The organism is Cohnella laeviribosi DSM 21336 (assembly GCF_000378425.1).
Lineage (GTDB): Bacteria > Bacillota > Bacilli > Paenibacillales > Paenibacillaceae > Cohnella > Cohnella laeviribosi.
In genome coordinates, this window is sequence record NZ_KB899819.1 from 57,672 (window position 1) to 114,340 (window position 56,669).

Genomic DNA, 56,669 nt, shown 5'->3' on the forward strand with positions numbered 1-56,669 from the left:
GGACGTCCGTTTTACTTTAATGCATTTTGTACTATAATAACGTTAGAAAGGAGTCGATAGCCATGAGCGAAAACGCGCAAACCGCGAACTCGATGTACGACGAAGTCCTCGAAGTTCTCGACAAGCTGCGCCCGTTCCTGCAGCGCGACGGCGGCGACGTTGAACTCGTCGACGTGGAAGACGGCATCGTCAAGCTGCGTCTGATGGGCGCATGCGGCAGCTGCCCGAGCTCCACGATCACGCTGAAAGCCGGCATCGAACGCGCGCTGTTCGAAGAAGTCGAAGGCATCCAGGAAGTCGTGCAAGTGTTCTAATTTTATCGTCACATTCTGGCCCGCTTGCTCGGGATGGAAAAAGGGTCCTGCCCCCGGTTGTGCCGGAGGCGGGACCTTTTGCCGTCTTCGGGCCATCCGGCGCCCGCATCCGGCACACGGACGCGCTCACGTCCGCTTGATATTGCTGACGATCGGGTCGAATCCGCCCGACACGTCGATCGAATTGCCGGTGATGAAATCGGATTCGGGCAAGCACAGAAAGCCGATGACGCGCGCGACGTCCTCCCCGGTGCCTGGCCGGCCGCGCGGCGATTCCTCGTCCTCGACGCCCTCCACGTCGGCGATCCCCTTCTCCTTATTATCTCCCCGAATGTCGCCGGGACAAATCATGTTGACGGTAATGCCGTTGCACGCTTCCTCCGCGGCCAGCGTCTTCGTGAACGAAACCAGGCCGACTTTGGCAGCCGCGTAAACCGCCCTGTGCGGCCACGAACGGGCCTCGGCGGCATGGCCGAAGCCGAAATGCACGATCCGTCCCCACTGCCTCTTCCGCATGCCCGGCAGCACCCGGTGGTCGAGCAGCATCGTGCCGACGAGATTGCCGTTCATCAGGTAATGAATTTCTTCCACCGTGTAATCGGCGAAGCGTTTTCGTTCCCGGATAAAAGGACCGGCGTTGTTGACCAAAATATCGATCTGGCCCAGCCGGCGCTCCGTCTCCGTCACCAGCCGTTCCGCTTCCTCGGCCTTCGCGACGTCGGCCTGCAGGGCAACCGCGCGCCGCCCCATGGCGGAGATCTCTTCGCAGACGCGCTCCGCTTCCGCGCGGCTCGTTACATAATTGACGGCCACATCGCAGCCGAGCGATGCAAGCTCAAGCGCCGTCCGTCTGCCCAAGCCTTTCGCGCTTCCGGTCACTAACGCCGTTTTTCCCAGCAGCTTTGCCAACCGTTCCCGCCCCTTCCCCGCAGCGCGGCATCAAACTTTAACGAACGTTGAATCGCAAATAGCGGAAGGAGATGGCCAGCGTCTGGACGATCATGTGCCATCCTTCCTCCAAATCCTCCATTTGCGCCGACAAATCCTCGAGCCGAAACCGGTAAAGGTCCCCTTTTCCCGAATGCAGGCTTTGCAGCAAATCGTCCTGCAGTTCCGCATTCATATGATGAATTTCCATATTGCGTCTTGTCCGCAGCCGGCCCAGCGCGGCCTGATGGCCGTCCTTCAATTGCCCGAGGCGCTCTCCGAGCTCCCGGTGAAAGCCGTCCTGCCGCATCCGGCGCAAAACGGTAAAAAAAGAGAAATGCGCCTTGACCTTCTCCGTCTCCAGCGCAAGCGCGTCGTTGAGGAGCGTACCCAGCTTGTCCAACAACGAGAAGACGCGAATAAAAGCATTTTTGTCGAAATAGACGTAGCGGTCGTAATTCAGCCGCTCCGCTTCCCCCATCTCCTTCAGGGACGCCGCGGTGATTTGGCTTCCGAACCGAATGGCGGCATAGCGGCTTTGCTCCAACTCGTCAAACGACCGCAGCAGCCCTTCCGACCAGATCCAATATTTGCGGAACTTCGCGCCGCCGTCCGGTTTCCGGTCTAACGCATTTTGCACATAGCGGATAAACGCCTCCATCTCCCGGACGGTTTCCGCAGACTGCCCTTCCCACTTCCGGGGCCGTTCCCCGAACATCAGTCTTAGCATGTCGTTCCTCCAACGCGCATATCCTCTCCCGCCGGACCCTCCAACCGTTTCGTCAGGCTGTCCGTTCCTTCATTTTAAGCAAAAAAAGCGCCGCGCTCAACCGATAAAGGCTGAGGTCGGCGCCGGAGGGCTTTCGTTGTTTTCGACGACTGATCCATTCACATCCAATTTTTGTTTTTCGTTTTTTAAGGCCATGTTCGGGATTGGTTGGGAGCCGTCTACGTTTGGGCCTCTTTCGATAAACGAGCAAACGAGCGAACCCGCGTGGCCGTTCGGCTTGAAGAGACAGGGAATCCACGCGTTGAAGCCGGTTCGTTCGCCATGTAGTCCATCCAGTACCCTACATCGCTGTCCGCCGTGATGCTCATCCGCCATGTAGTCCGTCCAGTACCTCACATGGCCCCGAGTGGCTATGGATTATATTGGATTTTGTGCAGGATGCGGACTCCTTTCGCCCTTTTCCGGATCGTATATTGGATTTTCTCCAATGAAAAGGCCCGTGAGCCGTGTGGATTCGGCTTCTGCGGGCCAAAAAACTGGATATATCCAACATAGATCGGCTTCCGGCGCCTGAACGGCAAATTTGGTTGGATTTTTCCAATATAGACGCGTAGCCGAGCTGCTATATAGTCACGATGGAGATAGAGATATAGATGCATAGGCTACGGTTTGCTCATAGACTGCGGTTGCTCATCGTCGCGATGGCTAAATGGTCACGGTTGCGATAAATTGCCGAGGTTGCTGTATAGCCGCGGTTGCGATTACGATGACTAGGTGACTATATAACCGAAATTGCAATGAACGAACAGCCAGCCGCTGCGCCATCCCGGGCAACTTCGGCCGCCGACTTGCCGTTCCCGATTTTCGTTATGGGTACGACGCGATTCTTGGACATGGGCATCATCAACCCTCCGTCCAATAGGGCTCATCACAAGATCGACAGAGCGCTTGGAAATCCTAATTCGTTAAGGGGCCGTTCGCCGTTTACTCCAAACGCTTCGTCATTTCAGGAAATTCGACGCCCATAAAATCACCGTCATGCCCATCATCATCGTAAGGACAAAATAGGCAAACCATTTGACGGGCTTCGGCAGACCGCTGACATCGACCCTCTGTGGCGGACCTCCCCCTTCTATTCGCTGGGAAATGAAGCCGAGCGGAGGCATCGGTTCGTTTTTTTACCGTGTACGGATGCCGTATTCTTTCCACCGTTTGTCGACCAGCTGCACGATGTCTTCCCGGGGGAAAAGCTCGTCCGGATAGCCGGGCTTCATCCGGGCATCGATGACGAGCGGCAGGCCGTAGCTGATATGGTGGCGGCCCGCCTCGCTCACGGCGTAAATATCCTGCGCCGGATTAAACCGCGTGAACGTCGTCCACAGGAAGGACGACTCTCCGTCGGCCATGTCCGCGTCGTCCGCCAGAACGACCAGCGGCCATTCGCAGCCGGTTTCGGCAAGATGAACGGACAGCTTGTCCGCCAGCTGCGGATCGCGCGTATAGCTCGCTCCCTGAACGACCAGACAGCCGGGACAGAACGGCTTCAGCCGGTCGACGCCCGGAATTTCCGCCCCGGTGTACTCGGCCGGAAGCTTCCGGATCGGATCGCCGATGCCGAGCAGCACCGCCTTGCTGCCGTGGTTCAGCCGGGGCCCGGTATAGTCGAGCGTATCGTGGGACGTGTTGTCGAACACGTACAGATCCCGCTTCGGGTCGAAACGTTCCAGCACCGTCGTCAACAGCTGCCTGAACTGCTCCAGATCGACAGGCTGGTCGGTCAGCATCAGCACCTTCGTCAGCGTCAACTGGCCCTGTCCGAGGATGCTGAACGCCGTACCCATCGCTTCCCGGGAGTAGCTTTCCCGCACGACGGCCGCAGACAGCGCGTGAAAGCCCGTATCCGCATACGTCCACAGGCTGCGGACGCCCGGCATGACCAGCGGAAACGCGGGCGAAAGCAGCCGCTGCAGAAATTCGCCCAAATAATAATCCTCTTGACGCGGCTTGCCGACGACCGTCGCCGGATAAATCGCATCCTTGCGGTGCCAGACATGATCGACGTGAAACACCGGAAAATCGTGCTGAAGCGAATAATAGCCGTAATGGTCGCCGAACGGCCCTTCCGGACGGCGCTCGAACGGCAGCATGCGGCCGGAAATGGCAAATTCCGCTTCCGCGGGAATGCGGTGGCCGCCGAGCGGGTCATCGACCATCGGCAACTTGCCGCCCATAATGAGCGAAGCGAGCAGCAGTTCCGGCAAATTCTCCGGAGCCGGAGCGATGGCGGACGCGATCAGCGCCGGAGGCCCGCCGAGAAAGACCGTGACGGGCAGCGGCTCGTTGCGCTTTTCCGCTTCGCTGTAATGAAAGCCGCCGCCCCGGTGAATCTGAATATGCATGCCGGTCGTGCTGTCGTCGAAAATCTGCATCCGGTACATGCCGAGATTATGCCGCTTCGGCTGTCCGGGCTGCTCCGTATACACCAGCGGAAGCGTGATGAAGGGGCCCCCGTCGTCCTGCCAGCTGGTCAGCGCGGGCAGTCCCGCCAGCGGCCGCTCCGTGCGCGAGACGCCGAGCACCGGAGCCGTGTCCCGGCTCGTTTTGCGCAAGCCGATTTTCAGCAAATCGAGCAGCATGTCCTTCTCCTGCCAGAGCGCGGAGAACGTCGGCGGCAGCAGCTTGTCGATCGCGCCGACGAGACGGTTCATCAGCTGCTCCGGCCGAGGGCCGAACGCCAGATCGACTCTGCGGCTTGTCCCGAACATGTTGGTCGCCACGGGAAACGGGCTGCCCTTGACGTTCGTGAACAGCAAAGCCGGACCCTCCTCCTGAATCACCCTGCGGTGGATTTCGGCAATTTCCAGGTAAGGATCGACGGGCGCTTCGATAATCGCCAAATCCTTGTCCTTGCGCAGAACTTCCAAAAACGGACGAAGCGACGAAAAGCTCAATGGATTCACCCTCCAAGCGGCATTAACGGCGGCGGGACAGCTGATAAGCGCGCACCGCCAGCAAGCATAGCGTGTTGAAAAGAATACAAATGATAAACGTATGCAGCAAAGCTGTAAAGACGTACACGTCTTCGTTGTTCAACGTTTCGGTAAGCAGCCAGCCGCTCAGGATTTGCAAAACGACAAGTCCAAGGGCCATGGCGGCGCTTCGGGTCAGTTCCCGGCTACCGGTCACCTTGCGGGTGTAGACGAACAAAACCGCGATTACAATGCCCAGAAGAAACGCGCCCAAACGGTGAGCGAATGCGGGCCAGGTCACCCCGGTCAGTTCCGGAATGAGCTCCCCGTTGCAAAGCGGCCAGCCGACGCAGCCCCCGGCGGTGCTCGTATGCCGCACGTAGGCCCCGAGGTAGACGACGATATAGCAGTAAGCCATAACGGCCAGGACCCATTTGAACAGGGAAGCGGGCACGCTCCGGCTTGATGCGCGCTCGGCGGCGGCATCCGCCTGCGGATTCGCCAGCGCTTTCTCATGCCGTCTTGCCCATACATACAGCAGCCACGTAAGCGAGAACGCAATCATCGAGATGCCGAAGTGAATCGCCATGACGGCGTCGGACGTCGGCCAAATCACGGCCATCATGCCCAAAATCGCCTGAATGACGGTAAACAGCAGCGCGCCGGACGCGTATCCTATCGCCTCGCGGCTGCGCGGCTTAACGAAAAACGAGGCGGCAAACGCCGCGAGAACGAGCAGCCCTTCAATTCCGGTAACGAACCGGTGCGAGTATTCGACCATCGATTCCAGCGTATACGCCGGAATAAATTTGCCGTTGCACAGCGGCCAATCCGTTCCGCAGCCTTCGCCGGACCCGGTATTCGTGACGATAGCCCCGGCAAGCAGCACCAGCAGCATGCCGATGCAGGACGCCAGCGACAAAATTCGAAATCTTCTAGCGGTCATACCCATCCCCGGTTTCTTTGTGAAAGTCGGCTCAAGTCAGCCATCCTCATTATACCGGACCGACTTTTACAATACCATGTTCAAACTGTGACGGATTGCTCACGGGAAAATTCGTACCCGTTTCGACACATTTGGCCGGTTGCAGGCGTATGCCGCTGCCCTGTTGACGCGAAGAAGCCTTCACTCGCCGCCGCAGCGGCGAGTGAAGGCTTCCGGATTCATGCCGCCGGTCCTTCGGCGGCCTCCTCCGTTCAGACGGAGGAGGGCAGATGATCGGACACCGCAATCGCGCGATCGAGAAATTGCTCGATCTCCTCGCGCGTCTTGCGGAGCTTGCTGACGAAGCGGATCAGCTCCTTGCCTTCGCGGAACGCGATAAAGCTCGGAATGCCTAGAATGTTAAGCTCCTGGCAAAGATCGGCCAAATCGTCGCGGTCGATTTCGATGAATGAAATGCGGTCCGCATAGGCCGCCTCCACTTCCGGCATAAACGGCTCGATATAATGGCAGTCTTTGCACCAGGTCGTCTTGAACACCGCGACCGTCAGACCCCGGCTTCCGATCGCCTCGCGGAAAGCGGCTTCTTCCGTAATTTTGCGCATGCTCCGTCCCTCCTCAAGTTGGGCCCCGCAAAAACCGGCCCCTCCGAGCCAGCGGGCTTCCCGCTTCCGTTACGGACGGCAAACCGGCTGGTTTTACGGTCATTATACGCCTTCGGACGGTTTTCTACAAATCCCTTGCAATCCACAACCAGCTGTCGCCGTCCTCGTCTTCCTCGAACGAGTACGTCGCGCCGAGCAGCCCGAGCAGCTCGTCGGCCGGCGCATACGCCAAGCCGTCGACGGAAACGACCGGATGGGACCATTTTACCGCTTTGCCGTCCACCGTCACCCAAGCGGAGCCCGGCTTGAGCGAGACGCTTCGGCAGGTCGCCTCGTCGTAGAAGTTGATCGAACGCTTCGCCTGGTCGTAAACGAGCGTATCGTCGAAGCCGGATACCGTTTCCCGAACCGGAATGTAGAGCACCTCGTCTTTGTCGTAGAAATAGGAATCTCCCCAGTACGAGCTGAGCCACACTTCCTGATCGTCGATCTGCAGGTCGTTTTTCAGCAAGTCGTACAGGACGGAATCGGTCTCGAACGTCCGGACCAGTCGCACCGGCGAAATCGTATCCAGTTCTTCCTCCGTCAAAGCGTTGCGCGGAACGTTCACGGCCGGGATCGCCAGATCCTCGTTCAGGTTCCAGTTCTCCTCCTCCAACCGGATCGTCACGCCGCGCAGCGGAACGGAGTCTTCGCTTAGCGCCGACGTGTCGATTTTCGCTTCGGCCGACAGCTTGCGGATTTGCAGCGAAGCATCCACATACGCGTCAAAGGCGAGGCTCGCGCCGTCGCTGAACAGATCGCTCCATCCCGATTCTTCGTCCGTTCGGATGCGGTCCAGCTCCTTGCGCGCCTCCTTCAGCGAATCGATCGCCTCCTGCACCTGGCCGTCGATTTCGGCTTCGGTCAGCCGCCACTCGTCCTCTTGGCCGGCAGCCGCTTCCGCGCTCACGTCCTGGGTCCACAGGATGAATTCCTTCAGCACCGCGCGGAGCCCTTCCTCGTCCTGCAGAACCGAATCGATAAAGACGGGAATCAGATCGCCGAGCTCCCGGCCGTTCAGCTTCGCGCTGATCTTCGTCAAGTCGGTCGCGACGCCGTTGATCGGCACCGACTCCTTGCTTGTCCGGATGTCGGCCGGATTCGGCAGGTGGGTGACGAAATAGGAAAACAACTTGCGCGAAATCCGATTCGCCGAATCCTCGAGAGCGCCCGAGAGCGGAAATTCCGTCTCGCCGGAGGTCAGGTCGACCGCAAACGGGCGCTTCGCTCCGTCGACTTCGACCAGCGCCGCTTTCGAATCCGCGTGAATCGTGAACGGCACGTCTCCTTTTCCGAAGGACAGCGTGCCTTTGGCCAACAGCCCGCCTTGGCCGTCCTCCTTGACGTTATGGAAAACCAGCTTGAATCGGCTTAACTGATGCAGCAACCGGACGGCTTCCTCGTCTTCGTATGCGAATGCCTCCTCGTCCCAATCCAGGGCGACTTCAAGCGAACCGCTGGCTTCGGACGATTGAACGTCCTGTTGTTTCGAGAGGACCGCGTTCAGATCGACTCCCCCCACGGACTGGCAGCCGACAAGCAGAACCAGCAGCAGCAAGGCGGCCCCAATCCCGAATTTCCGGAAACGCGAATGTTTCATTTTGTTCTCCCTTTCCCTGGTTGATTCCCCTGAAGCTGTTTTCGGGTATGTCCGTTATTTCGACACGCGAATTGGAAATCCTTCCAGTAGAGCGATATGGAACGGAGGATGCGGATATGGCCAACGGCTGGCTCACGATGGTTCGCAAACTGGCGGAAGGCTTCGCGGCCAAGGCGTCGTGCTGGCGGCGCTCCGCCATGCTGACGGCGCCAAAGGAACGTTTGACGATTCGGAAGGAGTCCATCGCCTGGATCACGGAAGTTCTCAAGCAGGAACAGTACAGGGGAAAAAGAGGAGAGTCGACGACGCTTTTCGGCGAGGAGGGAGAACTGGTCAGGCGGATCGCCCGGGAGACGGAAGCGTTGAACCGCAACAACCTGACCCGGACGCAGGCTTATGCGGATCTGTATTTCGCTTATCCCGAGCTGCACTGGGCGCTGCTTGCGCACCTGGTCTCCCGCAACGGCGGCTGGAACATGACCGACTTGAAGGGCGAATGGCTGCCCAGGCTGCTCCCGGAGGAAGACATCGCGGCCCTGTTCCGCATGCTGGAATCGTGCAACGCGCTTATTTTCAAGGACGCTTATCCCCAGCTCCGGCTGTATGCGGAAAGCCGGCGAACCGGCCGAGGGCTGTTAGCGCTGCTGCCCGCGTTCGACGTATCGTCCTTCATGGCTCCGTTCTGGGAGCGTTTCTGGATCGACCGCGACCCGGTTCCGCTGATGGTCGCGCTGATCGTCAACGAGCAGAACGTCATCCAGCAGCGGGTCGTCCGCGATCCGACTTACCGCGCGGGCATCCTTCAGTCGCGTCTGCCGCTGCTGCAGTTGAACCAGATCGTGTTCCCGCTAGGGGAGAAAGCGGACCGCCTTGCCGGCCGCATCCTGGAGCGGTTCGACTCGCTCGACGAGCGGATCTCCTTCGGCAAATGCCTTTACGCCATGCTGTTCTCCTGCCCGCGCATCCGCGACGGCGCCGAAGCGTTCGTCCGGGCCGTGCCGCATACCGGCTCGCGGGCGGACTACTGGCCGCACGTGTTTACCGCGCAAAAAAACGGCACCCGTCCCGAAGCTCAAGGACGCGATGCCGTTCTCTCGATGGAGCCGCCATGGCTGAGCCCCCGCCTGGACGAGGCTTGGGAGGATCAGCCGCTCGGCGCCGTATCCGAAGGCGACTGGTTCCAAAGCCTGTCCGCGCTGCAGGCGTTCGGCCGCCTGCGCTGCCCGCTGATCGTGGACATCACCGAAGAGCACATGCTGGGGCAGCGCAAGCTGCAGGCTGCGGCGGCGGCCAAAGCGGCGCTTCTGCCGGAGTCCGGTCCTTAGACGCCGTCGCCGCGCTGCAGCGCCCTCGGCCGAAGCCGCAAAAACGGCTTGATCAGCTTGCGAAGCTTCGCCGGGAAGCCGTCGACGTCCTCCGCGCGCACGACGCCCAGCGCAACGAGAAGCACCGGATACGCGCCGCAAACGACGGCTCCGGTCAGCGCCGCGGCAAGCAGGTACGGCCATCGCCAGCCGAGCGGGGAGAACCATGCCGCGGCGTAATGCGCCAGCGCCGCGCCGATCGCGGCAAGAACCGCGACGGCCGCGGCGAATCCGGGCCAGCGGCCCCCGAGCACTTTCACGTCGGCTATGCCGCGAATCGTGCGCATGTTCCGGACGGTAACGAAGATAAAGCACACGCTCGTCGCCGCAAGCAGCCCGTAAATGCCGAAGAACGGGGTCAAAGCGAAGCTTAGGGCGATCTTCACCCCGATGCCCGCGAGCGAGTGGGCCATCGCTTTCCGCTGAAGGCTGAGACCGTTCAGAATCGAGTTGGACACCATCATCGAAATTTGAAAAATCGTGCCCCCCGTCAGCACGGCGACGATCGCCGAACCTTCGGCCGTCTTGAAGATGAGGCCGGTAACCGGGTGCGCCGCCGTCGCCAGAACCAGCACGAGCGGCATGGCGCTGAGCACCGCGATGCGCATCGCCAGCGACGACTGGCGGCGAACCCGGTCCATGTCGCGGGAAGCGTAGGCCGCGGAGACGACCGGCAGCAGCGAGGTGCTGAGCGCAATGGCCAAAATCGGCGGGATTCCCGCGATCGATTGGGCGCGGATCGTCAGCCAGTCGCCCCACCGCTCCGCCGTTGCCGCTCCGAACTTCCAATCCGACAGCGGAATCAGCACCGTCTGGTCGAAGAAATAAATGACCTGCACCATCATCGCGGTCAGCAAAATCGGAATCGAGATGCGGAAGATGGCGGCGTAAATGTCCCGCGTCCGGGTCAGGACCGGCGGTTCGCCCGCGCCCGCGTTCGCGGCGGCGGCCGCGGACGGCGCAGACGGCGCTCCGGCGCCAGACGCCGGAGCGGAAGAAGCCGGCTCCGTCCGGCCGCGGTCCGCCTGGCGCAGCTTGTACGCATACCAGAGCATGACCGCAAATGCGCCGATGCTGCCCAGCACGCTGCCGAAGGCGGCGCCCGCCGCAATGTAGCTGTCGTCGTAGCCCCAGCCCGCAAGCGCGTAAGCGAGCGCGACGGCGGTCAGCACCCGCGCGATCTGTTCGACGATTTGCGAGATTCCCCCCGCGGTCATAAACTGCCGTCCTTGAAAATAACCGCGCATCATGGCGATGACGGGGAACAGCAGCAGCGAAGGCGCGATCGCCCGAATCGCCAGCGTCGCGTACGGAATGTGGGACAGCCGCGCATACAAGGGCGCGGCTATAAGCAGTCCGGCGGTCATGACGATGCCGGCGATGACGCCGAACCGCAAAGCCGCGCGGTAGATCCGTTGCACCTCGGCTTCGCGCCCGAGCTCCAGCCGCTCGGACACCATCTTGCTGATCGCGCTCGGAATGCCGGCGGTGGCGAACACGAGCAGCAGCAAATAAATATTGTTGGCCGCGCCGAACGCCAGCCCTCCCTTGGTACCCCAAAGATGGTCGAGCGGAACCCGCTGGAACAACCCGAGCCCCCGGGCGACAAGCGCGGCCAATGTCAGAATCAATGTGCCTTTGATTAACGAGTCCTTTTTCGGCATTTCAACAGATCATCCTAACTGCTCCAAGGGCTGGCGGTTGCCGCGGACCGGCTTCGCAGCCCCCGAAGGCGCCGCCCAGCGGACCCCGTTCGCGATGACGCGCCGCACGAGCGGATGGTAATAGGTGGGATACGTTTCGTGACCCGGCCGGAAATAAAAAATTTTCCCTTGTCCCCGCTTCCAGGTGCAGCCGCTGCGGAACACTTCGCCGCCTTCGAACCAGCTGACCAGCACCAGCTCGTCCGGCGCCGGGACGTCGAAATGCTCGCCGTACATTTCCTCCGGCTTCAGTTCGAAATACTCCGGCAGGCCCGCGGCGATCGGATGCGCCGGATCGACGACCCAGATGCGTTCCTTCTCGTTGGCTTCCCGCCATTTCAGATCGCAGGTCGTCCCCATCAGCTTTTTGAAAATTTTCGAAAAATGGCCCGAATGCAGCACGACCAGCCCCATTCCGTCCAGCACGCGGGCATACACGCGCTCGACGGCTTCGTCGCTCACTTCTTCGTGCGCCATATGCCCCCACCAGATCAGAACGTCCGTCCCGTCCAGCACTTCGCGGGTCAGCCCGCACTCCGGTTCCGGCAGCGTCGCCGTGCGGACGGACATATCCCCTTCCTGCTCGAGTCCGGCCGCAATCGCCCGGTGCAGACCGTCCGGGTATACGCTGCGGACCTCCTCGTGAAGGCGTTCGTGCTTGAATTCGTTCCATACGGTTACGCGAATCACGGCAAGCTCTCCTTCTTAGAAAATAAGCCAGATGACGAAAAGAACGATCATCGCCAGCTGGAGGACGATTTTGGCGACCATGCTGCTAAACAGGCCGACGACCGCGCCCCAGCCGACCTTAAGCGAACGGTCCATGGAGGAGCCGTGAATCATTTCCCCGATCACCGCGCCGAGAAACGGGCCGAGCAGCAGCCCGAACGCCGGAATGACGAACGGTCCGATAAGGACGCCGATCGTGCTGCCGACGACCGACGCTTTGGAACCGCCGTATTTCTTGACGCCCCAGGCGTTCACGATGTAATCCGCCGCGAACAGGGCGACGACGATCAGCGTCTGTACGGTCCAAAACCAGAAGCCGAACGGCTCGAACGAGAAAAAGAACCCGTACACAAAAAACGCCGCATAAATCGCGAGCGCTCCAGGCAGTACGGGAAAAACCGCTCCGGCCATCCCGAGGGCGAACAGGGCCGTAATCACCAGCCAGCCGACAATATCCATCCGACATCACGCCTTCAATACGAAATTTTGAATGACTTGCGCCACTCCGTCTTCCTGATTCGTGCCCGTGACGGCATCCGCGGCGGCTTTGACCTCGTCCTGCGCGTTGCCCATCGCGACGCCGAGCCCGACCGCCTTGATGGCCTCCAGATCGTTCAGGCTGTCCCCGACCGCGACCGCCTCGGACATCTTGTAGCCCAGCAAGCCGCACACTTCGGCGATCGCCGCCGCCTTGGACACGCCCTTCGGATTGATCTCGATGTTGTACGGCGAAGAGTTGCTGAGCTCGAGTCCGTCCCAGCCGCGAATCTCGCGGAGAATTTCGTTCAGTTGCTCGAGATTTTCGGTATAATAGCCGAATTTCAGCCATTCCCGGGCATACGTGTCGTCCACCCATTGTTCCTTGTTATAAATCCCATCGGTCGCATAGGCCCAAAACCAGACATCCGGATAAGCCAGCGCCAACCGGTGAAGCTCCGTCACCTTGCCGGCATCCAGCGTCACTCGGCGGTGCAGCTGACGCGGGTTTTTCCAGATTTCGCCGCCGTTGACGAAGATCATCGGGGATTCCAGGCCGAGCTGCTCCACAATAGGCATGGCGCCCAGCCTGCCGCGCCCCGTCGAAACGCATACCGTAACCCCCGCATCGACCGCTTTGCGGACCCAGTGCGCGTTCGTTTCGCTGATCTCGCTGCGGTCGTTCAGCAGCGTCCCGTCCAAGTCCAGTGCCAGAAGCCGATATTGTGCCAAAAATCCGCTCACTCCTTTGCCTGTTTCCACTGCGTTACCGACATTTTAACACATGAGTGCCGTTTAGTGCTCGGCAGAATTCGTCGTGCCTTCTTGGGATGCGCCGGCCGCCGCGTCCTGGGACGCCGGTTTTTTCGGCGTTCCCGTCAGGCCGACCGCTTCGTCGTAGGCGTCGAAAATTTTGCGCGCGATCGGCGCCGCGCCCCAGCCGCCGAACCCGCCTTCGGGCACGACGACGGCCACGGCCAGCACCGGGTCTTCCGCAGGCGCATAGGCGATGAACACCGCGTTTTCCACCCGTTTGCCCCCGACATCCTGCTCCGACGTTCCCGTCTTGCGGTAAAAGTTGTAGCCGAAGCCGTCGAAGCCTTGAACATTGACCCGGGACATGCCCTTTTCGATCGTATCCCAGTAGACATCCGGAAGCTCGATCGTATTGAGCACTTCCTTCTGATAGGATTGAACGACATTGCCCTCGGCGTCCACGATCCGGTCGACGAACTGCGGTTTCAGCCGCTGCCCGTGGGTGGCCAGCGTCACGGCGTACTGCGCCAGCTGCAGCGCCGTATAACGGCCTTGCTGCCCGAACGAAGCATAGATCAATGCGGATTGGGGACTGCCGGACTCGGCTTCCTTGTAATAGTTGATCGAACCGGCGGATTCGCCCGGCAGCCCGCTTTCCGTCAGCACCCCAAGCCCGAACTGCTTGTTGAACGCGTCCCAAATATCCAGTCCCTTGGAGCCGTCGCGCATATACAGCGCATTCCCGACCATGGCCGCCATGTAGGCGTTGGAGGAGTGGGCGATCGCCGACCACGGCCGGAGCAGCCCGTTCGCTTTGCCGCCGGCGTTGCGAACCTTCACCTCATAACCCTTTTTCCCGAACTGGAAGTAGCCGATATCGTTATAAGACGAGTTGGGCGTAATCAACCCTTCCTTGAGCCCGAGCAGAATCGTCAACGGCTTCTGCGTCGAGCCGAGGAAGACGAGCGAGGACGGATGCTTTTTGCGCTCGTTGTCGTCCTCGTACGGCGCCTGCACCTCGCGGATGGCCCCGTTGCTGATGTAATACTGCACCTTGTTCAGGTCCTCTTCGCTGATCCCGCCCTGCCACAGGTTGGGGTCGTAGTCCGGCATGCTCGCCATGGCCACGACTTTGCCGGTCTTGACCTCCATCGCCACCGCATAGCCGGTACGGGCGTTTTCCGCGCGCTCCGCCTTGTTGGACGACGTGCGGATCTTGGCGAGATGCTCGGTGATGGCGTTCTGGGCCGCAAGCTGAACGTCCTTGTTGATCGTCAGATACAGGTTGTCGCCCTTGACGGGCTTCGTCAGTTCCATCGGTCCGATGATCCGGCTCTGGCTGTTGACCGGGTACGTCTTCAGCCCGTTGCGGCCGCGGAGCACGTCCTGGTACATCAGCTCGATGCCGTCGAAGCCGACCTCTTCGGAGTTCAAATATTTGAGTGTCGGGTCTTCCTGATTGTCATTGATGGACTTGTACTTTTCAAGATCGGTGGCGCCGCTGAATTTTTTCATATATCCGACCAGCTGCACCGCCACCTTTTCCGGGCTGTACTGGCGGATGCTTTCTTCGACGATGTCGATTCCCTTGAACTGGTCGCGGTGCTCGCTGAAATAGGCGATTTCCTTTTCCGTCAGGTCGGTTTTGATCCGCCGCTGCTGATAAGGCAGATGCACCTTGCCCCCGAAGTCCATGTACTCGAAAATTTTCTCCGCGGTAAGCGGCTCCTTCGTCTTGTCTCCGTATTGGGCGAACACGGCCGCCAGCTTCTCCGCCAGCTTCCTGCCTTCTTCCTCTTTCGTTCCGGGTTCGAACGTGTAGTAGAGCGATTGCGTCGACTTGGAATAGGCGATCGGCTTGCCGGTCGCATCGTAAATGTTGCCGCGAATCGGCGGAATGTAGACGTCGCGCGTGCCGATCTTATGCTCTTGCTCTTTGAGGAAAGGACCTTCCACGAACTGAAGGTACGCCAGGCGGACGATCAGCAGCGAAAAGGCGAAAAAAGTGACAAAAAAGAACATATTCAGCCGAAAGCTGAAATTCCGGCGGATGCGGATTTCCCTTTTCTGGGCTTCTTCGGTCCGTTCGTCGCTCACGGGACTGACCTCCTGCTGCATGTAAAAATGGTGAAATTCGGGCCATCAGGCCTGCCGGATGTGCGTGTCCTGAAAGCCCTCCGGATCGAACCAGTCGCCGGTGCTCGCCCATGTCGCGTCGAGAGGAGCCCATCTGTTCTCTTCCGACAGCCACACTTCATTCCAGGCATGAGGACCGTATCCTCCCCGCCCGTCGTAGCCCAGTCCCGTCACAACCCGGACGTTCAGGCCGACCGCTCTTGCCATGGCGGCATACAGCCTGGCGTAATCGATGCAAACGCCCTTTCTTGTCCTAAACGTGTCTTCCGGCGTCTGCTCCCGCCACTCTCCGCGCTCCTCGTAGGCGATGACTTTATCGTTGTCGTATGCGATGCGGCTGCCTACCCAGTCGTAAAGCGCCCGGGCTTTCGCCTTGTCCCCTTCGGCGCCTTCGGTGATCGAGACGGCGGCGCTCACGATGTCCTCGGGAAGATCCGCGTCGATAATGTCGTAGCGCTTCTGCCACAGCTGGTTGAGCTCAGACTGCATCTGGGCGGCAAAAACCGGCAGCCGCTCGGTGATCAGGGCGCCCGCAGCCGGTTCGATAATCTGCGAAGCGGCCTGCCGGTACAGTCCGGACTGCTGAATATAGTCGGCATAAGGGCCTTTCGGCCAGAGAGAGCAATACGCGAACAAAATCGCCGTCACCAGCAGCGCGCGGCCGCAGCCGAGCGCCGCGCCGATGGCGCCCCCGAGGACGCGGCTTGCCGCGCCTCCCGACGGCAGCAGGGCGAACGGCGTTCCGCCCGCGCGTATAAGCAGGGAAATGACGGTCTCGCACAAAAGCCGCAAGGCGAAGTAAAAGATCAGCATCAACACGGAAAACCGGAGCAGCGGCAAATCCCTCATTCCGGCAAACAGCGTATAGCCGAGCTGAATCCAGGACGAGGCATCCGGCTTCGGCTGCGCCCAGTCCTTGGCGACGAGCCACGCTTGAACGCGCGGCGAAGCTTCGGCGGCGGCCCAGGCGGCCGCCCCGATCGAAAGGAGAGTGAACGCCGAGCCCGCCACGAAGCCGAACAGTTGCCGGGCCGTGCCCTTCGCTCCCCGGAGCAGTCCTTGAAGCAAAGACACCGCCACGATAACAAGCAGCGCGACGGTGATCCAATTGGCGTCAAGGCTATTCATGCGGCATTTTCCCGTGCCTGTGCGATCAACTGGCGGACTGCCCCTTCCATCTTCCACGTGCCGAGCGAAACGCCCTGGAACTTGACCTTCACTTCGCCGGAGTTCGGCACCCCGGTCAGCTCCAGGTTCGGCGTCGTAACGGTAAACGTTCCGTCGCCGTTCAGCTTGTATACGGCCTGCGAAGCCTCTCCGGCCATCGCTTTGAGGGCCTGATCCTCAAGCGCTTGCGTCACCTTGCTTCCGACTTCCTTCAAATCGTTGACGCTGTATCCTCCGTAAACCGCCAGTCCGATGACGATGGCGGCGACAAGCACCCATTTGAGCACGGTTTTCACGACGTTGATCACGACAATCAACGCCACGACCGCTATGACGATGAGAATCCAATGATCGATCACAAACTGCTTCCATGCCTCCAAATCGAGGTTCATCCCATCTCCTCCATGCATGACAAGTCACGGCTCCCTATCGGGAATTCGCCCGACGGGATACTCTAGCAACTATATTATAAGTGTATTATAAGTGCGTTCGGGGGGAGAGTTCAACTTGACCGCCTTTTAACGTCCCGGGACGGTTTCGCGGCCCGAAGCTCTGCGCCGATGCAGCGCCATACACGTTCAAGCGGAATGAGCGGAATAAATGCAGGGCATAACCCTGCGCCGCCCGACGTACAAGTAGGATAGAACAAGCATAGGCGATCGGAAGCTTCAAGGGCCGAAATCGCCGGCGCGGAGGCGATCCCGGATTGAGAACCGCAATATGGCTGTATCTGTTTCTGTTCGTCGCGTTTTTTGACCTGCACGCCCAATATCCGATGCTGACGCCGTTCGCGATCTCCCTCGGCGCCGCTCCGTCCTTCATCGGCCTGGTCATGGGGATGTACTCGCTGACCCATCTGCCGGGCAATATCCTCGCGGGCTACAGCGTGGACCGCTTCGGCAGCCGCCTGTTTATCGCGGGCAGCCTGACGGGGGCCGGGATCCTTCTGCTGCTGCAGGCGCGGGTAACCGACCCGTGGCATCTGCTGTACATCCGTTCGGTCAGCGGCTTCGTGCTGGCCTTCCTGTCCCCGGCCTGTCTGACGCTGCTGGCGCGCCTTGCCCGCAATCATATCCATCGCGGCAAGCTGATGGCCGGCAACGGCCTCGTCCACACGATTGCGGCGGTCGTTTCGCCTGCGGCGGGCGCCTGGCTGACCGCCAAAATCGGCTTCGCGGCGGCGTTCGAGCTGCTCGGCTGGATCTTGCTCGCCACCGGCGCCGCTTCCCTGCTGTTCGTGCGCGAAGCCGAACGCCCCGAAGCCGAAGGCGCCGATCGCCCCGGCGCTTCGGCTTCGCAGCCGCAGGCGAACCTATCCGGCCGCACGAACAGCCCGGATCATCCGCCCCTGCCCGTCCACGCGGCATCGGCCCGTTTTCCCTGGATCGTGCTGGCGTTTCCGCTCGCGCTTTCGTGCTCCCAAGGGATTTTGTCGTTCGAGCTGCCGCTCAGCGCAGGAAACGGAGACGAACTGATGACGACCGGACTGCTGTTTTCGGTCATCAGCCTCGGTTCGCTTGCCACGCTCGGGCTGCTGTTTCTCCAGAAATATTTGCCGTATGCCCGCAGCGTCTTCGGGCTGCTTCTGCTGGCGCTGTCCTATTACGGACTTGCGGCGGAATGGCCGGTGCCGATGACCGCGCTGCTGTTCTCGCTCGGCATGGCCAAAGGCGTCCTGTTTCCGGCCATGACCTCGTTTTTGCTGCAGCTAAGCGGTCCGTCCCGATACGGCCGAACGCTTTCCTTCATGTCCGTCGCTTCCTCCGTGGGCGCCTTTCTCGGTCCGGTCGCGGCAGGCGCGGTCCGGGAGCATCTGTCGCCGTATTTTTTGGCCTTCGCCGTTCTGATGCTGGCGCTGCTCGCGCTCGCTCCCCGTCCCGTCTACGTCCTCGGCTGGAACGGCCGGACGGATGCGCCGCCTCCCGCCGCCGGACATTAATCCCGCTTTTTGGACTGCAGTTGGGTATGCGCACATGTCAAAATGGGGACATCCCCTCTTCCGACAAACTCCAACGCTGCTCCTTCCTTCTCTGTGGTACAATTGCGATAAGGGACGTTTTTTACAAGCGTTCCGGTACGCTGCCTGGAGGGATGCTGCCATGGATGTCGCGATCATCGTTGAAGGAAAAAACGATAAAAGCCGGCTAGCCCGCGTACTGTCTCCCGAAATCCCGATTTACTGCACCTTCGGCACGCCAAGCGCGGAGCGGATTGAAGCCCTTCGCCGAGCGGTGCGCGATCGGCAAGTCTACCTGTTCACCGATCCGGACGCTTCCGGCAGGCGCATCCGCGGCGTTCTCAGCGACGTGTTCCCGGATGCCGAGCATATTTATACGCGCCGCGGATACAACGGCGTGGAGGGGACACCGGAAGAGTATTTGATCCACCAGCTTGAAAAAGCCGGGCTGGAAGCCTATATCCTCTACCCTGACCCGTCCGAACCGTTAAGCGGCAAATTCCGGTTCGATTAGCGCAAGCAAACCCCGGAACAAAACCAAAAAACGCCCGGTCCGCATGCGGCCCGGGGCGCTTACGATTACAGCAGTTTTTTGATTTCCTTGAACAGGCCGTCCGCGTCCAGATCGCCCGGATTGCCGTTCGCGTCCGGCGAGATGTATTCGCGGATCCGGCCCTTCTGGTCGACCAGCACGACGAGGTTCGAGTGGCCGAAATCGCCGTTTTCGTCCTTGACGACCATAAGTCCGTACTTCTTGGCCAGGTCCCAAACCGGCTGCTCCTCTTCGCCGCGGAGGAATTTCCAACCCGTGTAGTCCGCGTTGAATTTATCCCCGAACGTCCGCAGCACATCGGGCGTATCCCTCAGCGGATCGATCGTGATCGACAAAATTTCCGCCTTGTCTCCGAACAAGCCTTCCGCCTTCAGCTTCTCCTGCACCTGCGACAGCATGAAGGTGGTCGGAGGACATACGTCGGGACAATGGGAGAAGAAAAAGTAGACCAGCCTTACTTTGCCGTTAAGCTTGCTCATCGTGACGGTCTCGCCGTCGATGCTCTGCAGGGTAAAGTCGGCCGCCTCGCCCTGTACGGGCAGTTCGTCGCCCTTGGCGGAATTCCACAGCAGATAGCCCGCCAGCACGACGCACACCGCCAGCAGCGTCAGCGGAAACGCATAGCGCTTCGCAAACGGCTTGCGCGTTCCGCCCTCAGCCGATTGCGGCGCATTCGCCTCCGATCCGGCGGGTTCCGCGCTTGCCTTCAAATCGCGGCCGTTCCTCAACTCGTTCATGAAGATCTACGCTCCATTCGTATCGAAAATCATCGCCAAAAATAAAATCAACAAATAATTGACCGAGATCATGAAGTCCGCCTTGGCCCATTTTTCCGTATCCCGGGCGCGAAGTCCCGATACCGCATGGAGCAGCCAGACGCTCGCGACGGCGACCGACAGGACGAGAAACACGACGCCCGCATAATCGTAAACATACATCAGGACGGAAGCGGCCAGCAGCGCCGCAATATACGGAATCATCTGCACCTTGGTCCGGCGGACGCCCTTGACGACGGGCAGCACCGGAAAGCCGGCGGCCCTGTATTCTTCGACCCGCCGGATCGCAAGCGACCAAAAGTGCGGCGGCTGCCACAGAAAGAGCAGCGCGAACAAAAGCCACGCTCCCGCGTCAACCTCCCCGGTTACCGCGCAATAACCGATGACCGGGGGCATCGCTCCGGACACGCCGCCGACCGAGGTGCTCCAGGTGGAGCTGCGCTTCAGCCACATGGTATACACCACGACGTACACGAACATCCCCAGAAGGCCCAGCCATCCGGTTAAGGGATTGACCAGCGCAAACAGCACCGCCAGGCCGATCACGCCGAGCGCAATGCCGTAAACAAGCACAAAAGAAGGCCGCACCCGGCCCGTCGGCAGCGCCCTGTTGCGTGTGCGCTCCATTTTGCTGTCCATTTCCCGATCCCAATAATTATTGAAAACGCAAGCCGACGCCATCGTCAGCGCCGAGCCGATCAGCACCCAAACGAGCAGCATCCAGTCCATTTGCCACCGGGATGCGACCCAAAAGCCGCCGAAAGCCGCAAACAGGTTCAACCGAATAATGCGCGGCTTGGTCAGGGCCACGAGATCTTTCAGCACGATGCTCCTCCTTTGAGCCGTAAAAAGCCGCAGCAAACAAAAGCCATTTCTTTTTTTAAATGATAACTCAAATCTCCAGCCGTTGACAATGTTCGCGCCCCCGTGTTCATCAAATCGCCACCGCCTGAGCGCCGTCCGCCGATGTCACACATTCCTCGCCACCTCAATATATTGTAAAGTGACATTCGCCCAGAACCGCCCAAGGGAGCCCGGGTCGGAAGACGAACGCGAAGGGAAAGGGGTTACCGCCAATGGCCGTCATCAAGGCAAACAGCGAGGATGTCAAATTATTGGCCCGCCTGCTGCGCGCGGAAGCAGAAGGCGAAGGCGCACTTGGCATGCTTATGGTGGGCAACGTCGGCGTCAACCGCATTTTGGCCAACTGTCTCGATTTTCGCAACATCCGAACCATCCCCGACATGGTGTATCAATCCCCCGGCGGATACGAATCGGTCCAGAAGCCGTACTTTTACCAGAGAGCGCGCGAATCGGAAATTGCGCTTGCCAGGCGCGTCATCAACGGCGAACGCACGCATCCGGCGACCTATGCGCTCTGGTTTTTCCGCCCGACCGGGGACTGCCCTCCCACCTGGTACAACCAGGCCAACACGGGGCGTTTTAAAGCCCACTGCTTTTTCGCCCCGACCTATGAAGATTGTCCGCGTGTTTATTAAGGCGTTCAGCCATTTTTGAAAAGGAGGATTCACCTTGTTCCAAAAAGTGCCTTGGCCCGCTGCGGCCATGCAACCGATGGTCGGCCCTTTCCAGACTGGCGTCAGCGGCTTCCCCGGCGCCGCTGCCGTTCCCCCCTCCGTGCCGAGCGGGTCGATGATCACGCCCGGAGGGGCGACCGTTCCGCCGCGAGAAGAATCGTATGTGGAAAACATTCTGCGCATGAACCTGGGCAAAGTCGCCACCCTGTACATGACGTACGAGAACAACCGGGAATGGAACGCCAAAATTTTCAGAGGCGTACTGGAAGCGGCCGGCAGGGACCACATCGTTATCAGCGATCCGGCCACCGGCAGGCGTTTCCTGCTGCTCACCCTGAATCTGGATTACATTACGTTCGACGAGCCGCTCAACTATACGCTTCCGTTTGGTTCGTCCCGCTAAAGCCGCCTGCAACCGGCGCAAACGTCCAGATCCGCAAGCCTTCGCGCCCGCCCTTGATCCACGGCTCCATCGCCTGCCATCCCGAACGCCCTTCGCGGCGTTCTTTTTCTATTCTCGCCGCTTCCTCCGCGTCCGCCACCCTCCGCAGCTCGACCATCACGCCGGGCTGGGAGGTGCTTTCCATCAGCTCCGTTCCCCGCCACCGTTCCGGTTCCCGGCGAACCCATTCCAAATAGGCGGAGCGGTGACGTTCCTCCACGACGTATTCCACGAACAAAATCATCGGCTTTCCCCCTTTTCTTATAATTTCGCCCGGCCAAGCTCATACTGAATCCGTTAAACAAGCACGAAAGGGGAACCTGTCATGGATTCAGGCACGCATTTGTTGTTCGGCCTCGGCTTGGGCGGATTGGCCATGGTCGACCCGGTCATCGCTTCCCATCCGTACGGCCCGGTCGCCGTGCTGATCGCCACGGTCGCCGGCTCGCAGGCGCCGGATCTCGACGGCCTGCTGCGTTTCAAAAGCAATGCCGATTATATCAAAAACCACCGCGGTTTGTCCCATTCCCTGCCTGCGGTCGCCGGCTGGACGGCCGTCATCACGCTCGTCGTGTCGGCGCTGTTCCCCGGCATTCCCTGGTGGCATATCGGCGCCTGGACGCTGCTTGCCGTCATGGTCCATGTCGCAAGCGATCTGTTCAACTCCTACGGCACGCAGGCATTCCGGCCGATCTCGCGCAATTGGGTCGCCTGGAATGTCATTCACATTTTCGATCCGTTCATTTTCTCGTCCCATCTTGTCGCCTTGCTGCTGTGGATCACCGGCGCAGCCGATCCGAGGGCTGTTTTTCCCGTCCTATACGGCCTGATCGTGGTGTATTACGCCTGGAGAACGCTGGTTCGCAGAAGGATAGCCGCCGCTCTCCCGCGCGTCGATCCCGAGCATGCGGCGGAAGACAAGTATACGCTGCTGCCGACGCTGTCCCTGCACCGCTGGCATGTCATTCGGGCGTCGGACGATTGCACGTACAGGATCGGACGCTGGGACAACGGGCGTCTGACATGGGTCGAACGGACGCGCTGCGATCAGCACCCCGCGATCGAAGCTTCGCGCAGCATTCCCGACGTGCAGGCTTTCCTGAAGGTAACGCCTTTTCCTTGCGGACACGTCAAGGAGAAGCCGTGGGGGTACGAAGTGCGGTGGGTTGACATCCGGTACCGCTACCGCCGCCAGTATCCGTTCGTCGCCGTCGCGCTGCTTGACGCGTCTTACCAGCCGATCCAGTCCTACGTCGGGTGGCTGAGCGAAGAACGTCTGGAAAAAAGATTGCGCATGAACACGTATTGAGCGTAGAAGCGCAGCCCGGCGGCTATTGACGCGCCCGTTCGAAAAGAGGACAATAATAAAAGCCCGAGGGCAACCTCGGGCTTTCGGTCGAGGACAATCGAGTCCGATTAGCGACCGCCGGAAAGCTGTTGTTCGGCAATTTGCACCAGCTTTTTCGTGATATACCCGCCAAGCGAACCCGCATCGCGGGAAGTCACGTTGCCGTAGTATCCGTCGGCCGGAATTTGCACGCCCAGAGATTGGGCGGCTTCCGTTTTCAAGTTGTTGAGTGCCGCTTTCGCTTGCGGAACGACCAATTGTTGGTTTCCTGCCATGTTCATACTCCTTCCGTCTTGCTGTAATGGGTTTGCAAGCTTGCTTTCCTAGTATGCAAAGGCGGAAGGAAAATATGCTCCGGGGAGTTGAAAAAGATGAGGAAATCTGTAGCCTGGCTTCTGTCCGTTACGGCGGTCGTCTGGATGACCGCCACGGCCATCACGCTGGAATATAACGGTTGGCTCGCTTTGCTGTTCTTCGTCCTCTGCTGCTGCACGATCGGCTTCGGCTTTGCCGTCAAATCGCGCAGCCGCCGCAATCCCCGATAACCGGCAACCGGCCATCCGCACCGGCCGGCAAGGAAGCGACAGCCGAAAGCACGGCCTGCCGCTTCTTTGCCGGACATCAGCGGCGCGGCGGCAGAAAGCCCATCGCTTCCTTCACGCGGGCAAGCGTCCGGTCGGCCACTTCCCTTGCCCGCTCCGCCCCTTCGCGCAGCAGATCGTGGATGGCGCCCGAAGCGCGGATTTCCGAGTATTTGCGCTGCAGCGGCTCGAGCGTGGCGACGACATGCTCGGCGAGGTCCTTCTTGAACGCGCCGTAGCCCTGCCCTTCGTAACGCGCTTCGATCTCTTCGAGCGAAATGCCGGCGCAATGGGCGTAAATGGACATCAGGTTGCTGATTTCCGGTTTGTTTTGCGGATCGTATTTGATCTCCCGGCCCAGGTCCGTTTTGGCCCGGGATATTTTTTTGCGGACTTCGTCCGGCGAGTCGAGCAGGGCGATATAGCTGCCCGGATTCGGATTGCTTTTGCTCATTTTTTTGCTTGCGTCGTCCAGCGACATGATGCGCGCGCCCACCTTCGGGATGTAGGGCTCGGGAATGCGCAGCGTTTCGCCGAAGCGATGGTTGAACCGGCCCGCCAGATCGCGCGTCAGCTCCAAATGCTGCTTCTGGTCGTCGCCGACCGGCACCAGATGCGCGTCGTACAGCAAAATATCGGCCGCCATCAGCGACGGATAAACGAACAGCCCCGCGCCAACCGCTTCTTTCCCCGCCGACTTGTCCTTGAACTGGGTCATCCGTTCCAATTCGCCCATGTACGACAGCGTCGTCATCAGCCAGCCGAGCTCCGCGTGCGCGGGCACGTGGGATTGGACGAACACCGCCGCCCGCTTCGGATCGATCCCGGCCGCGATAAACAGCGCGGCGACCGATTCCGTCTGCTCCCGCAGCGCCGCCGGTTCCTGCGGCACCGTAACCGCATGCAGATCGACGACCATAAAATAGCAGTCGTATTCGTCCTGCAGCTTCACGAAATTTTTCATGGCGCCGATGTAGTTGCCGAGGGTCAGCTTACCGCTCGGCTGAATGCCCGAAAGCACCCGTTGTTTTTCGCTGTTTGCCATTTGACGTTTCCACCTTCCTATTCAATCCCAATAAAAAAGACCTCCTCGCCTAAGGGACGAAGAGGTCGTGGTGCCACCCTTATTCGCTTCAAAGCGCATCCCGCGCCGGTGCGGCGCCATATCGAACGTTTCCGCAAGCGGAACGGCCGGATGAACCGCTCTGAAGCCTTTGCGTTCCGTAACGTGGAACAGGACGGGAAGCCACGGACGCCAAGCGTGCGCATGCATCGCCCGCCGTCTTTCCGCTTCCGGCTCCGAGTTCCATTCCGCAAGGGGGAAGCGCCGGTTCGCAGCAGCCACCGGCTCTCTGCAAGCTGTCCCAAACAATGCGTACTTGTTCTCGTCATCGCCGATTTCTCGATATTGAACCCCATTATACTCCCCTGCGCCGAGAAGTCAACCCTTCCGCCAACCTTCGGCGCCGCTACCAGCCGACCCGCACGATAAGCCCTTTCGGATCGCCGACCTCTAGATACGAAGCCTGCCCGTTCACGTCGTCATACGCGAAGCCGTAAGCGAGATTGTCGATCCCGTGATCGTGCCAGAATTTCGCGTAAAAGTTGGCCGGCGCCGCCTTGTAATAATTGGCGACGTTATTCCAGTCGGAAGTGGTGTATACGTGCCGGTTGATCGCCGCGCAGACGGCCGGATCGGTGACGCTGTTGTCGCAGCGCAAGATGTCTTGCGTGTTGTAGCCGGAATAACCGGCGAAATAGTTCGCGTTCGCGCCTCCCGCGGCGAACGAGCCGTGAATCGGCGCGACGATCCGGTAAGGAGCCTGAACCGTCCCGAGCGACTTGAACGCCTCCGGCACTTCGTTCTGATATGCCGCGAACAGACCGGCGCGCGTCTCGGATTCGCGTTCCCCGACCGTCCGGTCGTAATTGCCGGCTCGGTTGACGAGCCGGTGCTGAATCGGAAAGCCGAACGCATCGACGCGGGTCGTGTTGCCGTGGTAGCCGGAATCGTTCACCGTAAATTCGACAAAATCGAAATAGACGTCCCGATTCGGATCGGTCGGGTTGTTGATGTCCGGTCCGGCGAAGCCGTTGTCGTAAGTCTTGATGTAGCAAGGCGTTCCGACGCAGAGAAACATGCGGCCCGAAGTGATTTTCGGCAAATTCACCCAGCTTGCGTCGCTGATTTTGTGGTAAATGTTCGCGTAATTTTGACCGCCCTTGGTCAAATGGCCGGACGCGTCGTTCAGCGCATTCGAGATCGGAATCAGATTGCCGCTCAAATCGAGGTAACTCCATTTATTGTTGGCCGGATTGATCCCGAGCACGCCCCAGTAGATCTGGCTGTCGCCGTAAGCGCCGTTCGTACCGTTCATGACTTTAACCGAGACGGCTCCATTGCCCGTCGGGGTCGGAATGGAAGAAGCCGGAATGGACCCGATTCCCGGACTCGAACCCGAGCCTCCTCCGCCGCCGACGGTATAAGTGAAGGTGGTGGTATCGTAAGCGGGCGTTCCGTTGTTATACGTAAAAGAATACGTCAAAACATGGCCGGAGGCCACTCCCGAAACGTTCTGCTCGTAACGCGCAAGTCCCGCATTGTAGCTCATGCGGACATTTTGCTGCGTACCGCCGTTCAACTGATAATGAACGTCAACCCAAGTCGTGTCGACGGAGGATTTGAACCAAATCGTCGCCACGGAGCCCGAGACGGATACGCCCTGCGTGTAATCGGCCGCAAAGACGCGCGAGGCGTACACCGGAAATCCGACTGCCAAAAGCAATGCAAGCAGCGGCCAAATCATTTTTTTCCTCATCCATCGCACCTGCCTTCCTATTTTTTGGTTTGCATCATAAGGAGCCGTTCGCGCATATACCATCCTTCCGCCACTGGCCTTTCCCGCGCCGTTGTCGTCATGTTCCCCCCCTTTCGCGTGCGAATTTCGGACTCTTGCGATCCGTTTTACGATCCTTTTCGCGAAACATTTGTAATCGCTTTCAAAAAGATTCCTTTATGAATCCTACGCCGGACTATTTGCGCCAAATAAAGCGAAGCTTTCGGCTTTGTCTCGCGTAGGACATTTTCCCAAAATATAACTCTGGTACACGTTCTTGTCAACGGCTATTTTTGGCGTTTCTTGTCGCTTCGCTTGGCCGGCGCGCAGGACGACCGTTCGACAAGCTTCGCCATAAACACTTCGGGCGCGGCCCCGTCTTCTTCCCGCTTTTCCAGCCTCGCAACCAACCGATCGACCACCTGCACCGCCATTTCCACCCTCGGTACCCTCATGGTCGTAAGCGGCGGATGCGTGTATTCCGAGATGAGCAGATCGTCGAATCCGATGACGGATACCGTATCGGGTACGGAAATCCGATGCCGCGCCAATGCCTTGAGCGCTCCGTAGGCCATCAGGTCGTTGCTGCAGAACAAAGCGTCCGGCAGCCGGCCTTCGCCAAGCCAATGTTCGACCGCCCGTTCCCCGTCCGCCTCCGCAAACCGGCCGTAAAAGACGCAATCCTCCCCGAGCGGCAAGCCGAGTTCGCCAAGCGCGTCCGCGAAGCCGCGAAACCGCTCTCTGGCGGTATGGTTTTCCATGCCGCCGGTTACGATGCCCATCCGCTTGTGGCCGAGCCCCGCCAGGTATCTGGCCGCTTCTCCGGCGCTGCGGTAGTTGTCGAGATGCGGAATGGGCACGTCAGGGGGCGCGTCGCCGAAAAATCCTTCGTCGAACACCCCGACTTCATAGCCGGCTTCCCGCATCCGGCCGACGATCTCCCGCAAATCCGACCAACTGACGATGAGGCCTCCGTCGATGCTCTTTTGCCGGTACATGCTGAACAGCGGATCGGGATCGGCGATATCGAGCATCGCCACCAGCGTATTGTAGCCCAGCGACGCGCAGCGGCTGATGATGGCGCCGATCACCGCGCCGAAAAAAAGATCGTCCGTATGCAGCGTATACTTGCTTGCATCCTGCACGATAAACAATCCGATCGTATGCGTCTTGCGCGCCGACAGCTTGCGGGCGGCCGCATTCGGCTCGTAATGGTGCTCCGCCATGACGCGCAGCACCTTCTCTCGCGTCTCGGGCTTCACCAAGGCGGAGTTGTTCAGTACGCGCTGGACCGTTTTCCTGGAGACGCCGGCCAGCCTGGCGATATCGAAGCTATCCATTGCCAACATCCTTATCCAGATTAAGCGAACAGTTCCAGTCTAGCCGACCCCGGAAGGACGGTCAAGGCTCGCGCGGGGCGGAACCGGTCTGCGACAAGCCCGATCGGTCCGCCGGCCTTCAATGGCGCGAGCCGCCATTTTTCAAAACGGTTGCCATCCTTCTTCTGTACTTACCCGCATTGGGCCAAGCATACGATAAAGTGATCTCCTTTCCATCCTTTCCATCTTTTCAGCGACCGAAGGAAGTGATGTTGTGCCGGTTTCCTGGTTCAGGCTCGCCGCCGCCGCGGCCGCAACGTTCGTCTTGGCCTATATGGCGTTTGCCGCCCGGCTCCCGCTCGAGCGGTTGATGCCGTTTTTTCGTGCGTTCGCGGATACGTTGTTCGATGCGCTGCCCTTTTTGTTGGCGGGATCGTTCGTTTCGGCCGTTCTGGAGACGCTTGTCCCCGACCGCCTCGTGCAGCGGCTTGCGCCTGGCGGCAAGGCCGGAGGCATCCTGTTCGGCAGTCTGCTCGGCATCGCGCTGCCGATCTGCGAATGCGGCATGATACCGGTCGTCAGGCGGCTCATCCGCAAGGGACTGCCGTCCTTTGTCGGCGTAACCTACATGGCGGCGGGGCCGATTGTCAATCCGGTCGTCTTCGCCTCGACCTTGACGGCTCTTGGCGTACGGTCCGACCTTGCCTATGCGCGGTTTGCGCTCGCCCTGGCCGTGTCGGCCGTCTTGGGGGTCCTGATCGCATGGGCAATGCGCGGCCGCAGCCCTTTGCGCGCGGATCGCGGTCCCGGCCAAGGCGGATCGGCGTTTCGCGGCCACGATCACGGGGACGGCCTTGCGCTTGGCGGAGCTATCGGATTATCCACGAACGCCGGGCAGCCGGACGCGCACCGCCTGCGCTCCGGTTCGTCCGCAAACAGGGCAAAGCTGTGGAGGGACAGAGGGGCTCATATTGTCGCGCATGCGGCCGAAGACCTGTGGGATACCGGAAAATTTTTGATCGCCGGCTGCCTGCTCACCGCCTTTTTGCAGACGGCTCTTCAGCCCGGTCAGCTCGCCGAGGCCGCCGGACATAACGTTTTGCCCCATCTGTTCATGATGGGACTGGCATTCGCGCTGTCGCTGTGTTCGACCGCCGACGCGTTCGTGGCCGCTTCCTTCGGCCATTACGTCCCGCAAGGCGCGCTGTTGTCGTTTCTGGTGTTCGGTCCGATGTTCGACCTGAAGGGGATGCTGATGATGCTGTCGGTGTTCAAAGGGAGGTTCGTGCTGCTGTTCGGCCTGCTGGCCGCCTGGCTTGTGCTGGTCGGGTCCGTGCTGGTTGAGCGGATGGGCTGGTTGTGAAAGCAAAGTCCCCTTTGCGGGATGCGGGGGGCCTCTCTTCGCGCGCAAGGCCGGCCCCACGGCGGAGCCGGCCTTGCCATTGCTGCGGCGCTAGGCGTGCCGCAGGCCTATTCGAAGTTCGAGATTCCTCTGCGGTCGTGCTTCTTCGGATGTAACCGGAACAGGACGTTTGCCATATTGTAGTTACTTTCGAATTGGACGCTGACCTGCACCTTGTCCTGGCGAAGAACGAAATCGTAGGAAATCTCGCCGTGCGTCCATCCCTTCTTGCTTTTGATGGCTTCGACGGCTATGCGGCGCAAATCCGCCACTTGGGCGCCGCTGAGTCCGGGAGCGCCTCTTGCGCCCGCCCTCGCTTGCTCCAAATCAATCGGCAAATGCCGAATCCCGAATTTCCCCACCGTATCGTTGCGAATTTGCAGCACAATGGTTCCGGCGGACATTCCCTTCAGTTCTTCTTCCAGTTGTTCCAACGCCATGTCCACTTGCCTAGCCAATGAGACCTGTTCCGAATGCATTATTTTCCTCCTTTTTGCACTTGCTATCATATGTGGTATGTATTTCCTTAAGACTATAGGGCTATTATATGAAAATAGTTAGAATTTTTCAATGATTTTGTCTGGTTTTGTCACAAATAAATATTCGCCAAACGGACGATACAGCGCTTCAAGCGCCTTATTCTATAAGAAAAACGCGGGCGGCTCCGCCCGCGTTAAGGATTAGACGTTTTGACTGAGCGCGACAAAGGTGTCCACGTCCGCCACCGCGCGGTCGACAGCCGCCCGCCAAAACTCCGGACGGTCCAGGCGAACGCCCAAATGCCGGGAACCGAGCTCTTCGACCGTCATCCGCCCGGTGTCTCTCAGCAGGTCGTCGTACCGGCGGGCAAACGACGGCCCTTCCGCTTCGGCCACGGCCGCGATGCCGGTGCTGAACAGATAGCCGAAGGTGTACGGGAAGTTGTAAAACGGGACGTCGGTCAAATAAAAGTGCAGCTTGGACGCCCAAAAGTGCGGATGCCAGGAAGCGAGCGCCCCGCCGTAAGCCTCGCGCTGCGCGTCGAGCATCAGTTCGTTCAGCCGCTCCGCTTCGAGCATCCCCTTCGCGCGCTGCGCGTAAAAACGGGTTTCAAACAAAAACCGCGCGCGTATGTTCATGCAGAACGCGACCGCGCGCTGCAGCCGCTCGTCGAGCAGCGCCAGCTTGGCCTTATCCCCGTCCGCGCGCTTCAACAGCGCATCGCTGACGAGCGCCTCCGCGAACGTCGATGCGGTCTCCGCCACATTCATCGCGTAATCCTGCGCAAACATGGGCAGCCCGTGGACAAGCGAGCTGTGATAGGCGTGCCCCAGCTCGTGCGCCAGCGTCGAAACGTTGCCGGGCGTCCCCGAGTACGTCATGAAAATGCGCGATTGCGCGCTCTCCGGAAAGTCGGTGCAAAATCCGCCGGGCCGCTTGCCCGGGCGATCCTCGGCTTCGATCCAGCGCTCGTCGAACGCCCGCCGCGCCAGCTTCGCCATGTCCGGCGAAAACGCTTCGAACGCGGACGCGATAATCGAGGCGGCTTCGCCGTACGGGATCGACGCCGACGCTTCTCCGACCGGCGCGTCCACGTCGTGCCAGGCGACCCGCTCTTTGCCCAAAAGGCGGGCTTTGGCCGCCAAATAGCGCTTCAGCGGCTCCTGGCCGGCCGCCGCAGCCTCCCACATCGCCTCCAGCGTGTCGCGGCTCATCCGGTTAAGCTTAAGCGGCTCCCGAAGCACATCGTTCCAGCCTCTGGCTTCGTACAGCTTCAGCCTGAACCCGGCGATCCGGTTCAGCGTATCCGCGCACAAATCCGCCTGCTCCGCCCAAGCGCGCTCCCAGCGGGCGGCCATCTCATCGCGCACGGCCGCTTGGGGATGCTCCAGCTTGTTCGCGGCCTGCCCGGCGGACAAATAAACCGTCTTGCCGTTCTCCTCCCAAGGAATCGAAATCCGGCCCACAATCGTCTGATAATGCTCGGCCCAGCCATGGTATCCGTCGACCGCCAGTTCACCGGCCAGCGCTTCCAGAGCCGGAGGGAGCTTGTCCTTCACCGCATCCCGGCGTTCGTTCAGCACAAACGCCACCGACGCCTGGCTGCCGGAAGCGGACCAGGCCGCCCAATCCGCCTCCGGCACGGCCGCAAGCTTCGCGTCGAACAAATCCGACGCCTGGCGGTACCGGGCCGAAAGCGTCTGAATCCGCTCGGTCCACGCGACCGCTTTCCGGTCGTCCATGCGCTGCGCCGTCAGGCAGCTCACGTAAGCGTCCGCCTGCCGCACCCGCGACATCGCTTTTTGCAGCCCGTCCGTCCATTCCGCAAGCTGCTCGAGCCGGACAGAACCTCCTTCGGCTCCGGCGTTCTTCAGCTCGCTCAGCAGCTTGCCGACTAGCGCTTCCGTTTCCGCGAAAAAAGCCGCAAAGTCCTTCGACTCCGATCCGCCGGCAAAGAATACATCCAAATCCCAGGTTTGAGACTCGAACCCGTTCATCCGTCCATCATCCTTTCGATTCTGTTTCGTTTCCGGCGGGCTTGATCCCGCGCGCCTTCCGGCCGCTCCCGTTGCGCGCATGCGCCATGCTGGTGTATCGTTAGATGAAAATGGAGGTGCCTTCGTTGATTCCCTTCCGGAACAGTTTACCATACGACATCCAAATGAATGAAGTCTACGCGTCGGAATGCCCCTTTTGCGGAACGGCGCATGTGCGGCTTCCGCTCAAGCCCGGCGACGTCCTCGATTTGCGCAGCGGGCCGGGGAAACGGGCCGTCGTGTTTCCCTGCTGCCGCAACCGGCTGCAGCTGATCGACTCCGACGACGATTACCTGATGGCCGATCGTCCCATCCGGCGCTGACAAAAAACACGGCAACGATAAGCCAATCATTGCCGTGTCGATCTGAGCTGTATTCGATTTTCAGGCTCCGCTCTGCATTTCCTCCGGAAGCTCCTGCCCTTTTTGGACAAACTCTTCGCGGATGGCGGCCCACTGCTCCCGGGAAGCGCGGATCATCGCGCTGTCCGTGATGCTCTTGTCGTGAATGACGCGCGAGAACCAGCGGACGGCCTCGCGGGGTTTGCCCAGCCTGCGGTTCAGTTCGCCAATCAAGTACAACAGGCGGGCGTTGTTCAGCGACTCGCGCTCGCCCTCGTACACCCTCACGTAAGCGTCGAGCGCAAACTGAAGGAACCGGTCCTCCTGATCCTTCTTCTCCTCGTAGCGGTACAGCCATGCGATATGGTGGAGCAGCCCGGCGATCACCCGATCGGATTCGTTCACCGCCTGGGCGCACAGAAGCGCCAGCTTGTAGCACTCCATCGCCTCTTCCAGCGTGCGGGCGCCGCCGTAATTCCGCGCTTTCCACTGGCGTCCGAGTTTTTCCAAATACGCGTATTTTTGTTTGTCGTTCAGATGCTGGTTGAAATTTTCCGTCGAGGCGAACCCGCAGTAAGGGCATACCCGGACGACGTAAAAATCGGGATTGACCGCGTCGAAATACGCGCAGAAATCGCTGTCGGTCCGAACGGGCCGCTTAAAGCTCGGGCGAACGCGCGAGGTCAGAAACGTGCTGCCGCAGCAAATGCAGGTGATTTTCGATTGGTAAAGCGGCTCCATCCGGGTCTCCTCCTTGGCTCGGCTTTATCGGTTTACGAGTTGACAAAATGGTACGCGGGTCCCGACAGCCTCTCCAGCATCAGCGCTTGCAGCTCCTCCGGCAGGGACGTTTCGGACAAGGCGCGTCTCATGCAGTCCAGCCAGGCATCCGCCCTTTCCTTCGTAATCGGAAACGGCAAATGGCGCGCGCGCATCATCGGATGGCCGTGCTCATCGGAATACAGCGGCGGTCCGCCAAAAAACTGGGTCAAAAACTGGTACTGCTTTTCCATAACGGGTCGAATATCCTCGGGAAAAAGCGGCGCCAGCAGGGGATGGGCTTGTACTTTCGGATAAAACTTTTCGACGATCTCCCGGATGGCCGGGGCGCCTCCCGCTGCTTCGTAAATCGTGTTGAAGTTCAAAAAGCGATCCCTCCTCGGGTCCAGGACGCCTGTCTTGGGACGATTGCCTTAGCGCTGACCTCATTATATCACAAAAGCAGCCCATCTTCGCCTATAAAAAGCCGGCCCCTCCGCCGCGCTTTGAGCGTACGGCGCCGCGGCGCCGGCGCAAAACGGCAACAAAACAAAAAAACACCCTTTTCGGGTATGGGGTTTCACATCAGGATTCGGAACGCTCCGTCCGGGATTCCGTTTCATCCTCCGCCGGATGCAGCGACTCGCGAATGACATAAACGAAAGCGCATACCATGATTCCTGCCACAATAGCTGCCACGCTCATCTTCATTCCTCCGCATCTTTTGGACTGCATAACCGCATCCATGCCAATTTGTAGTTCTATTGTACCATATCCTGTTTCCGGAAGACAGACTTTTTTTGCAAGCGATTTCAATCGGTTCCGATGGAAAGAATAGGCGCCCGCCCACATATATTTAGGGGACAAGACTGTGACGAAAGCGCGGAAGGATGGGACGGATGGCAAGCAAAAAAACGGCTGCGGACATGCCGGTGCGGTGGATGCGGAAAGCGGCTTTGCTGAGTACGGGCCTGCTCGCGTTGTGGATCGGAGGCATGGCTTTGGCCCTCCCCCAACAGACGCTGCAGGCTTCGCTGCGGGGACTCTCGGTCTGGTGGGAAGTGCTGTTCCCCGCGCTGTTTCCCTTTTTCGTGCTGTCCGAGCTGCTTCTCGGCTTCGGCGTCGTGCATTTGACCGGCTCGCTGCTCGACCCGCTGATGAGGCCTTTGTTCCGCATTCCGGGCGTCGGCGGATTCGTGGTGGCGATGGGCTTCGCCTCGGGATACCCGGTCGGAGCCCGGCTGACCTCGCGCCTGATGGAGCAGCGGCTGCTTAACCGCGAGGAGGGCGAGCGTCTGGTCGCGATGACCACGTCCTCCGACCCGATTTTTTTGATCGGGGCGGTGTGCATCGGTTTTTTCGGCCGCGCGAACGTGGCCCCGGTGATGGCGGCCGCCCATTACGGCGGGGCGATGCTGCTCGGTTTTGCCCTCAGGCGCGGCGGACGCCAAAGACGGGAAGACGATGCGGAGACGGAAGCCGGAGCGCCGGAGAGCGCCATGCGGAGTACGGGCGGCCAAGCGGCGGGGAGCGGCATGGGGCCCGGCGGCCGGGGGAGGCTGCGGCATGCGGTTGCCGCCATGCACCGCGCCCGGCTTGCCGACGGGCGGCCGTTCGGCGTTATGCTGCAGGACGCGCTCAAGTCGTCCCTTCAGCTCATGATTGTCGTCGGCGGCCTCGTCGTGTTTTTTTCCGCCGCGCTTGAGCTGCTTCTGCACAGCGGGGTTCTTTCCTCGCTTCGGTTCGGATTCGGCCGCCTGCTCGGCGCCGCCGGGCTTGTACCCGGCTTGTCCGAAGCGGTCGTGCAAGGCGCGTTCGAGGTTACGCTCGGCGCCCGCGCCGCGGCGGAAGCGGCCCGGTCGGCTCCGCTCGTCGACCAGGTGGCCGCCGCCGCCTTCGTGCTCTCCTGGGCCGGCTTGTCCGTGCACGCGCAGGTGGCCGGGTTGATGAGCCGGACGCGCTGGCGGTATCTGCCGTTTTTGCGGGCCCGTTTGCTTCATGCGGTCATCGCGGCGGCTCTTGTGTACCTGCTGTGGCCGCTGCTCGGACCTCCGGCCTGATCGCCCCGGCGCCGAAGGGGGCTTTTTTCCCGGCTTGTTCTCTTCCGCGCAATGCCTGGCGGGTCCGCGGGATTGTGTTGGCCGCGGCAATTGTTTATCATCGTAGTGAAAGAACTCGTTCAGCGACAGGCTGCGGAAGGAGCAACGACGTGAAGTATGCGCTGCTTGACCGGGGCGACCGGCTTTCCCGCCAATTGGCGGAGCAGTTTCACACCCTTGCCCGGGCAAGAGGGCTTATCCATGACGAATCGGCGCCGGACATCGTGCTGTCGATCGGCGGAGACGGAACGCTGCTGCAGGCGTTCCACCGATTCCGCGACAAAGTGCGCAATGTGGCCTTCGTAGGCGTTCATACCGGACACCTCGGATTTTATGCAGACTGGCAAAAAAACGAACTGACCGAGCTGGTCGAATTGATGGCCTCGACGGAACCGAAAACGGTCAGCTATCCGCTGGTCAAAGTGGAGATCGTGACCAACGGGGGCACGTCGGTTTACATGGCTTTGAACGAATTTACGCTCAAAAGCGTAGACGGCACGCTGGTCGCCCAGTTGAACATCAACGACGAACCTTTTGAAATGTTTCGCGGCGACGGCATCGTCGTCTCGACCCCGTCCGGCAGTACGGCTTACAACAAAAGCGTCGGGGGAGCCGTCATTCACCCGTCGCTCGAAGCGCTGCAGATCGCCGAAATCGCATCGATCAACAACCGGGTTTACCGGACGCTCGGTTCGTCGATCATTTTGCCCAAGCACCATCACTGCGACATCGTGACCGACCCGGAGGAACCGCTCGCCATCGGCATCGATCATTTGATCATGCAGTTTCACGAGGTCCGTTCCATCGTATGCACGGTGGCCGAGGACAAGGTGCATTTCGCCAGGTACCGTCCGTTTCCGTTCTGGAACCGGGTACGGGAAGCTTTTATCGGCCTCGATCAGGCCCAGATGGCTTCGACGCAAAAACGCCCGCGCTAACTTGCCGTTTGCGGCCTGCCGAGGGCCGCAAGCCACGCCATGCGGCGGTTTGCCGCTCCTCTCGGTTAAGGCGAATCGCCGCCGCGGTTCCAAAAAAAGGCATTCCCGGCTTGCTGCCGGGAATGCCTTTGATTTTGCTGGCGCTTTCATAGCGCCGTTTTTACACCCGATCGCCGCCGGATTGGCCGCCGACCTCCTGCTGGCGGCGCCCGCCGCCTTCCGCCCGGGGAGCTTCGTCGCCGCGCGGCCGGTTTGTCTTGGCGCCGTTTAACCCGCCGCGGCGGCGGTTTTTGCCCTGCCATCGCCCGCCGGAGCGCTGCGGGCCATGACCCGCCTCGCCTTGCACGGCTGCGTCGCTTCCCTGCTTGGGACCGCGCTCGCGGGCTTCCTTGGCCGGTTCGCCGCCGGCAGAAGCAGGATGCGCCTGCTTGGGATGGCCGCCCTGTCCGCCCGGCGCTCCGCCAGCCCGTTTGTCCTGCCCGGAAGACGGTGAGCCGCCGCGCGCGTTCCCGCTCTGCTGCGCGCGGCCTCCCCTTCCGCCGAAGAAGTCCCCGCTTCCCTGGCGCTGAGACTGGCGGGCTTGTCCCGGGGAGCTTCCGCCGTCCTGACCGTGCTTCCGCTGGCCTTCGGCCCGTCCTCCGGAACCGGGCGCGGTTCCCGCTCCGCCGAAACCGAATGCGCCTGCCGTCCCGGCTCCGCCGGACAACGCGGCCTGAGCGGCCGCTTGAGCTGCCGCCCGGCGCTCCGCTCCTTCGGACACGGCTCTTGCCACGGCGGAAGGACTCGTGCCCGGGATACGACCGATCGGGCGTTCCTTGAGCGGCCAGCGCAGCAGCAGCCCCGTCCCGTTCGAGCCGGCCGAGGCCGCCGTTTCAGCCGTGCCTTCCCTGCTGTCCGGCGCCGATTCCGCCGTCTCCGGGAGCGCGCTCAAATCGACGATCAGATGATCGGGAACGGATTTCGGATCGGTCTTCTCGAGCACAAAATAAGCGCATCCGAAATTGCAGTATTCGTTAATGTAATCTGCGAGGCTGGAAATGACCGAATCTTTCGGCGCTTTCGGATTCGGCTCCCGAAAGAGCCCCTTGAGCCGGAGCTGATTGTATCCCCAATCCCCGACGATATAGTCGTACCGGTCCAACACTTCGCTGTACCTCGCGCGAAACGCCTCGGGATTCCACCCGTTCTTGTGATCGCGAACGACCCTGTAGGCATTTCCCTCTATCATGTAGATCACGACTGCTTCTCCTCTCGAACGCCCGTCGAGTTGACGACCCCCGTCAATCCGACTCCCGCTTTATACTCAATTCCGCGCCTTGGCGGCGTCGGCGGCGGTTGCGGATATCACCTGCTCGTGGGCATGGTACGAGCTGCGCACGAACGGACCGGATTCCACGTGGGAAAATCCGCGCGCCAGGCCTTCTTTCTTCAGCCAGGCAAATTCGTCCGGATGAACGTAACGTTCGACCGGCAGGTGGTTCGGAGTCGGCTGCAAATACTGTCCGAGCGTCAAAATATTGCAATCCACCGCTCTCAGGTCGTCCATCGCCTGAAGCACTTCCTCGATCGTCTCCCCGACGCCGAGCATAAGGCTGGATTTGGTCGGAATGTTCGGGGCAAACTGCTTCGCCTGACGCAGCAGTTCCAGCGACCGCGGATATTTCGCTTTCGCCCGGACGCGGTCGCTCAGCCGCGCGACCGTTTCGATATTGTGGTTCAAAATGTCCGGCTTCGCATCCATAACGACCTTGAGCGCATCCCAATTGCCCTGAAAATCCGGGATCAGCACTTCCACGCTGCAGAACGGCAGTCTGGCGCGGATGGCCTTTATCGTCGCGGCGAAGATCGAGGCGCCGCCGTCATTCAGATCGTCCCGTGCAACCGAGGTCACGACGCAATGCTTCAAGTTCATCTGCTCGGCCGCTTCCGCCACCCGTTCCGGCTCCTGCAGATCCAGCTCCGTCGGAAGCCCCGTCTTGACGGCGCAGAAGCGGCAAGCGCGCGTGCAAATATCTCCCAGAATCATAAACGTGGCCGTGCGGTTGGCCCAACATTCGTAAATATTGGGACAGCGCGCTTCCTCGCAAACGGTATGGAGCGTCTTGCTCCTCATCATATCCTTGATTTCGTGGTAATTGTCGCCTGTCGTAAGCTTGACGCGAAGCCAATCCGGCTTGCGCGGCTTAGCGCTGGTTGCCATCGGTTATCCCCTCTTTCTGTCCCTTTATTATAACAGGTTTCACATAAAAACCAACGTTCTGCAAACCATACCTTTATGCGCAAAAGGAGGGGTTTCATGCAACGGCAAAACGTCCATCCGACTTATGGGCGTCGCATGCTGTCCAAGCTCGCCGCAGCCGCTGCTGCGGGAATGCTCAGCATTTGCGTCTTCATCCCCGCCGGCACGGTCCTGGCGGGTCCCGACGCCAAGGCGAAGTCGTCTGCGGACAGGGAGCCGGCCTTGCGGCAACTGTATGAGCGCGTCGGCCTGATGACGAATTTGCCCTGGTATTCCATCGCCGCGATCGATCAATACGAACGGACCATGTCCAAAGCTCATCCGAAATCGAGACCTTTGCCCGAAGGGGCGCTGTCCGGCATCTTCATCACGCCGGAGCAGTGGGCCGGCCATTTGAATCCGGACCCCAACGACACGAATCCGCTGTCCATCCGGATCTTCGGCGGAGTCGGCAAAGACGGCTCCGGGGACGGAATTGCGGACCGGAACGACGCTTGCGATCTGCTGTTTGCGGTCGCCAGCCGCATCCGCGAACAAGGCGGGATCTCCGGCGATGACTTTGCCATCGGCCTTTGGGAATATTATCACAATACAAGAGCCGTTCAGCGGATTTTGCAGTTTGCCAAGCTCTACGAAACGTTCGGAAAGCTCGACCTGTCCCAGCACGTGTTCCCGCTGCCCATCGGTTCGGTCTACTCGTACCGGAGCACGTGGGGCAACAGCCGCGGGTGGGGAGGCGCGCGCATTCACGAAGGAACGGATATTTTCGCCAATCACGGCGTCCCCGTACGCAGCACCGGATACGGCATCATCGAAGTCAAGGGCTGGAATCCGTACGGCGGATGGAGGATCGGCATTCGAGACTTGGACAATCTGTACCACTATTACGCTCATCTGTCGGGCTTCAACAAAAAGCTGAAAATCGGCGATGTCGTCAAGCCCGGCCAGGTGATCGGATGGGTCGGCAGCTCCGGCTACGGGCGGCCCGGCACTTCGGGCAAATTCCCCCCGCACCTGCATTACGGCGTCTATCGGGACAGGGGGCTGGTCGAATGGGCGTTCGACCCGTTTCCGCTGCTTCGCAGCTGGGAGCGTTCCGAAATGAAGGCGCTCAAGGCGCATCGCCGCTCTTAAGGTCCGGCGTTACGGAGCTACTTCGACGGCGGATTTTCGCCCGCGCCCTTGTCCGATGCCAGCAGGCCGAGGATTTCGTCCCGGACCGGAATCGAGGCTTGAGCGCCTTTGCGGCTGACGGCAATCGCGGCCGCGGCCGATGCGAAACGCAAGGCCGCGGCCGTTTCCATGCCGTCTGCGCAAGCCGCCGCAAACGCGCCGAGAAACGTATCCCCCGCCGCCGTCGTATCGGCGGGCGTGACGGAGAACGCCGGCGCGAACCAGGTCTCGCCTTCCGGCCCGAAATAGCAGGCTCCCTTCGCGCCCAGAGTAACGACAACGCTCCGGACGCCGCGGCGCGCGAACTCCGCCGCCGCGAGAGCGGCATCTTCCTTCCCGCGAACGTTCACGCCGGTAAGGGATTCCGCTTCCGTTTCATTGACGGCGATCACGTCGATCAGCGGATACAAATCCGGCTCGATCGGCCGTGCGGGCGCCGGATTGTAAATCACCTTCGCGCCGGTATGGCGAACCTTCTCCAGCACGAAACGGTTGACCGCCTGCGGGATTTCGTTTTGCAGCAGCACCCATTCCGCTTCGGCCAGCCGCTCCGGCGGCACGTCCTCCGCCGTCAGCTTGCCGTTGCTTCCGGCCGACAAAATGATCTGGTTCTCGCCGGTCCTGGACACGGTAATAAAGGCGAGCCCGGAAGTGCCTTCCTTGACCGCGACCGTATCGGTCCGAACGCCCGCCCCGCTTAGCGAAGCCAGCAGTTCCCGTCCGAAAACGTCGCCGCCGACCGCGCCGATCATCCGGACATCGCCGCCGGCTCTCGCCGCGGCCACCGCCTGGTTGGCCCCTTTGCCGCCGGGCAAATATTCGACCCCGTGACCGTGAATCGTCTCCCCGGGCAAAGGGAAATCGTCGACATGGTTGACCAGGTCCATGTTGATGCTTCCGACTACGACAATCCGGCTCATACGCCACCTCTTCATTTTCATTCGACTTTTTGCCTTTGTTCCTATGATGGACGTCCCGCGTTCAGATTGCAACTTTTTATCGCCTCCGGAAGCCGGAGCACAAACCGGGGGAAGCAATCTTGCCTCGCCTGGCAACGGTATCCCTTCCGCTCAGAATTCGCGCAATGTCGCGCTGCTCTTCCCCCGGGGCCCGGGCAACGCCGCCGACACGCTTCGCCGCGCCAACGACCCCCGCCAACCAGCTCAACGAACGAACCTCGCGGACACGAGAAACGATCAGGTATGGTGAAACTATCGGTCGGATACAATTTGCGACAGCAAGATATCGGCAACAAAAGCATCGGCATCAAATTCAACGGACACAGGAAACGCTATTTCAGCAAAATGACGCCATTTTCGATCGCTGGCGGACACCAGCGACCTTATTCGCCGAAATCGGGAAGAAAAAGCGCGTTTTACAAACAAATAAAGGCATTGAGGTCCGGATGGCAGGTTGAAGCCGCTCCTTTCTAAAGAATAACGTCTCTACGGTCCGGTGCATGATGGCCGCCGTATTTCATTTAGCTAGACAAGCGCAATTCCCTCCCGCCATTATCGTTGCCGCCTCCGCTCCTTCATCCGCCAGTCCTTCGTGCAAAAAGCGGAATGCAATTGCCTTTACGGCATGCAGTCGCCCTTTTCCAGCACTAAACTCAACAGCATCCCGTTCGACTCAACCCGAGGAAAATAGCGAAAAACGGTTTAAAATGCCTCAATACGGGGGCAACGAAAACAGGGCGCCCCTCCGGCGATTGCCGGAAGTGACGCCCTGTCTAAGCGGACGCTTCGACCGTCTTGCCCAAGCCGCTAACGGACCATCCAGCCGCCGTCCACGCAAAGAACGTGGCCGCTCATATAGTCCGAAGCGCGCGAAGCCAGCATGATCGCGGGACCGACCAGATCCTGGTCCGTTCCCCAGCGTCCGGCCGGAATCCGTTCCAGAATTTGGCGGCTGCGGACCGGATCGTTCCGGAGCGCTTCCGTATTGTCCGTGCTCATATAGCCGGGAGCGATGGCGTTGACCTGCACGTTTTTGGGCGCCCATTCGTTCGCCAGCGCTTTGGTCAGCCCCGCTACGGCATGCTTGCTGGCCGTGTATCCGGGCACGTTGATGCCTCCTTGGAACGAAAGCATGGAGGCGATGTTAATGATTTTCCCCGAGCCTTGCTCGATCATCGCCCGGCCGGCCAATTGGGACAGCACGAATACCGAGTTCAGGTTGACGTCCAGCACTTCCTGCCAGTCGGCGTAGCTGTGCTCGGCCGCCGGCGTGCGGCGGATAATGCCGGCGTTGTTGACGAGAATGTCGATGCGGCCGAATGCGCTTATCGTCTTCTCGATCACGCCCGGCAATGCGGTCCGGTCGCTTACGTCGGCCGTAATCACGATCGCCCGGCGGCCAAGCGCTTCGATCCGCCGCTTCGTCTCCTCCGCCGGCGTGCGGTTGGTCACGAGCGCGACGTCGGCTCCGGCGCCGGCCAGCCCGACGGCGATCGCGGCGCCGAGCCCGCGGCCCGCGCCGGTGACCAGCGCCGTGCGCCCTGTCAAATCAAACAGCTCTTTCAATTTTCACCGAACCTCCCTGGTAGCGCTTTTCGATCTCTTCGGGCAATCCCGAGTCCGTAATCAGGATGTCGATCTCCTGCAGCGTTGCGAATGTGAACAGCGCGGCGCGGTCAAACTTGCTGTGGTCGGCCACGCAGTAAATTTCTTTTGCGCTTGCCATATATGCTTTTTTCAATTCGATCAGCTCGTTCGTAAACACGGTCAAGCCGTATTTCTCGTGAACGCCCGTTGCCGACAGAAACAGCTTCTGCACGTTCAAACGCGTCAGCCACTCGAGCACCTCGTTGCCGATCAGCACGTTGCGCTGGCGGTATCCGCCCGGCACGACGAGCCGGATCCGGTCCTTGCCAATCAACTCGCGGATGATAAGCAAATCGTTAGTGATGACGGTAAGCGGCTCGTTGGGCAGGCGTTTGGCGATTTCCAGCGTCGTGCTGCCGGCATCGAGCGCGATAATATCGTCCGGCCTGATATATCGAAGCGCATGAGCGGCGATGCTTTCCTTTTCTTTCACATGTTTGGTGTTCGGAATTTGCAAAGGGAGCAGCGGTTCGGGCTCCTCCTCCGCCGCCACCGCGCCGCCGTGCGTTCGCCTCAGCAGTCCCTTTTCCTCCAGCTTCTCGAGATCTTCGCGAATCGTTTTTTTTGTTACGCCGAATCGTTCGCTCAGCTCGGATACCTGAACGGAGCCGGATGTCTGAAGCAATTCCAGTATCGCCTGGTGGCGTGCAGCGGCAAGCATGATGCGTTAGTCCTCCCTCTTGTCAAACGGCTGTACGAAGTATGGAAAAAATCGCGTTTATTTTAACTCGCTGGCCGGAACGACGTCCATATCTTTAAACGTATAGTTTTCGCCGGCCATGGCCCAGATGAACGTATAATTGCTCGTGCCTACCCCGGAATGAATCGACCAGGCCGGAGAAATCACCGCCTGTTCGTTCGCGACGACGAGATGCCGGGTCTCCTGCGGCTGGCCCATCATGTGGAACACGCGGGCATCGGGCGCAAGATCAAAATAGAGATAAGCCTCCATCCGGCGGTCATGAACGTGCGAAGGCATCGTGTTCCAAACGCTTCCCGGCTTCAGCACCGTAATGCCCATCATGAGCTGGCAGCTTTGGATGCCGTCGGCATGAATAATCTGGTTCAGTTCGCGTTCGTTGGACGTCTCCTGCGAGCCGAGGTAAAGCGTATTCGCCTCCTGAATCGATACTTTGCGGGCCGGAAGAACGGCATGAGCCGGAGCGGAACAGAAATAGAGCTTTGCCGGATTGGCGGCGTCCTTGCTGGACAGCTTCAGCTCGCGCACGCCTTTGCCCACGTAGAGGGTGTCCAGACGCCCCAGTTCGTAGCGTTCCCCATCCGCCGTCACCATCGCCTCGCCGCTGCCGATGTTGACAAAGCCAATCTCCCGGCGCTCCAGAAAATATTCGGTTTTAAGCGTTTCGGCCGCTTCCAGCGTCAGCGTCTCCTTCACCGGCTGAGCGCCGCCGATAACGAGACGGTCTTCGTGCGTGTACGTCATCAGAACCTGATCCGGCTCGAACAGCTTCTCGATCAGATAATGCTTGCGAAGCTGCTCCGTATCGTAATGCTTCATGTCGTCCGGGTGCGTGGAATGGCGAATTTCCAAAACGAACGCCTCCTTGTTTGTTTTCGTTCGTTTTTATTATACCACACGTTTTCGAACGTAAGTGAACATTTTTTGAAGACATAAACAAAAAGACGGGAAGCTTTCTCCCGCCCCGAATCCTCAAGACCCGACACCGCCGCACGAATTTGAAAAGGCGAACTCAAACGCACCGGACCAGCCGCCCTAATGTCCCGCGGCGGCGCCCTCCGACGCCGAAGGCGGAGGGGGCAGGGCGATAGCCGGCGCCTGCGCGGCCGAGCTGCCGACCGGATTGCCTTGGCCGTCGTAATAATACATGGGCACATCGCCCACGACCATGACATAAGACAACGGAATGTCGGTTTCGACCGGACTCGAATCGCGGTCGAACGGAATCAGCACGAAAATTTCCGTTTTGATATGGATGTAAACCTCGACCAGCACATTATTGATGCCCGCGTTCGTCTGACGGGTTCGCACCTCGGCCTGCACGGCGGAGGCCGGCTCGAACTTGACGGACACGCTGGGACCGATCGACGAGATGATCGGGCTGTTCAGCGCGTGGCCGATCGGGATGTGCGCGTAAAGATGGCTCTGCTCCCGAAGCGCCTCCTCCACGACCTGAATCGTCTTCGCCGTAATGCGCATTTGTTCGGCGTAGTCGATCATGAACCCCTTTGTTCCTCCCGCTCCGTCCGTCTGCCATTGAATCATCCGGCTTCCGTCCGATCCGGAAGCAATATTGGTTTTAATCGCCTGATTGATGGCCTCGGTCGCCATCTGCGTCGTCCGGACTTTGGCGAGGAACATCAGCGGGTCGCGCAGCAGTTTGTCCGTCAGGGCGATCGTTTGAAAGACGGCCAGCACCGCAAGCGCCAGCATGATGAGCCAGAAATGGCGCCGCTTCATTCGCCGCCTCGGGCGAACGGTCCACCGCTTCGGAGCGGACGGCGGCGCAAGCGGCCCGCTTCGTCTTGAGGCGCGGGCGACAAATCCCCGGCTTCGGGGCCGGAGCGTGAACCGGCCGCCGGACGCCAACCGCGTACGCGGACTCATGCCCCTCCATCTCCGCGCGGGCGGATTCCACTTCAGCCTTAGCGCCAGCGGCTTTCCCCACCTTCTCCGCATGTCGGCTTCCCCCTTACCGCAAGTCATGTCCCTCCCAAGGGACAGTCCTCCTCCATGCTTATGCTTCACGGGCGCAAAAAAGAAGGCGCCCTGCCAGGACGCCTTCCCGATGCGATTGCCCGTTATGAACTTGCCGCTTCGATCTTGCCCTTGCGGCTTTTCCCCATGAATAGACGATTCCGCTTGTTCTTCCAATTCCGCTTACGCTTTGGCCGCTTCGATTTCGATCGACACTTTCACTTCGTCGCCGATCAGCACGCCGCCCGTTTCCAGAACGGCGTTGTAGGTCAGGCCGTAGTCGCTGCGCTTCAAGCTGCCGCTGGCGCTGAAACCGACTTTCTCGTTGCCCCAGGGATCTTTGCCCGCCCCTTCGAACGTAGCTTTGAACGTCTCGGAACGGGTCACGCCGCGCAGCGTAACGTCGCCCGTAATCTCGTATTCGTCCTCGCCCGTGCGGACGATTTTCGTCGCTTTGAACAACAGCTTCGGGTGGTTCTCGACATCGAAAAAGTCAGCCGATTTCAAATGGTTGTCGCGGTCGCTGTTGCGGGTGTCGACGCTCGCCAGGTCGATCGCGAATTCGATGTCGGCCGTCGTCAGGTCGGTCGGATCGGCTTCGATGCTCGCTTCGAACTGATGGAATACGCCTTTGACCTTCGCGATCATCAAGTGTTTGACGGAAAAGCCGATTTCGCTGTGTGCCACGTCCACCAGCCATTTCGATTTCGCCATAGTCCATTTCCTCCTCTTATTAACTAACTTTTATAAAGTAACATTAACATCAATATAAACTAAGGCCCTTGTTTTGTCAACGGCGTTTTTATTTTATGAGCCGAAGCCGGCCCGAAGGCCACAAAAAAACGGCGACTGACCGTTTTCCCGCCACCCCCGACGCCAACCCGCCATGTAGTCCGCTCAGTACCCTTCTTTGCCACCAGCCTTGCTGCTGACCCGCCATGTAGTCCGCTCAGTACCCTTCTTTACCCCCGGCCTCGCTGCCAACCCGCCATGTAGTCCGCTCAGTACCCTTCTTTGCTACCAACCCCGCTGCCAACCCGCCATGTAGTCCGCTCAGTACCCTTCTTTGCTACCAACCCCGCTGTTAACCCGCCATGTAGTCCGCTCAGTACCCTTCTTTACCCCCGGCCTCGCTGCCAACCCGCCATGTAGTCCGCTCAGTACCCTTCTTTACCCCCGGCCTCGCTGCCAACCCGCCATGTAGTCCGCTCAGTACCCTTCTTTACCCTCGGCCTCGCTGCCAACCCGCCATGTAGTCCGCTCAGTACCCTTCTTTACCCTCGGCCTCGCTGCCAACCCGCCATGTAGTCCGCTCAGTACCCCTCTTTACCCCCAGCCTTGCTGCTGACCCGCCATGTAGTCCGCTCAGTACCTCACTCGATTTAGCCCCGAGCGGCGGCTCCTTTCGCCCCTTTTTGGAATGTATGGTGAATTTTTTCCAATGAAAAAGCCCGTAGGCCGGGCCAAACGATTGGATCTATCCGACAAAAAAAGACAAATGAACGCCATCCGTTCAAATGTCTTTTTCCATTCGAAATCTCGCGCAACCAAAGACAAACGCGCCGGCGCGGCGTTATTCGACCTTGAACACGATATCCCCGTTATGGCAGTCGATCGTCAGGTTTTTGCGGTCCAAAAACCAGCTGTCTTTTTGCTCCATATAAAACGTAAATGAATCAGCCTTCACCACGGCGGCCGGGTCCATCGGTTCGTCCTTCATAATGCCGAAACCGTACGGCTCGGGGCCTCCGCTGACGTAACGGACGAAGATTCGGATCACGTCGCCGCTCTCATACCCCCACTCGCGCTTAAAGCACGCCACGGCGGACGGCGTCACGGACAATTCCATGCGGCATACCCCTTTCCCCTGTAACTGACAACAACAGCAAGTTCATTATACTGCCTGCCCGCTTCCCTTCACAAGCAAGCCGCCGGCCGGCTTCATTGACAGCGCGGATCAAATCGTTTAAGATTCGATTAGAACTTGATCACAATTCCATACCCGCAAAAGGGGAGTAGCTGTTCAATAAAGTCGTCACTACGAGACCGCCGTCTCCGGCTTTATTGGCAATGTATTCATTGCTAGCGAGACCTTTGCCGCGATTGTGAAGCTCCGTTAAGGAGATGCTAACAGTCGTGGCAAAGGTCTTTTTATTTGATACATGATTTGGAAAAAGGAGGCATATAACGATGGATTTTTCGCTTTTGCTCGAGTACGGGTGGGTATTGGTCATATTGGTGGCGCTGGAGGGGCTTCTGGCCGCGGACAACGCTTTGGTGCTGGCCATCATGGTCAAGCATCTGGACGAGAAGGACCGCAAAAAGGCTCTGTTTTACGGTTTGCTGGGGGCCTTTATTTTCCGGTTTGCGTCGCTGTTCGTCATTTCGCTGCTGGTCGACGTCTGGCAAATCCAAGCGATCGGCGCCCTGTACCTGCTGTTTATTTCCGTTCACAACATCGTCAAGTTCGTGCGAAAGAAAAACGCCGAGGAAGAAAAAGCGGCCGTTGCCGAGAACCGCAAAAAATCGGGCTTCTGGGCGACCGTCATCAAGGTGGAGCTGGCGGACATCGCCTTTGCGATCGACTCGATCCTGGCCGCCGTCGCGCTCGCCGTCGCCCTGCCCCCGAGCGGCATTCGTCCGATCGGCGGGATGGACGGCGGACAGTTTATCGTCGTTCTGGCCGGGGGCATCATCGGCCTTGTCATCATGCGGTTTGCGGCCAACTTCTTCGTGAAGCTGCTGCATGCCCGTCCCGCGCTCGAACTCGCCGCATTCGCAATCGTCGGCTGGGTCGGCGTGAAGCTGGCGGTACATACGCTGGCTCACCAGTCGCTGCATATTCTGCCCCATTCGTTCGCCGAAAGCGCCGTCTGGAAAACGACCTTCTACGTCGTGCTCGTGCTGATCGCCGCGGCGGGCTGGTTTCTGTCGGGCAAAAAGGCCGAAGCGGCAGGCGCGGAGAACGGCCGCTCGGAGGCGGCGAAATTAAACAAGAAAACGGGGTAACGCCGCTCCATTGGTTCATGAAAAGAACTGCGGTATAATAAGGCAAACATAAGCGTTTGGAAAAACGAGGGAGGAATCCATCATGCCTTCGGACGACATCGAATTCGAGCGGATACGGGAGAAACTGCCCGGCTTCGTAGAGGCAAGCCGGAAGCGCTCGGCGCACGGCAAGGTGGCCTCCTATATTCCCGAGCTGTCCAAGATGCCCAAGGATGCGCTGGGGATCGCCATTATGGATGGGAACGGGCGGACCGCTTCGGCCGGGGATTGCGAAATCGCGTTCACCATGCAGAGCATTTCCAAAGTATTCACGCTCATTCTGGCGCTGATGGACAACGGGGAAGCCGCCGTTTTCGACAAGGTGGGGATGGAGCCGACCGGGGACAACTTCAATTCGATGCTGAAGCTGGAACTGGTGCAGCCGGGCATTCCGTTCAACCCGCTCATCAACGCGGGAGCGATCGCGGTCACTTCCCTGATCGCAGGCTCGAGCCCGCAGGAGAAGACCGGCCGCGTGCTGGCGTTTTTCCGGCAGCTCGCGGACAATCCTTCCCTCGACGTGGACAAGAGCGTTTACGAGTCGGAAGCCGCCACCGCCAACCTGAACCGGTCGATGGGGTACTTGCTGAAGGATCGCGGCGTGCTCGAGGGCAACGTGGAAGAGGTGCTCGACGTCTACTTCCGCCACTGCTCCGTCAGCGTCACCTGCGCCGATATCGCGCGGATGGCGCTCGTTCTCGCCTTTGGCGGCACCGATCCGATCACGGGCAAGCCGCTCATTCCGCGGCGGTATGTCCAAATCGCCAAAACGTTCATGACGACGTGCGGGATGTACAACGCTTCCGGGGAATTCGCGATTCAAGTCGGGCTCCCGGCCAAGAGCGGCGTGTCGGGCGGGATCTTGACGATGGTGCCGGGACGGTACGGCATCGGCGTCGTCGGCCCGGCGCTCAACGGCAAAGGCAACAGCATCGCGGGCGTGCACCTGATGGAGACGCTGTCCCGCGAATTCGACTGGAGCATGTTTTAATCAAGCCCGGCGCGGACGCCGGCCGAACTGCCCGAAAGGCCGGCCGCTCCGCGCCGGATTTTTTGCTCGTTGATGAAAAAAAGCTCCGGCCGTTACCGCACCTCCTGCGCGTCGTGATTCAGCACGTTGTCTTCCAATACCGCGAACTTGTCTCCGTATTCGCGGATAATATGCTTTTCTCCCCAGGCGCAAAGAGCGTCCAGAATCGGCTTCAGGCTCCATCCGTACTCGGTGAGCTCATACTCCACTTTCGGCGGCACCTGGTTGTAGACAATCCGTCTTACGATGCCGTCCTGCTCCAATTCCCTAAGCTGTTGCGTCAGCATCTTCTGCGTGATGTTGGGCATGTTGCGTTTCAAATCGCTTGTCCGTTTTTTGCCGCGCGTCAAGTGGCAAAGAATGACGCATTTCCATTTGCCCCCGATCACTTCCAGCGTCGCTTCCACCGAAATGTTGTACTTTTTCTTGATCAAAACGCATCCACTCCCCTGCTTGTATAGGCACTTTTTAGTATCTATAGTACTTCAAAGTACGTACTGTTCTTCGGCATCCGCATCCTTCATAATAACATTCGCCGACCGGCAACACCATACCGCAGGAGTCGAGAGAACATGCCTCAGAATCAAAGGAGAAGCGCGTTTGCGCTATTTGCGCTGGCGATCAGCGCATTTGCCATCGGAGCGACGGAGTTTATCAGCGTCGGACTGCTCCCGCTTATCTCCGAAGACTTGCATATATCGGTCACGACCACGGGATTGACCGTTACGTTGTACGCTTTGGGAGTCACGTTCGGAGCGCCCGTCCTGACGGCCCTTACCTCCGGAGTCGCGAGAAAAACGTTGCTGCTGTGGATCATGATCGTGTTTATCGTCGGGAACGCCTTGGCCGCTTCCGCCACCGGCATCGGCGTGCTGCTGGCGGCGCGCGTCATCTCGGCGTTTTCGCACGGCGTCTTCATGTCCATCGGCTCGACCATCGCCGCCGATCTGGTGCCCGAGAACCGGCGGGCCAGCGCCATTTCGATCATGTTTTCCGGCCTTACGATCGCGACGGTCATCGGGGTGCCCCTGGGAACCTATATCGGACAGGAGTGGGGCTGGCGAATCGCCTTCATGCTCATCACCGCAGCCGGCATTGCCGCTTTCTTCGCCAATCTGACGCTGGTTCCTTCTTCGGGATTGCGGAAAGGAAATCCGGTCACCTTTCGGGATCAGGCCAAGGTGATGGCGAACGGCCGCCTGCTGCTCGTGTTTGCGGTCACGGCCTTGGGGTACGGCGGTACCTTTGTCGTCTATACGTATTTGTCCCCGGTGCTTAGCGAAATCAGCGGATTCCCGGAAAAAACGGTCGCGCTCATTCTCGTGCTCTACGGCGCGGCGATTGCCATCGGCAATGCCATTGGAGGAAAAGCGGCCAACCGCAACCCCGTTTCCGCGCTGCTGATCATGTTTTTGATCCAGTCCGCCGTGCTTTTCGTCTTCACCTTTACCGCACCGTACCCGGCGGCAAGCCTGATCACCGTCTTTTTAATGGGTCTGCTCGCGTTCATGAACGTTCCCGGCCTTCAGGTCTATGTGGTGATTCTTGCCGAGCGGTTCGTTCCGAAAGCGGTGGACGTGGCTTCCGCGATCAACATTGCGGCGTTTAATGCCGGCATTGCCCTCGGAGCATATCTGGGGGGAATCGTGACGGACACCCTTGGGCTCATGCATACCCCGTGGGTCGGCGCCTTGATGGTTGCGGCCGCCGTCCTGCTGACGGTTTGGGCGCGTTTGCTGGAAAACAGGGATTCCAAGGCAGTCAGCGCCAAGCGGGTTCTCGATTCTCAAGGATTTTAAAGGAGGAAAATAAAAATGGCAAAACATCTTCAGGATACGACAACGCTTCGCAACGGGGTGCGAATGCCCTGGCTCGGCATCGGGGTTTTTCAAGTCGAAGAGGGAGACGAGCTCGTCCAAGCCCTTAAATTCGCGGTCAAGCACGGCTACCGGAGCATCGATACCGCGGCGATTTACAAAAATGAAGCAAGCGTCGGCCAAGCGATCCGCGAAGCGCTCGCGGAGACAGGACTTGCAAGGGAAGAGCTGTTCGTGACGTCCAAAGTGTGGACCGCCGATCTGGGCTACGAGCAGACACTGGCCGCCTTCGATACGAGCCTGAACAAGCTGGGGCTGGATGTGCTCGATTTGTATCTGATCCACTGGCCCGTCGAAGGGAAGTACAAAGAGGCGTGGCGGGCGCTGGAAGCCCTGTATAAGCAGGGGCGGGTCAGAGCGATCGGCGTAAGCAATTTTCAGATTCACCATCTCGAAGACCTGATGCGGGACGCCGAAATCAAGCCGATGGTCAACCAGGTCGAATTCCATCCGCTGTTGACCCAGGAAAAGCTGCGGTCGTATTGCCGGGAGCACGGCATTCAGCTCGAAGCCTGGGCGCCGCTTATGCAGGGCCAACTGCTGAACCATCCCGTCATTGCGGAAATCGCCGGCAAATACGGCAAAACGGCGGCCCAGATTATTTTGCGCTGGGACTTGCAGCACGGCGTCGTCACGATTCCGAAGTCGACCAAACCGGGCCGGATCGCCGAAAACGCCGGGGTCTTCGATTTCGAGCTGGCGCCGGAGGACGTCGAGCGCATCGACCGGTTGAACGAGAACCGCCGGGTCGGTCCCGATCCGGACAACTTCGATTTCTGATTCGCCGCTAGCGGAGCCGCATTCGAGCTCCCGCCGTTCAGCTATCGGGCTCCGATAGCTGAACGAATCCGGACCGGCGTTCCCGCCGAGCCTTCAAAGCCGGAAAGGGATCGGGAGCCAAACCCAATCGTTTTCCAGCCCTTGGCGGATTCGCGGATGTTGAATTCAGTGCAAGATAAAGGCTTAGGAGCTTGGAAAGGAAGGATGACGGAGGCGGACAAGCCGCTGCCGCTGCGCCTCGAACAGCAGCACCGTCGCCGCCATGGCGACGTTAAGCGATTCCGTCCGGCCGGTCATCGGAATGATGATCGGACGGTCGACCAGTTCCATGACCTCGGGCGAAAGCCCGGCGCCTTCGTTGCCCAGCAGCAGCCAAGGGCTGCCGGACAAATCGCACGCGTAGCAGGATTCCGTCGCCTTGAGGCTTGTCCCGAACAGCGGAATGCCGCGCGCTTTCGCTTCGGGCAGCAGCTGCGGCAGATCGGCTTCCATGACCGGTATGGAAAACAACGCGCCCATCGTGGAACGCAGCGTTTTGGCGTTGTACAGGTCCGCCGTTCCTTTGCCCAGCACGACGGCGCTTGCCCCGCTGGCCGCGGCGCTGCGGATGATCGTTCCGACATTGCCGGGATCCTGCACGCCGTCCAGCACGACGACCGGTCCGCCCTCCCCGCGGAACAGCTGCTCCGCCTTCCGCTCGACGCGAAGCGCGACGGCGAACACCGGCTGCGGCGTCTCCGTCTCGCTGCACTTGGCGATCACATCCGGCGACGCCGGAATCCAGAGCGGTCCGTTCCCCTGCGCCTCTTCCCGCTCCGCGAATTGGACGAGCTCCGGCGGAATGCCCGCGCCTTCGTCGAAAACGACGCACTCCAGCGGCCAGCCGGCGGCAAGCGCTTCGGCGACGAGATGAACGCCCTCGAGCTTGAAGCGGCCCTCCCGCTGCCGGTGCTTGCGTTCGGACAGCTTCGCCCACCCTTTCACCCGCGGATTGGCTACCGAAGTCAAAGCCGGTTCAAGCTTCCGCATACGCCTGCTCCAATCGGGTGAGCTGCTCGTTGCGGCCGACGATGACCAGCACGTCGTCCGCGCGCAGGGATTCGTCCGGGCGCGGGGTGATGTTCATTTCGCCGTCCCGCTTGACCGCAAGCACGTTGCAGTTGTATTTGACCCGGATGTCGAGCTGCTTCAGGCTTTTGCCGACGATGGAAGACGGCACTTTCATTTCCACGATGCTGTAGTCGCTGGACAGCTCGATATGCTCCAATATGTTCGGCGAAATCAGATGGTGCGCCACTCTCAGGCCCATGTCCCGCTCCGGGAACACGACTTTGTCGGCGCCGATTTTGCTGAGCACCTTGCCGTGCAGCTCGTTCTGCGCCTTCGCGATAATTTGGGGGACGCCCAGATCCTTCAGGATCAGCGTGGTCAAAATGCTCGCCTGAATGTTTTGTCCGATCGCCACCACGACGACGTCGAAGTTGCGGATGCCGAGCGCCCGAATCGCCTCTTCATCCGTCGTGTCGGCGGATACCGCATGCGTGACGATATGGGCGACGTCCTGCACGCGCTCCTGATCTTCGTCGATCGCCAGCACCTCGTAGCCCATTTCGGCCAAAAACTTGGCGACGCTGGACCCGAACCGGCCGAGACCGATGACGGCGAACTGCTTTTTGGCCATGAAACGACAGCTCCCTTTTCCGTTTGCATCCATTGAATTTTATTATAGCATAGCGCTTCGGGCATATCCGCAAGCGCTAGTGGCAACCCTAAACGGGATAACGCGAAGGAGGTTCGCCCGTGAAATCGACGATGAGTTTGCGCGAAGCCATCATTTACCGGGTGAAGGACAACAGCCGCGACGAGCTGAGGGAGGTCATTCAGGATTCGGTCGGCAACGCGGAAGTCCTCCTGCCCGGCCTCGGCGTGCTTTTCGAAATGATTTGGACGCACAGTCCGGACGAAGACCGGGAACGCATGGTCAAAGTTCTCTACGAGCAAATTCACAAAGACGATTCCGCGAAATCGACATAATCCCTCGTCTCCATCACGACGGTTCCGTTCACGACCGCGCAGGCGACAAGCGGACAATCCCGAACCGTTCTGACGACCAAAAGATCGGCCAGCTTGCCCGGTTCCAAAGATCCGATCCTCTCGTGCTGTCCAAGCGCGCGCGCAGGGTTAAGCGAGGCCATCGCCGCCGCCTGTTCGAGCGGAATCCCCTCCCGCTTCAGAACGAAGACCGCCTGCAGCAGCGATGCCGGGTGATAGTCGGAGCATAGGATGCCGGCGGCCCCGGCGCGGATCGCGTCCAGCGCCGTCAGGTTGCGGTCGTGGGATCCGCCGCGCACGATGTTGGGCGCGCCGACGCAGACGTGAAGCCCTTGGCGGGCGGCATAGGCCGCCGTCTCCAGGTTAAGCGGGAATTCCGCGACGCCGGCTCCGAGCGCTTTGGAACGGTCGACCTGCTCCGGGGAATCGTCGTCGTGCGAGGCGACCGCAATGCCCCTGCTTCTTGCTTCGGCGGCTAGCGCCGTCAGCCTCCCCCAATCGATCCTGCTGCGGCGCTCCTGCAATTCCGCCACGATTTGCTTCACTTCTTCGGGGCCGACGCCCTGGTTTTTCATAACATACTTTTCAAAAGATCCGGGACGCTTATACTGTCCGACGCCCGGCGCGTGGTCCATAAAGGACAAATAATCGATCAGTCCCTGCTCGATGCACTGCTGCGCGAGCGCAAACCCGGTAAGATGCGACACCTCGTAGCGCAAATGGACGCCGTGCCGGATCATCGCCCGCTCCTTGCGCAATTCGGCGATGCGCCGGATCATCTCCGCCACCAGATGCTCCCCGCGGAGGCTTAAGCCTACCCCGAGCGACAGAGAATGGTACATCGTCGTGATGCCGTGACCCGCCAGCTTGCGCTCGAATTGCAGAAACGCCATCTCCAGCGGAAACAGCGTATTCGGACGCGGCTCGACCTCTTTTTCGATCGCATCGCAGTGAATATCGACAAGACCCGGCAGCACCCAGGCGCCGGTTGCGTCGACGACGGTGTCGCCCGGTTCGGCCCGCCGCACGGCACCCCACGCTTCGATTGCCGTTATCCGTCCGTTCTCCGCCACGACGTCCGCCTCGGCAATGCCGTGCGGTTGAACGACTTTTCCCCCTTTGACGATTAACCGCCCGATCACTTGGCTCCGCCACCTTTCTTCCGGACTGGATAGAAGAAAACACCCGGCTTAGTCAAGCCGGGATGCGCCTTGCCCGCGTTGGCCCCGCCTTACGGAGCCGTCTCGAGAAACTGCACGTCCGGCATCCGCTCCATCGCCGTCCGCATCGCATATTCGTTCTCAAACAGCGCCACGTAATTGTCGTTCTTGTCCTTGACCAGGGTCGAGTTGATGCGGAATTTGGAGGGATCGACCTTGTCGGCGACAATCCACCTTGCGAATTGGAACGGCGTGCGCGCAAGCTGGATGTCCACCCCGTATTCGTGTTTCATCCGGTATTCGAACACGTCGAACTGCAGTTGGCCGACAACGCCGAGATACGTGTCCTCGAACGGCCCGACCGACCGGAACACCTGCACCATGCCCTCTTCGGTGAGCTGGTCCAGACCTTTGAGATACTGTTTGTGCTTCAGCGCGTTTTTAACGCTGACTTTGGAGAAAATCTCCGGCGAGAACGTCGGCAGCTCGTCGAACGTAATGGCGCTGCCTTCGCTGAGGCTGTCCCCGATCCGGAAAATCCCGGGGTCGAACAGCCCGATAATGTCGCCGGGATAGGCGGTATCGACGATTTCGCGGTCCTGCGCCAGAAACTGCTGCGGCTGGGACAGCTTGATTTCCTTGCCGACGCGCACGTGCTTGACGGTCATGCCGCGCTGGAACTTGCCGGAGCAAATGCGCAAAAAAGCGAGCCGGTCGCGGTGGGCCGGGTTCATGTTGGCCTGGATTTTGAAAATATAGCCCGAAAATTTCTCGCTGTCCGGCGGAACGGGACCGTCCGTGCTGCGGCGCGGCGTCGGCGCGGGCGCAAGCTGCAGGAAGTTTTCCAGAAACGTCTGCACGCCGAAATTGTTGATGGCGCTGCCGAAAAACACGGGAGTCAGCTTGCCGCTGAGCACCTTGTCGTAATCGAACGGATCGCCGGCCACATCCAGCAGCTCCAGATCCTGCGCGAGCTGGTCGGCCAAATAATCGCCCGCCATCTCGCGGATGATCGGGTCGTTGTAGCTCTCCGTCTTGCGGACCTCGATCGTGGAATGGTCATTGCCCTGAAACAGCTCGACCTGCTGCTTCATCCGGTCGTAAATGCCGCACAGCTCGCGGCCCATGCCGATCGGCCAGTTCATCGGCACCGAACGGATGCCGAGCACGCGCTCGATCTCTTCGAGCAGGTCGAGCGGATTGCGTCCTTCGCGGTCCAGCTTGTTGATGAACGTAAAGATCGGAATGCCCCGCTTGGCGCACACCTGGAACAGCTTGATCGTCTGCGCCTCGACGCCTTTGGCGACGTCGATCAGCATGACCGCGCTGTCGGCGGCGGTCAGCGTCCGGTACGTGTCCTCGCTGAAGTCCTGGTGGCCCGGCGTATCGAGAATGTTCACCTTGTGCCCGTTGTACTCGAACTGCATGACCGAAGAAGTGACGGAAATTCCGCGCTGCTTCTCGATTTCCATCCAGTCGCTGGTCGCGTGGCGCGCCGCTTTGCGCGCCTTGACCGAACCGGCGATATGAATCGCGCCGCCGAACAGCAGCAGCTTTTCGGTCAGCGTCGTTTTGCCCGCGTCGGGGTGGGATATGATCGCGAAGGTGCGGCGCCTTGCCGTCTCTTGCTTCAGTTCTTCGCGGATAGATTGGCTCATTGGCTTAAAGTTCCCTTCCATGGAAAAATGACAGCTTTCATTATAGCATATTGTACCGCGGCAATCGCGGTTTTCGCTCATGCATATTCCTTGGCCATACAGACGATCGTTGCGCCGTCACGCGGAAATCCTGGACTGGGGGAGCGTGGCGGTCTTGAAGGAGGCGCGGGGTGCAACGTGTCTACATGCAACGGTCCACGTGTAACGGACCCAGAGGCCGTTATTTGACGCGGATCGCAGGATTCGGAATTTTGACCGGACACAGAGGACGTTATTTGCCGTTCGAATGCGGAAAAAAAGACCATGGCGAGCAAATAGCGGCTCCTGAGTCCGCCGGATTTTAAAATCTTGCCCATTTCCCCAAAATAAGGGCCGCTGAGTCCGTGAGGTTGGGCGAGGAGCATCGGCATTGGAAAACAAAACAGGCTCGGCTCTACCGAAATAGAACCAAGCCTGTACCGGCCTTTCGCCGCACGCGCGTCCTTAGCCATTCGGCGCGAT

General features: G+C 59.9%; 57 protein-coding genes. 19 read left to right on the forward strand and 38 right to left on the reverse strand.

Translation table 11 applies throughout. The features are described 5' to 3' along the window. The first annotated feature begins 62 nt into the window (after positions 1-62). Positions 63-314 carry a NifU family protein gene (locus tag F560_RS0109810; RefSeq protein ID WP_019005559.1) on the forward strand — a complete coding sequence of 84 codons (252 nt, stop codon included), beginning with the start codon at positions 63-65 and terminating at the stop codon, positions 312-314. A 126-nt stretch (positions 315-440) separates the two neighbouring features. Here the strand turns inward: F560_RS0109810 and F560_RS0109815 are convergent, their stop codons facing one another. From F560_RS0109815 to F560_RS22935, 6 genes are all read right to left on the reverse strand, one after another. Continuing rightward, positions 441-1,214, reverse strand: coding sequence for an SDR family oxidoreductase (locus F560_RS0109815; RefSeq protein WP_033395980.1), 774 nt, complete (start codon positions 1,212-1,214; stop codon positions 441-443). Between the two features lie 46 nt (positions 1,215-1,260). Further along, the gene (locus F560_RS0109820; RefSeq protein ID WP_019005561.1) at positions 1,261-1,971 is read right to left on the reverse strand and encodes a Cthe_2314 family HEPN domain-containing protein; all 711 of its coding nucleotides are present in this window, start codon (positions 1,969-1,971) and stop codon (positions 1,261-1,263) included. A gap of 1,178 nt (positions 1,972-3,149) precedes the next feature. Continuing rightward, the gene (locus F560_RS0109830; RefSeq protein ID WP_019005563.1) at positions 3,150-4,922 is read right to left on the reverse strand and encodes a UbiD family decarboxylase; all 1,773 of its coding nucleotides are present in this window, start codon (positions 4,920-4,922) and stop codon (positions 3,150-3,152) included. A 22-nt stretch (positions 4,923-4,944) separates the two neighbouring features. Further along, on the reverse strand, positions 4,945-5,862 hold the full coding sequence (locus F560_RS0109835) for a COX15/CtaA family protein (RefSeq protein WP_019005564.1): 918 nt from the start codon (positions 5,860-5,862) through the stop codon (positions 4,945-4,947). A gap of 275 nt (positions 5,863-6,137) precedes the next feature. After that, entirely contained in the window at positions 6,138-6,488 is a 351-nt protein-coding gene (locus tag F560_RS0109840) for a thioredoxin family protein (RefSeq protein WP_019005565.1), read from the reverse strand. A 124-nt stretch (positions 6,489-6,612) separates the two neighbouring features. Then, positions 6,613-8,130 carry a stalk domain-containing protein gene (locus F560_RS22935; RefSeq protein ID WP_019005566.1) on the reverse strand — a complete coding sequence of 506 codons (1,518 nt, stop codon included), beginning with the start codon at positions 8,128-8,130 and terminating at the stop codon, positions 6,613-6,615. A 116-nt stretch (positions 8,131-8,246) separates the two neighbouring features. Between F560_RS22935 and F560_RS22940 the strand changes: the two genes are divergently transcribed. Beyond that, positions 8,247-9,455, forward strand: a complete 1,209-nt coding sequence (locus tag F560_RS22940) for a DUF2515 family protein (RefSeq protein WP_019005567.1) — start codon at positions 8,247-8,249, stop codon at positions 9,453-9,455. On the opposite strand, the gene F560_RS0109855 is transcribed toward F560_RS22940, so the two are convergent. From F560_RS0109855 to F560_RS0109885, 7 genes are all read right to left on the reverse strand, one after another. Continuing rightward, complete coding sequence (locus tag F560_RS0109855; RefSeq protein ID WP_019005568.1) at positions 9,452-11,158, reverse strand: putative polysaccharide biosynthesis protein; 1,707 nt, start codon at positions 11,156-11,158, stop codon at positions 9,452-9,454. The two genes, F560_RS22940 and F560_RS0109855, sit on opposite strands and share 4 nt — an antisense overlap. Positions 11,159-11,167: 9 nt before the next feature. Then, entirely contained in the window at positions 11,168-11,887 is a 720-nt protein-coding gene (locus F560_RS0109860; RefSeq protein ID WP_019005569.1) for a ThuA domain-containing protein, read from the reverse strand. 15 nt (positions 11,888-11,902) lie between these two features. Further along, positions 11,903-12,385 (reverse strand): DUF456 domain-containing protein, encoded by a 483-nt coding sequence (locus F560_RS0109865; RefSeq protein ID WP_019005570.1) that lies wholly within the window; start codon positions 12,383-12,385, stop codon positions 11,903-11,905. Between the two features lie 6 nt (positions 12,386-12,391). Then, a complete protein-coding gene (locus F560_RS0109870; RefSeq protein WP_019005571.1) occupies positions 12,392-13,135 on the reverse strand; it encodes a Cof-type HAD-IIB family hydrolase in 744 nt (247 codons plus the stop codon). Between the two features lie 63 nt (positions 13,136-13,198). Further along, positions 13,199-15,256 (reverse strand): peptidoglycan D,D-transpeptidase FtsI family protein, encoded by a 2,058-nt coding sequence (locus F560_RS0109875; protein ID WP_019005572.1) that lies wholly within the window; start codon positions 15,254-15,256, stop codon positions 13,199-13,201. A gap of 45 nt (positions 15,257-15,301) precedes the next feature. Further along, entirely contained in the window at positions 15,302-16,423 is a 1,122-nt protein-coding gene (locus F560_RS0109880; protein WP_019005573.1) for a transglutaminase domain-containing protein, read from the reverse strand. Continuing rightward, the gene (locus F560_RS0109885) at positions 16,420-16,854 is read right to left on the reverse strand and encodes a hypothetical protein (RefSeq protein WP_019005574.1); all 435 of its coding nucleotides are present in this window, start codon (positions 16,852-16,854) and stop codon (positions 16,420-16,422) included. Before F560_RS0109885 ends, F560_RS0109880 begins: the two co-directional genes overlap by 4 nt. Positions 16,855-17,168: 314 nt before the next feature. Between F560_RS0109885 and F560_RS0109890 the strand changes: the two genes are divergently transcribed. Both F560_RS0109890 and F560_RS0109895 read left to right on the forward strand, forming a co-directional pair. Beyond that, a complete protein-coding gene (locus F560_RS0109890) occupies positions 17,169-18,401 on the forward strand; it encodes an MFS transporter (protein WP_019005575.1) in 1,233 nt (410 codons plus the stop codon). 160 nt (positions 18,402-18,561) lie between these two features. Next, positions 18,562-18,933, forward strand: a complete 372-nt coding sequence (locus F560_RS0109895; protein ID WP_019005576.1) for a ribonuclease M5 — start codon at positions 18,562-18,564, stop codon at positions 18,931-18,933. Between the two features lie 65 nt (positions 18,934-18,998). On the opposite strand, the gene F560_RS0109900 is transcribed toward F560_RS0109895, so the two are convergent. Further along, positions 18,999-19,709: an SCO family protein gene (locus tag F560_RS0109900; RefSeq protein ID WP_019005577.1), complete on the reverse strand. Its 711-nt coding sequence runs from the start codon at positions 19,707-19,709 to the stop codon at positions 18,999-19,001. Positions 19,710-19,715: 6 nt separating this feature from the next. Beyond that, positions 19,716-20,576 (reverse strand): heme o synthase, encoded by an 861-nt coding sequence (cyoE, locus tag F560_RS0109905; RefSeq protein WP_281167171.1) that lies wholly within the window; start codon positions 20,574-20,576, stop codon positions 19,716-19,718. Between the two features lie 248 nt (positions 20,577-20,824). Here cyoE and F560_RS0109910 point away from each other — a divergent pair, with 248 nt between their 5' ends. After that, the gene (locus F560_RS0109910) at positions 20,825-21,247 is read left to right on the forward strand and encodes a cell wall hydrolase (protein WP_019005579.1); all 423 of its coding nucleotides are present in this window, start codon (positions 20,825-20,827) and stop codon (positions 21,245-21,247) included. Positions 21,248-21,281: 34 nt separating this feature from the next. Continuing rightward, complete coding sequence (gene gerQ, locus F560_RS0109915; RefSeq protein ID WP_019005580.1) at positions 21,282-21,689, forward strand: spore coat protein GerQ; 408 nt, start codon at positions 21,282-21,284, stop codon at positions 21,687-21,689. On the opposite strand, the gene F560_RS22945 is transcribed toward gerQ, so the two are convergent. Continuing rightward, positions 21,655-21,972, reverse strand: a complete 318-nt coding sequence (locus F560_RS22945; protein ID WP_019005581.1) for a hypothetical protein — start codon at positions 21,970-21,972, stop codon at positions 21,655-21,657. The genes gerQ and F560_RS22945 overlap by 35 nt on opposite strands. 81 nt (positions 21,973-22,053) lie before the next feature. Here F560_RS22945 and F560_RS0109930 point away from each other — a divergent pair, with 81 nt between their 5' ends. Further along, entirely contained in the window at positions 22,054-23,037 is a 984-nt protein-coding gene (locus F560_RS0109930) for a metal-dependent hydrolase (RefSeq protein ID WP_019005582.1), read from the forward strand. 107 nt (positions 23,038-23,144) lie between these two features. On the opposite strand, the gene F560_RS0109935 is transcribed toward F560_RS0109930, so the two are convergent. Then, positions 23,145-23,351: an alpha/beta-type small acid-soluble spore protein gene (locus F560_RS0109935; RefSeq protein WP_019005583.1), complete on the reverse strand. Its 207-nt coding sequence runs from the start codon at positions 23,349-23,351 to the stop codon at positions 23,145-23,147. Between the two features lie 96 nt (positions 23,352-23,447). On the opposite strand from F560_RS0109935, the gene F560_RS25925 reads away from it, so the two are divergent. Further along, positions 23,448-23,621: a DUF5325 family protein gene (locus F560_RS25925; protein WP_169449897.1), complete on the forward strand. Its 174-nt coding sequence runs from the start codon at positions 23,448-23,450 to the stop codon at positions 23,619-23,621. A gap of 76 nt (positions 23,622-23,697) precedes the next feature. On the opposite strand, the gene trpS is transcribed toward F560_RS25925, so the two are convergent. The 3 genes from trpS to F560_RS0109960 all read right to left on the reverse strand — a co-directional run bounded on the left by trpS (position 23,698) and on the right by F560_RS0109960 (position 27,834). After that, positions 23,698-24,702: a tryptophan--tRNA ligase gene (gene trpS / locus F560_RS0109945; RefSeq protein WP_019005585.1), complete on the reverse strand. Its 1,005-nt coding sequence runs from the start codon at positions 24,700-24,702 to the stop codon at positions 23,698-23,700. A gap of 424 nt (positions 24,703-25,126) precedes the next feature. After that, entirely contained in the window at positions 25,127-26,476 is a 1,350-nt protein-coding gene (locus F560_RS0109955) for a glycoside hydrolase family 64 protein (RefSeq protein ID WP_019005587.1), read from the reverse strand. 305 nt (positions 26,477-26,781) lie between these two features. Then, a complete protein-coding gene (locus F560_RS0109960; RefSeq protein ID WP_019005588.1) occupies positions 26,782-27,834 on the reverse strand; it encodes a LacI family DNA-binding transcriptional regulator in 1,053 nt (350 codons plus the stop codon). A gap of 253 nt (positions 27,835-28,087) precedes the next feature. On the opposite strand from F560_RS0109960, the gene F560_RS22950 reads away from it, so the two are divergent. Beyond that, positions 28,088-29,176 carry a permease gene (locus F560_RS22950; RefSeq protein WP_019005589.1) on the forward strand — a complete coding sequence of 363 codons (1,089 nt, stop codon included), beginning with the start codon at positions 28,088-28,090 and terminating at the stop codon, positions 29,174-29,176. Between the two features lie 107 nt (positions 29,177-29,283). Here the strand turns inward: F560_RS22950 and F560_RS0109970 are convergent, their stop codons facing one another. Together F560_RS0109970 and F560_RS0109975 are read right to left on the reverse strand one after the other, a co-directional pair. After that, a complete protein-coding gene (locus tag F560_RS0109970) occupies positions 29,284-29,694 on the reverse strand; it encodes a hypothetical protein (RefSeq protein ID WP_019005590.1) in 411 nt (136 codons plus the stop codon). Between the two features lie 201 nt (positions 29,695-29,895). Then, positions 29,896-31,692 carry a M3 family oligoendopeptidase gene (locus F560_RS0109975; RefSeq protein ID WP_019005591.1) on the reverse strand — a complete coding sequence of 599 codons (1,797 nt, stop codon included), beginning with the start codon at positions 31,690-31,692 and terminating at the stop codon, positions 29,896-29,898. A gap of 116 nt (positions 31,693-31,808) precedes the next feature. Between F560_RS0109975 and F560_RS0109985 the strand changes: the two genes are divergently transcribed. Continuing rightward, positions 31,809-32,054 (forward strand): hypothetical protein, encoded by a 246-nt coding sequence (locus F560_RS0109985; protein ID WP_342662936.1) that lies wholly within the window; start codon positions 31,809-31,811, stop codon positions 32,052-32,054. A 60-nt stretch (positions 32,055-32,114) separates the two neighbouring features. Here F560_RS0109985 and F560_RS0109990 read toward each other — a convergent pair whose 3' ends face one another. Continuing rightward, the gene (locus tag F560_RS0109990; RefSeq protein ID WP_019005593.1) at positions 32,115-32,813 is read right to left on the reverse strand and encodes a DUF2225 domain-containing protein; all 699 of its coding nucleotides are present in this window, start codon (positions 32,811-32,813) and stop codon (positions 32,115-32,117) included. Positions 32,814-32,845: 32 nt separating this feature from the next. After that, positions 32,846-33,217 carry a globin domain-containing protein gene (locus F560_RS0109995; RefSeq protein ID WP_019005594.1) on the reverse strand — a complete coding sequence of 124 codons (372 nt, stop codon included), beginning with the start codon at positions 33,215-33,217 and terminating at the stop codon, positions 32,846-32,848. 513 nt (positions 33,218-33,730) lie between these two features. Between F560_RS0109995 and F560_RS22955 the strand changes: the two genes are divergently transcribed. Both F560_RS22955 and F560_RS22960 read left to right on the forward strand, forming a co-directional pair. Next, on the forward strand, positions 33,731-34,891 hold the full coding sequence (locus F560_RS22955) for a nucleoside recognition domain-containing protein (RefSeq protein ID WP_019005596.1): 1,161 nt from the start codon (positions 33,731-33,733) through the stop codon (positions 34,889-34,891). A 149-nt stretch (positions 34,892-35,040) separates the two neighbouring features. Beyond that, a complete protein-coding gene (locus tag F560_RS22960; protein WP_019005597.1) occupies positions 35,041-35,868 on the forward strand; it encodes an NAD kinase in 828 nt (275 codons plus the stop codon). Positions 35,869-36,028: 160 nt separating this feature from the next. Here the strand turns inward: F560_RS22960 and F560_RS25005 are convergent, their stop codons facing one another. Together F560_RS25005 and lipA are read right to left on the reverse strand one after the other, a co-directional pair. After that, positions 36,029-37,096, reverse strand: coding sequence for a YutD-like domain-containing protein (locus F560_RS25005; RefSeq protein ID WP_245554834.1), 1,068 nt, complete (start codon positions 37,094-37,096; stop codon positions 36,029-36,031). Positions 37,097-37,171: 75 nt separating this feature from the next. After that, complete coding sequence (lipA, locus tag F560_RS0110030) at positions 37,172-38,068, reverse strand: lipoyl synthase (protein ID WP_019005598.1); 897 nt, start codon at positions 38,066-38,068, stop codon at positions 37,172-37,174. A gap of 96 nt (positions 38,069-38,164) precedes the next feature. Here lipA and F560_RS0110035 point away from each other — a divergent pair, with 96 nt between their 5' ends. Further along, positions 38,165-39,241, forward strand: a complete 1,077-nt coding sequence (locus F560_RS0110035; protein ID WP_019005599.1) for a M23 family metallopeptidase — start codon at positions 38,165-38,167, stop codon at positions 39,239-39,241. Between the two features lie 17 nt (positions 39,242-39,258). On the opposite strand, the gene rbsK is transcribed toward F560_RS0110035, so the two are convergent. Next, entirely contained in the window at positions 39,259-40,200 is a 942-nt protein-coding gene (gene rbsK, locus F560_RS0110040) for a ribokinase (protein ID WP_019005600.1), read from the reverse strand. 282 nt (positions 40,201-40,482) lie between these two features. Here rbsK and F560_RS0110045 point away from each other — a divergent pair, with 282 nt between their 5' ends. Next, complete coding sequence (locus F560_RS0110045) at positions 40,483-40,713, forward strand: hypothetical protein (RefSeq protein WP_019005601.1); 231 nt, start codon at positions 40,483-40,485, stop codon at positions 40,711-40,713. Between the two features lie 333 nt (positions 40,714-41,046). On the opposite strand, the gene kduD is transcribed toward F560_RS0110045, so the two are convergent. The 6 genes from kduD to F560_RS0110075 form a co-directional block, all read right to left on the reverse strand. After that, positions 41,047-41,805 (reverse strand): 2-dehydro-3-deoxy-D-gluconate 5-dehydrogenase KduD, encoded by a 759-nt coding sequence (kduD, locus tag F560_RS0110050; RefSeq protein WP_019005602.1) that lies wholly within the window; start codon positions 41,803-41,805, stop codon positions 41,047-41,049. After that, complete coding sequence (locus F560_RS0110055; protein WP_019005603.1) at positions 41,789-42,547, reverse strand: DeoR/GlpR family DNA-binding transcription regulator; 759 nt, start codon at positions 42,545-42,547, stop codon at positions 41,789-41,791. The genes kduD and F560_RS0110055 overlap by 17 nt, the downstream gene beginning before the upstream one ends. Before the next feature lie 57 nt (positions 42,548-42,604). Then, positions 42,605-43,438: a 5-dehydro-4-deoxy-D-glucuronate isomerase gene (gene kduI / locus F560_RS0110060; protein WP_019005604.1), complete on the reverse strand. Its 834-nt coding sequence runs from the start codon at positions 43,436-43,438 to the stop codon at positions 42,605-42,607. Positions 43,439-43,621: 183 nt separating this feature from the next. Further along, positions 43,622-44,473: a sporulation protein YunB gene (gene yunB, locus F560_RS0110065; RefSeq protein ID WP_019005605.1), complete on the reverse strand. Its 852-nt coding sequence runs from the start codon at positions 44,471-44,473 to the stop codon at positions 43,622-43,624. Between the two features lie 273 nt (positions 44,474-44,746). Beyond that, positions 44,747-45,277, reverse strand: a complete 531-nt coding sequence (locus F560_RS0110070) for a YceI family protein (RefSeq protein WP_019005606.1) — start codon at positions 45,275-45,277, stop codon at positions 44,747-44,749. 859 nt (positions 45,278-46,136) lie between these two features. Then, positions 46,137-46,412, reverse strand: coding sequence for a HesB/YadR/YfhF family protein (locus F560_RS0110075; RefSeq protein WP_019005607.1), 276 nt, complete (start codon positions 46,410-46,412; stop codon positions 46,137-46,139). A 341-nt stretch (positions 46,413-46,753) separates the two neighbouring features. Here F560_RS0110075 and F560_RS0110080 point away from each other — a divergent pair, with 341 nt between their 5' ends. Beyond that, positions 46,754-47,572 (forward strand): TerC family protein, encoded by an 819-nt coding sequence (locus tag F560_RS0110080; protein WP_019005608.1) that lies wholly within the window; start codon positions 46,754-46,756, stop codon positions 47,570-47,572. A gap of 82 nt (positions 47,573-47,654) precedes the next feature. Continuing rightward, positions 47,655-48,602, forward strand: coding sequence for a glutaminase A (gene glsA / locus F560_RS0110085; protein ID WP_019005609.1), 948 nt, complete (start codon positions 47,655-47,657; stop codon positions 48,600-48,602). A 92-nt stretch (positions 48,603-48,694) separates the two neighbouring features. On the opposite strand, the gene F560_RS0110090 is transcribed toward glsA, so the two are convergent. Next, the gene (locus F560_RS0110090; RefSeq protein ID WP_019005610.1) at positions 48,695-49,075 is read right to left on the reverse strand and encodes a winged helix-turn-helix transcriptional regulator; all 381 of its coding nucleotides are present in this window, start codon (positions 49,073-49,075) and stop codon (positions 48,695-48,697) included. Between the two features lie 138 nt (positions 49,076-49,213). Between F560_RS0110090 and F560_RS0110095 the strand changes: the two genes are divergently transcribed. Continuing rightward, entirely contained in the window at positions 49,214-50,440 is a 1,227-nt protein-coding gene (locus tag F560_RS0110095; protein WP_019005611.1) for an MFS transporter, read from the forward strand. Positions 50,441-50,455: 15 nt separating this feature from the next. Continuing rightward, positions 50,456-51,298: an aldo/keto reductase gene (locus F560_RS0110100; protein ID WP_019005612.1), complete on the forward strand. Its 843-nt coding sequence runs from the start codon at positions 50,456-50,458 to the stop codon at positions 51,296-51,298. A 183-nt stretch (positions 51,299-51,481) separates the two neighbouring features. Here F560_RS0110100 and F560_RS0110105 read toward each other — a convergent pair whose 3' ends face one another. Next, positions 51,482-52,327 (reverse strand): TrmH family RNA methyltransferase, encoded by an 846-nt coding sequence (locus F560_RS0110105; protein ID WP_019005613.1) that lies wholly within the window; start codon positions 52,325-52,327, stop codon positions 51,482-51,484. Further along, positions 52,314-52,979 carry a potassium channel family protein gene (locus F560_RS0110110; protein ID WP_019005614.1) on the reverse strand — a complete coding sequence of 222 codons (666 nt, stop codon included), beginning with the start codon at positions 52,977-52,979 and terminating at the stop codon, positions 52,314-52,316. Before F560_RS0110110 ends, F560_RS0110105 begins: the two co-directional genes overlap by 14 nt. Positions 52,980-53,098: 119 nt before the next feature. On the opposite strand from F560_RS0110110, the gene sspI reads away from it, so the two are divergent. Further along, positions 53,099-53,332, forward strand: a complete 234-nt coding sequence (sspI, locus tag F560_RS0110115) for a small acid-soluble spore protein SspI (RefSeq protein ID WP_019005615.1) — start codon at positions 53,099-53,101, stop codon at positions 53,330-53,332. Here sspI and F560_RS0110120 read toward each other — a convergent pair. Continuing rightward, positions 53,302-54,492, reverse strand: coding sequence for an alpha-D-ribose 1-methylphosphonate 5-triphosphate diphosphatase (locus tag F560_RS0110120; protein ID WP_019005616.1), 1,191 nt, complete (start codon positions 54,490-54,492; stop codon positions 53,302-53,304). The genes sspI and F560_RS0110120 overlap by 31 nt on opposite strands. An 89-nt stretch (positions 54,493-54,581) precedes the next feature. Next, a complete protein-coding gene (locus tag F560_RS0110125) occupies positions 54,582-56,168 on the reverse strand; it encodes a peptide chain release factor 3 (RefSeq protein ID WP_019005617.1) in 1,587 nt (528 codons plus the stop codon). Positions 56,169-56,669: the final 501 nt, after the last annotated feature.

Bases quoted from the DNA above. Each gene is read 5' to 3' on its own strand.
- F560_RS0109810 (WP_019005559.1), top strand. From the start codon at position 63: ATGAGCGAAAACGCGCAAACCGCGAACTCGATGTACGACGAAGTCCTC.
- F560_RS0109820 (WP_019005561.1), bottom strand. From the start codon at position 1,971: ATGCTAAGACTGATGTTCGGGGAACGGCCCCGGAAGTGGGAAGGGCAG.
- F560_RS0109840 (WP_019005565.1), bottom strand. From the start codon at position 6,488: ATGCGCAAAATTACGGAAGAAGCCGCTTTCCGCGAGGCGATCGGAAGC.
- F560_RS22935 (WP_019005566.1), bottom strand. From the start codon at position 8,130: ATGAAACATTCGCGTTTCCGGAAATTCGGGATTGGGGCCGCCTTGCTG.
- F560_RS22940 (WP_019005567.1), top strand. From the start codon at position 8,247: ATGGCCAACGGCTGGCTCACGATGGTTCGCAAACTGGCGGAAGGCTTC.
- F560_RS0109855 (WP_019005568.1), bottom strand. From the start codon at position 11,158: ATGCCGAAAAAGGACTCGTTAATCAAAGGCACATTGATTCTGACATTG.
- F560_RS0109865 (WP_019005570.1), bottom strand. From the start codon at position 12,385: ATGGATATTGTCGGCTGGCTGGTGATTACGGCCCTGTTCGCCCTCGGG.
- F560_RS0109880 (WP_019005573.1), bottom strand. From the start codon at position 16,423: ATGAATAGCCTTGACGCCAATTGGATCACCGTCGCGCTGCTTGTTATC.
- F560_RS0109885 (WP_019005574.1), bottom strand. From the start codon at position 16,854: ATGAACCTCGATTTGGAGGCATGGAAGCAGTTTGTGATCGATCATTGG.
- F560_RS0109895 (WP_019005576.1), top strand. From the start codon at position 18,562: ATGGATGTCGCGATCATCGTTGAAGGAAAAAACGATAAAAGCCGGCTA.
- F560_RS0109900 (WP_019005577.1), bottom strand. From the start codon at position 19,709: ATGAACGAGTTGAGGAACGGCCGCGATTTGAAGGCAAGCGCGGAACCC.
- F560_RS0109910 (WP_019005579.1), top strand. From the start codon at position 20,825: ATGGCCGTCATCAAGGCAAACAGCGAGGATGTCAAATTATTGGCCCGC.
- F560_RS22945 (WP_019005581.1), bottom strand. From the start codon at position 21,972: ATGATTTTGTTCGTGGAATACGTCGTGGAGGAACGTCACCGCTCCGCC.
- F560_RS0109930 (WP_019005582.1), top strand. From the start codon at position 22,054: ATGGATTCAGGCACGCATTTGTTGTTCGGCCTCGGCTTGGGCGGATTG.
- F560_RS0109935 (WP_019005583.1), bottom strand. From the start codon at position 23,351: ATGGCAGGAAACCAACAATTGGTCGTTCCGCAAGCGAAAGCGGCACTC.
- F560_RS25925 (WP_169449897.1), top strand. From the start codon at position 23,448: ATGAGGAAATCTGTAGCCTGGCTTCTGTCCGTTACGGCGGTCGTCTGG.
- trpS (WP_019005585.1), bottom strand. From the start codon at position 24,702: ATGGCAAACAGCGAAAAACAACGGGTGCTTTCGGGCATTCAGCCGAGC.
- F560_RS0109955 (WP_019005587.1), bottom strand. From the start codon at position 26,476: ATGAGGAAAAAAATGATTTGGCCGCTGCTTGCATTGCTTTTGGCAGTC.
- F560_RS0109960 (WP_019005588.1), bottom strand. From the start codon at position 27,834: ATGGATAGCTTCGATATCGCCAGGCTGGCCGGCGTCTCCAGGAAAACG.
- F560_RS0109970 (WP_019005590.1), bottom strand. From the start codon at position 29,694: ATGCATTCGGAACAGGTCTCATTGGCTAGGCAAGTGGACATGGCGTTG.
- F560_RS0109975 (WP_019005591.1), bottom strand. From the start codon at position 31,692: ATGAACGGGTTCGAGTCTCAAACCTGGGATTTGGATGTATTCTTTGCC.
- F560_RS0109990 (WP_019005593.1), bottom strand. From the start codon at position 32,813: ATGGAGCCGCTTTACCAATCGAAAATCACCTGCATTTGCTGCGGCAGC.
- F560_RS22955 (WP_019005596.1), top strand. From the start codon at position 33,731: ATGGCAAGCAAAAAAACGGCTGCGGACATGCCGGTGCGGTGGATGCGG.
- F560_RS25005 (WP_245554834.1), bottom strand. From the start codon at position 37,096: ATGATAGAGGGAAATGCCTACAGGGTCGTTCGCGATCACAAGAACGGG.
- lipA (WP_019005598.1), bottom strand. From the start codon at position 38,068: ATGGCAACCAGCGCTAAGCCGCGCAAGCCGGATTGGCTTCGCGTCAAG.
- F560_RS0110035 (WP_019005599.1), top strand. From the start codon at position 38,165: ATGCAACGGCAAAACGTCCATCCGACTTATGGGCGTCGCATGCTGTCC.
- rbsK (WP_019005600.1), bottom strand. From the start codon at position 40,200: ATGAGCCGGATTGTCGTAGTCGGAAGCATCAACATGGACCTGGTCAAC.
- F560_RS0110045 (WP_019005601.1), top strand. From the start codon at position 40,483: ATGGTGAAACTATCGGTCGGATACAATTTGCGACAGCAAGATATCGGC.
- F560_RS0110055 (WP_019005603.1), bottom strand. From the start codon at position 42,547: ATGCTTGCCGCTGCACGCCACCAGGCGATACTGGAATTGCTTCAGACA.
- yunB (WP_019005605.1), bottom strand. From the start codon at position 44,473: ATGAGTCCGCGTACGCGGTTGGCGTCCGGCGGCCGGTTCACGCTCCGG.
- F560_RS0110070 (WP_019005606.1), bottom strand. From the start codon at position 45,277: ATGGCGAAATCGAAATGGCTGGTGGACGTGGCACACAGCGAAATCGGC.
- F560_RS0110075 (WP_019005607.1), bottom strand. From the start codon at position 46,412: ATGGAATTGTCCGTGACGCCGTCCGCCGTGGCGTGCTTTAAGCGCGAG.
- F560_RS0110080 (WP_019005608.1), top strand. From the start codon at position 46,754: ATGGATTTTTCGCTTTTGCTCGAGTACGGGTGGGTATTGGTCATATTG.
- glsA (WP_019005609.1), top strand. From the start codon at position 47,655: ATGCCTTCGGACGACATCGAATTCGAGCGGATACGGGAGAAACTGCCC.
- F560_RS0110095 (WP_019005611.1), top strand. From the start codon at position 49,214: ATGCCTCAGAATCAAAGGAGAAGCGCGTTTGCGCTATTTGCGCTGGCG.
- F560_RS0110100 (WP_019005612.1), top strand. From the start codon at position 50,456: ATGGCAAAACATCTTCAGGATACGACAACGCTTCGCAACGGGGTGCGA.
- F560_RS0110105 (WP_019005613.1), bottom strand. From the start codon at position 52,327: ATGCGGAAGCTTGAACCGGCTTTGACTTCGGTAGCCAATCCGCGGGTG.
- F560_RS0110110 (WP_019005614.1), bottom strand. From the start codon at position 52,979: ATGGCCAAAAAGCAGTTCGCCGTCATCGGTCTCGGCCGGTTCGGGTCC.
- F560_RS0110125 (WP_019005617.1), bottom strand. From the start codon at position 56,168: ATGAGCCAATCTATCCGCGAAGAACTGAAGCAAGAGACGGCAAGGCGC.